Raw genomic sequence first — 57,671 nt, 5'->3', positions numbered from 1 at the left:
GATGTTCCCCTCGTCGACGGTGCCGGTCGCGCCGTTGCCTAACGTCGTATACGTGTAGAGAACTTCCTTGTGCGATCGCGCAACCCGCGCGGCCTCCTCTGCCTTGAGCCGCGTGTACTCGAGGTTCGAGCCTGGCGGTGTCTCAAGCGCAATCGTCATCTCGGCGCGGTCATCCTCGGGGAAGAATCCAACGCCAACGGTCCGAACCGGATTGGCAACGCTCACGAGCACGACACCGGCGAAGACTCCGCCGAGCGCCATCAGGGTGCGTCCCCACCACTCCAGGCCTTCTTTGCTGAAGGCATACGCGACGATCGCGACGCCGGCGATGGCCCCCGCGAGTCCCGTGAGACCCTTGGACGGCAGTACGAAGGCCGAGAAGAACGCGCCGCTGGCGATCGTGATCATCGCCGCACGATGATCCAGCGCCCATGCAATGATCGTCCTGTAGTTCTGCGCCTGCCGATTGAACCAGTGATTGAAGCGATCGAGCTGCTTCGTGATCCACCACTTCTCGTGCTCCGGTCGATGCGGATCCGCCCAGTATGCCGAGAGCATCGGATCGAGTGAGAACGACACGAACAGCGACACGAGCACCGAGCACGCGATCGTCAATGCAAATGGCTTGAACCACTGTCCGCCGATACCGGGCATGAAGCCGATGGGCACGAATACAGCGAGAATCGAGAAGGTCGTCGCCGCCACGGCGAGACCGATCTCGTCGGTGCCCTCGCGAGACGCCGTGTAGTGATCCTTCCCCATCTCCACGTGCCTAACGATGTTCTCGCGGACGACGATGGCGTCGTCGATCAGAATACCGATCGCGAGCGAGAGTCCGAGGAGCGACATCGTCTCGAGCTTGAACCCGAGCACCCAGACGGCGATGAAGGAGGCAAGAACGGACACCGGCAACGCGAGCCCAGTGATCACCGTCGAGCGCCACGAGTTCAGGAACAGGAATACGACGAGCACCGTGAGGATGGCGCCCTCGATCAGCGCTTCCTGAACGTTGTGAACGGCGTGGTCGACGCGAACGCCGGAGTTCTTGACGACCTCGATCGTCGTGCCCGGCGGCAGTCGCTTCTTGATCTCGTCCACGCGCGTGATCAATCGACTGGCAACATCGGTCGTGCTGTAGCCCTTCGACTTCTTGACGTCGATGCCGACCGCTTCACGGCTCTCATAGAGCCCGAGCGTGCGCGGCTCGATCGTGCCGTCTTTGATCTCCGCGACCTGGCCAAGACGAATGAGCTGGCCGTTTCGTTCGGCGACCACGAGATGCGTGAACTCCTCGGGATTCTCGAGCCGTCCCTTGAGTCGGATCGAGCGCTCGTCGAGCGAGCCCGTGACGTGGCCGACCGGTGACGCCAGGTTCTGCAGCTCCAACGCCTGCACAACTTGCCCGACGCTCACACCGACGGCTTGTAAGGCTTGCGGCTTGAGCTCGACCGTGAGCTCGCGCTCCTGCTTTCCGAATACCAGCACGTCGGCGACGCCCGGCAGCGAGCGCAGCTCGCGCGTAATGCCGGGATCGACCAGCCTCGTCATCTCCGCCGGCGACAATGTCGTCGACGAGAGGGCGAGCGAGACGATGGGCCGGTCCGTATCATTTTCCTTCTTGATGATCGGTTCCTTCATTTCAATGGGAAGATCGGATCGAATGGTCGAGATCCCGTCTCTGATATCCTGCGTTGCCTCGTTAAGATCTTTTTCAAACAGGAACTCGACGAGGATCAGCGCATAACCGTCGTACGCCTTGCCCATCACCTGCTTCACGCCGGAGATGGCCTGGATCTGTTCCTCGACGGGATCGAGGACTTGCTTCTCGACGATGTCCGGCGAGGCGCCGGGATACACGATCCCCACTGACACGAACGGCGGCGCGACGTCCGGAAACTCGTCGGTCTTCAGCTTGAGCAGCGCGAAGATGCCGAAGACCACCAGCGCGAGCATCGACACCACGGTGATCAGTGGGCGCTTGATGGCGAAATCTGAGATGAACATGGCCTTAGCGTTTGGTCTATTGTCCGTGACTGGTGGCTGGTAGTCGATTGCCGCCAACAGCCATCATCATTTCTTCACGTCATTCGGCGTCGAGACACGAACCGGCGTTCCCACGCTGATGCCGCGCGCGGCGCCTAACAACACCGTGTCACCCGCCGAGAGGCCCTGCGTGATCTCAACCGTCTCCGTCGCGGCGTCGCGAAGGCCCAGGGAGACTTCCGTCTTTTCCGTCCGGCCGCTCTTCAGCCTAACGACACTCGGCCGCAGTCCGCGTTCGTCCACCGCGCTCTGCGGCACGACCGCCGCGCGATGAGACTCGCTCGACACGCGCCCCTCGGCAAAGAGGCCACCGACGAGCGTCCCACCGGTGTTCGGCAGCGAAGCGATGATGCGCACCTGTCGCGTCGCCGGATCTGCGATTGGGTTGATCCGCGTCACGCGACCGGTGAAATGACGGTTGGGGTAGCCCGTCACTGAAAAATCAACTGGCGCGCCGAGGCGAATCGCGCCTAACGCCTCGGCAGGGACCGACGCTTCGAGTCGCATCGTCGATGGATCGACCACCGTCACGAGAGCCGTCCCCGATGACACGACGTCACCCGCGTTCACCGACCTCGCGCTCACGATGCCCGTAAAGGGTGCGGTGATGCGCGTGTTCGATAACATCTTTTCCGCCGACGCCTGCTGCGCCTGCGCCGTCGCCAATTGCGCCTGCGCGGCAGTCACCTGCGCCCGCGACTGCTCTACCGCGCGCTCGGCGATCGCGCCTGCCTTCAAGAGCGCTTCGTTGCGACTCTGCTCGTGCTGGGCAACGGTCAGATTCGCCTGCGCCGTTGTCACCGCCGACCGCGCCGATGTCGCTTGATCGCGAATCGCAGTGTCGTCCAGACGCATGAGGAGCTGTCCCGCGTTGACGTGCTGACCCTGATCGATCATCGTCTCGACGACCGGCGCCGACAGCTCCGATCGCACGGTCGCTTCGCGCTCGGGAGCGAGCGAACCGGACAACGCCGGCCCCGTTCGAATATCCTGCTCCGAGACAATCACGATGTTCTCGGGGCCAATGACCACGGACTCGGTCGTTGCCGGCTCCGCGTTCGCATCGCCGCGGCGACATGCGGCCGCGCCGATGGTCGTTGCCGCCAGCAGCGTCAAACCAATGATTCCGCGTGCCCCCCGTCTCGCCTGCCGTATCGTACTCATGGCGTGATACCTCCCCCGGAAACTCCGCTCGCGCTCGCGGCGGCTTGTGTCTGCGTTCGTGTGGGCGTTTGCTGTGTTGCGCCACCGCTCTGCGCTCCTGGCGCCGAACCGTTCACCGCACTGCCCGATTGCGTTTGTGACTGCGACTGCGCCTGCGCGCCTGCTCCTGCTGCCTGGAGCGGGAGGTCCCTCAAGAGCGCGATCTTCACTCGCGCCACCGCCAGGTCACGAGCGGCTTGCGCTCGATTCGCCTGCGCCTGTTCGAGCAGAATTCGCGACTGCGAAAGATCCGTCTGCGTCGAGATCCCCTCGCGATATCGGATCTGATCGATGTTGTACGCGCGTTCGGCCTGCTGGGCCGTTCCCGCACTCGCTTGCCACGTTGCTTCGGCCTGCTGCAGTGCGCTGAGTGCGACACGTCCATCGAGCGCCGCGACCTCGCGCGTCTGCTGCAGTTGCGCGCGCGCCTGGTCAAGGTTCGCCTGAGCAATCAGCTCATCGCCCTTGATCTTGCCTCCGTCAAAGATCGGCAACGATGCCGTGATGCCGACCGTCCAGTTGATGCGCGCATTGTTGAGTTGCAGGACCAGATTCGTCGGGAAGTACAGTCGCTGGTATCCGGACGTGATCTGCACGAAGGGCAAACGCTCGCCATGCGCTGCTTTGAGCAGTCCCTCCTGCGCACGAACGTTCTCCTCCAGCTCCCGGACGGGCGCGCGACTGCTGACGTTCGTATCGACGACCATCGACGCGACGGTCGCCGCCGCGGGTGAGATCGCGCGCGAGCTGCCAGCGTTCACGGCCGCGAGCACGGTGCTCGACGTCGCCGTCGAGTCGTCGAGCTGAGTCGTGAGTGCCAAGGCACCGTCCATCGGTAAGTTGAGCAACTGCTTAAGCCGGTAATACGCGACCTCGCGCGTGTTCCGCGCCTGGAGCACGACGGGAACCTGGTTGTCCCGCGTGACTTGGGCGCGCAGCAGGTCGAACTCGGCTTGATTGCCGACTTGCTTCGCGACGCGCGTCTGCCGGAGGATCTCCTCCGTTTGGGAGAGCGCAGACTCCTGAATGGACACGAGCCGATCGGCGAGCGCGGCGTCGTAGTACGCCTGCGTCACATCGAGCGCGAGCTGCGCTCGCTGCGCCGCAACCTCGATGGCGGCCGAGTTGCGTCCGGACTTCGCCGCCTGGTACTGACCGGACACGCGTCCGCCGGTGTAGACGTTCTGTGAGAAGTTCAGACCAGCCGTGTACTGGTTCGGCGCGCCGAAGCCCACGCTCTGAAAGTTGAAGCCACCCGACGCCGCCTGACACGTACTCGCCTGCGCCAGCGCGGCCTGGATATCCGCCGGCTTCGCGTTGGCGGCAATCGACGGCGCGCAGAGCGCCTGCGGTCGTGGCGTGGTCGACGTATCGGCCGGCGCGCCGAAGCTGACGCCCTGGAACTGCGAGTTGAGCGTTCGCTGATAGATCGCGACCGCGCTGACCTGCGGCATGTACTGACTCCGCGCCTGGTAGCGCTGGCCCTCCGCCCTCGTTAGGCCGGCGCGTGCGATCTGGACCGCCTCGCTCTGCGCTTCGGCCGCCTTGAGTGCATCCTGGAGCGAGAGGCGGCGCCCCGCGACCGCTGGTGCTTGACGAACGGTGTCCTGCTGTGCTCCAAGGGGTCGCGGGGCCTGAACCGTGAGCGCAACGAGCGTGCTGACGGCGGCGATGGTGACACCTCGGCTGTGGGTCCGAGACATGATCCCTACGGTGATGATGGTGATTGTTTGGCGGCTTACTGCGATGCCGCCCGACGGCCGCTCGCGTCGTACGCGGTCCTGAGCGGGACGGCATCGCCCGCGCCTAACGCACCGACGGCGCGCAGGAACACGCTGACGTACTTCGCCGGCGCCTCTTCCTCCGGCTGCGGGAACGCCTGCGGCGGCAAGACGTCACGGCCGATCGCATCCCCGAACATCGACGACATGAACATGGAAACGGCGGTTGCTACGTCCGCGGTGTCATCCGCGAATCCTGCTGCCTGCAGGCGCTCCACGTAGGTGGTGAGCGCGACGGCGGCACAGTTGGGGCCTTCGCACATCACGATTGCGGCCTCGGGTCGCTCCTCGAGCTCGCCGAAGGACTTCCGGATGATCGAGCGCCACTGCCGCATGTGTGCGAGAACCGCGGCACACCACGGCGTGATCTCGGTCTGTGGGTCCCCGGGATTCTCAGGGAGCGTCGGGGCGGGCAACGAAGACGCATGCGACTGCATCATCGCCTCGAACAGCGACGCCTTGGATCCGAAGGTACGGAACAAGCTGACTTCATTGACGCCGGCTTCTATGGCAATCAGGCGGGTGGTCGCGCCGCGAAATCCGTGCTGCGCGTAGACACGCGCTGCCGCTTGGAGGATTCGTTCACGAGTATCCATGGCGGCGGATTCTAGATGGGGATTCAGGTGAATGCAAGTAGTTACTTGCTTTCAATTCGCCGACGTTTGTGATATGCCGCAGATATATCTGTCGACAGTACGATATATCTGCGGATATATCGGCCCAATCATTGTCCAGGTTTCAGCGTATGCGTAGAGGGTAGAGGGTAGAGGGGTAGAGGGTAGAGGGCGGAGAGTAGAGGGTAGAGGGCAGCGGGTGGAGGGTCGCTGAGGAGAGCGTGGAGGGGTCAAAACGGGAGCCCTCACCACCCAGAACTTCACGGAATACGCTCTATCCTCCACCCTCCGCCCTCTACCCAATACCCTCTACCCTCCGCCCGCGACCCTCCGCCCTCTACCCTGTACGTTCCACGCCCAACGCCCTACGCCGTGCTCGCGCTCCTCACTCTCGTTTTCGTCATTTCTGGCGCCGCGGGACTCATCTACGAGTCGATCTGGAGCCGCTACCTCAGCCTCCTTGTCGGCCACAGCGCGTATGCGCAGATCATCGTCCTCGTGATCTTCCTCGGAGGGATGTCGCTAGGATCCCTCCTCGTTGGGCAGCGCTCGGAGCGCCTTCGCCATCCCTTGCTCTGGTACGCGGGCATCGAGGCGGGCATTGGCTTGATTGGCCTCGCCTTCAACTACGTCTACGTCGACATCTCCAACGTTGCGTACGACTCGATCTTCCCCGCGCTGGCCGGCGGCTGGTCGCTGGTGGCGGTCAAATGGCTCCTCGCCGGGCTCATGATCCTGCCGCAGTCCATCCTGCTCGGGACCACGTTCCCGCTCATGAGCGCGGGCGCGATTCGCCTGCTTCGCGAACGCGCCGGTCGCGTCCTCGGCCTGCTGTATTTCGCCAACAGTTTCGGCGCGGCTGGAGGCGTCCTGCTCGCGGGCTTTGTCCTGCTCGATCGCGTTGGGCTGCCCGGAACGCTCATCACCGCGGCGATTCTCAACTTCATCGCTGCCGGCGTCGTCGCGCTCGGCGCACGGCTCATGGCGTCGGCTCCCGCGGAGGAAGCCGCGGCCGTCACTCCCGTTCTGCCTAACGGGCACGCGATCCCAGCGAGCCCCACGCCGGTCGCGCTGCTGCTCGCCGTCTCGTTCGGAACCGCCGTCGCGTCGTTTATCTACGAGATCGCCTGGATCCGCATGCTCTCGCTCGTCCTCGGCAGCGCGACCCATTCGTTCGAGCTGATGCTGTCGGCGTTCATCCTCGGTCTCGCATTGGGCGCCTTCTGGATTCGCGGTCGCGCCGATCGAGCAGCCAGTCCGCTGTCACTGCTCGGAGTGGTGCAGTGCATCATGGGTATGCTGGCCATCGCGACGCTGCCGCTCTATGTCGCGTCGTTCAGCTGGGTGGCTACCCTGCTCGACACATTCAAGCAGAGTAACGCCGGATACCGTGGCTTTCTCGTCGCTCGTTATGCGATCTGTCTCCTCGTGATGCTCCCGGCAACGTTCTGCGCTGGCATCACGCTCCCGCTCATTACCAAGATGCTGATGGACGACGGTGGGCGTGTCCGCGGGGAGCGGGCGATCGGCGCCGTCTACGGCGTCAACACGCTTGGCTCCATCGCGGGCGTATTGATTGCCGGACTCATTCTCATGCCGGTGCTCGGCCTCAAGCTGCTGCTCATCACCGGCGCCCTGGTCGACATCGCGCTGGGACTCGCCCTGCTGCTCGTCGTGGCGCGCGCTGGGGAAGGCGACATGACGCGCCCCTCGACACGCCTCCGGCCGCCGTCGACCTCGCGGCTGATGGGCGTCACCGTCCTGCTCGCCGGCTTCGTCGCACTCAATATCATCGTCGTCGACTTCGACCCAATGCGCCTGACGAGTGGCGTCTATCGCTATGCGGTCTTGCCGAAGAAGGGCGAATACACGGTCCCCTTTTACCGTGACGGCCGCACCGCAACGGTAAGCATCCGCCGGATGCAGAGCGGTTTCATCACGCTTTCGACGAATGGCAAGCCCGACGCATCGATGGACGAGTTCTGGAAGAATCCGTCGCGCTCCGGACCGCCACGGCCGCTCGCGGACGACATCGCAACGCAGGTTCTCCTCCCGATCGTCACCCTCGCGCACCATCCCAACGCCCGGGAGGTCGCCGTCATCGGCCAGGGCTCGGGCATGACGTCGCACTTGTTGCTCGGCAGTCCAAACGTTAGGCACCTTGCGACGATCGAGATCGAGCCGGAAATGATCAAGGCGTCGCGCTTCTTTTTTCCCGCCAACAGACGCGTGTTCGAAGATCCGCGCGCCCATTTCGTGCTCGACGATGCGAAGTCGTATTTCGCCGCCAGCGGCCGCCGCTTCGATCTCATTCTCAGCGAGCCCTCGAACCCGTGGGTGAGCGGCGTGTCCGGTCTGTTCACAACCGAGTTCTATCGACGCGTCCGCACGCACCTCGCCGATGGCGGCGTGTTCGGGCAGTGGCTGCACCTCTACGAGTTGGATGATAGGCTCGCGACGCAGGTGCTCGCCGCCCTCGATCAGAATTTTGCGTCGTATGAGATTTTCTTCACCTCGAATGCGGACATTCTCATCGTCGCGAGCAACGACCATGTGCTTCCCGCACCCGATTGGCGCGTCGTCGACTTCCCTGGGCTCTCCGACGATCTACGCCGCGCGATCCCGCTTACCCCAGAGGCGCTCGAGGCAACACGCCTCGCCGGCCGCCAGCTCCTTCATCCGTATCTCTCCACGCAGGTGACGCCGAACTCCGACTACTTTCCTGCCCTCGATCTGGGCGCGGAGCGCACGCGATATCTGAAGGACAACGCGGATGGCGTGAGTGGCCTTGGCGAGAGTCGCTTCGACATCGCCGCGGCACTCTCGGGACGCAAGCGCGCATTCGGGACCACGACGCTGTCCGTCTTGCCGGAGATTACGCACGTCGACGAGCTCGCTCATGGCGCGCGTCTCCGTCTGCTGCTGGCCGCCGGGCGACTGGCGAACACCAACGTTAGGCGTGACGACGACGATGCGAAAGCGCGCGTCCGGCTCGACCAGCTCACCCGCCAAATCGTGGGTTCGGCACCCCCGGCCGATTGGCGTGTGTGGGCAGAAGACATGCGCGAGTCCGAACGACTCGTGCACGGGGGCACCGCCGGCGCCGTCGACGAGAGTTTCTACTCGGCGTTGCGCGCGTACGCGACTCGCGCGAACGCGCCCGCTCCCGCGCGCGCGGCGATCGACTTCTTGCACGGCCTCGCTTCGTGGAATTTCGAGGAAGCGTCGCGAGCTGGTCAAACGCTGATCGACGCTCGTCTCCGCGACTCGGTGGATTGGCTGCCGATCTCGCTCGTGCGTAACGGCGTCGTCGTTGCTCGCATCCAGCTCGGCGATTTCGAGGGCGCGCGTGCAGCGTTCAAAGCCTACTCACGCAACGTCGACGAAGATCCCTTTACGGCGCGTGTCCTCGCTGCGTATCTGCTCGATCAGGAGCGAAGGCGCGGAGAGTGAAGGTGCAGAGCGCAGAGCGTGGAGTGTCGTCATCGCCACGCTCTGCGCGCCACCTCTGCGCTCAGCGCTCTTGGGGCTTTCCCGCCTGCGTGACCTTTGAAAAATCTCCTGCCATAACGACGGTCATCTTCGCCGGATCGAACAGCCGCCGCAGCGCCGCGTTCACCTCATTCGCGGTCAGCGCTTTAATTTTCTGCTCGATCGTACCATCGAACGTCATCGTGCGACCGAGGTAGAGGCCGTTTGCCAGTTGTCCAGCGAGCGCCAGATCGTTCACACGCGCCATCGAGCGCCGCTGGAGATAGGTCACCTTCCCCTTCTCCACTTCGTCCGCCGAGAAACCTTCCTTCACGAGCTTGCTCATCTCGTCGAAGAACGCGGTGCTTACTTTGTCCGCGTTCGACGGGTTGGAAATCGCGAGCGCGACCCATTGGCCCGCGCGGTCCAGGGCGCTGACATTCAGCGCCGACTGCACCGCGTAGCTCAGTCCCTCCTTCACGCGGATGCGTGCCGGGAGTCGGCTGTCGAGCGGATTCTCGCCAAGCATGTAGTTGATGAGGAGCAGCGCCGCGTAATCCGGATCGGTGTCCTTCATCTGGAATGTCTCGCCAGCGACGAACAATGCGTTCGCCTTGTCCGGTGTCTCCACCGTGCGCTTGCCCGTGCTCGTCGCCACGAGCGTAACCGGGATTGACTTGAACGCGGTCGCGCTTTTCCAGCCCCCAAAGGCATCGGCGGCCACGCGCGCGATTTCCGCGTCATCGAAGTCACCGACGACCACAAGTTCACCTGTCGACGCACCATAGAGCTCAGTATAGAACTTGCGAACATCGGCGATCGTCGCCGCCTTGTACGCTTCGATCTGCTCTTCCGGCATTGGCACGTAGCGCGGGTGACCCTTCTGGTAGCGGCCGATCTCGCGCGCAAACGTGATCTGGCCCAGCATCACGGGCTCACCGCGTTGGGCCTCGACGCCCGCAACGGCCTCACGCTGCACCTGCTCGAACTCCGTCGCGTCGAACGCCGGCTGACGCAGCATGTCCGCCACCAGCTTCAGCGTTGCCGCGAAGTTCGGCCGCGTCGTCTCGATGGTAGCCCGCACGTTCCCCACCGTCCCCATCGAGACGGCGACCTTCGCCGTCAGTTTGTTGAGCGAATCAGTAAGTTGCTGGCGGTTGAGCGACTTCGTCCCCCGCATGAGCATTTGCGCGGTGAGATTCGGCAACATGCCGCGATTCGTGAGCGCCTTCTCGTTGCCGATTCGCAAACTCACCAGCGCGGAAACGGCTTCGCCCCGATTCTTCTTAGGCAGGAGCGCGAGTCGGAGCCCTGATTTCAATGCGCTGCGATGCAGGCGCGATTCGATGTTCGTCGGCGACGGATCGAAAGACTCTCCCGTCGCTACGATCACGCTGCTCCTGTACCCCTTGAGCAGTGAATCAGCGCTCGGCGCCGCGGCAATCTCGGTGCGATCGGGCTTCTCCGTGGGAATGAAGAGACCAACCGTCCGGTTCGACTCCTTCAGATATGTGCTCGCGACGCGCTGGACGTCCTGTACGGTCACCCTCTTCACCTGATCGCGGTGATAGAAGAAGAGTCGCCAGTCTCCCATCGCCATCCACTCGCTCAGCTCCAACCCGAAGCGGCCAGTATTCGTCGGCGCGAGCTCGAAGCCTTTGAGCACTTGGGTCTTCGCGCGCTCGACCTCTTCACTGGTCGGCGGCTTCGTCGTGGCAATCTCGGTCGCCACGCTGAAGATCGCCGCTTCGGCGCTATCGATCGATTGTGTCTTCTGAAGCAACGCAGCGAGGAAAAGTCCGCCCGGGTCGTGCTGCTGGAGATTGTCCGCCTGTATGGTGGAGGCCTTCTTCGTTTCCACGAGCGCTTTCTGTAGACGGCCGGACGCCGGATCGCCGAGCACGCGCGTGAGCACGTCGATCGCCGGAAAATCGGGATGCGTTCCGGCGGGAACGTGATAGAACGACATCACGAGCTGCGCGCTGCCAGTGCGGCGAATCGCAGCCATTCGCTCGCCGTCCTGCGTTGGTTCCACCGTGTACGTCTGGTCCAGCACGCGCGTGGGACGCGGGATCGGGCTGAACTTCTCTTGAACGAGAGCCAGCGCGCGCTGATCGTCGAAGTTACCGGCGATCATCAGGATAGCGTTGTCAGGCTGATAGTGCTCGTGATAGAACGCCTGCAACTTCTCGATCGGGACGTTCTCGATGTCGCTCTGTGCACCGATGGGCAGGTGACTGTAAGCGTGAAAGAGATAGGCGGAGCCTAACACACGCTTGAGTGTGACGATGAACGGACTGTCCTCACCCTTCTCGAACTCGTTACGCACGACGGGCATCTCCTTGTCGAGATCCTCGCGCGCAACGAAGCTGTTCGTCATGCGGTCCGCTTCGAGATCGAGCGCCCAGGCGAGATTTGAATCGGCGGCCGTGAACGTCTCGAAATAATTCGTGCGATCGAACGACGTGGTCGCGTCGAACGTCGCGCCATGTTGCGTAATCTCATCCGATGGATGGCGGTGTCTCGGCGTCCCCTTGAACTGCATGTGCTCTAACAAGTGCGCCATGCCTGTCTCGCCGTAGCCCTCGTGCCGCGAGCCGACGAGATAGGTGATGTTCACCGTCGTTTGCGGCTTGGACTTATCCGGGAAAAGCAGAACGCGGAGGCCGTTGGTAAGTCGGTACTCGGTGATGCCCTCGACGCTCGGCCCCTTCACGAGGGACGAGCCGGCAGCCGGAGCCTGAGCGAATGCGGACGATGAGGTGAGCACGACGACACCAGCAGCGGCGGCGAGCGTGCGCAGGACATGCGTGGAGGGCATACGACCTCTGGAAGGGGTACACTGCGCCGGTTGTTAGGACGCTCGGCGCAGTGCAAAGGTTACCGTGGTAGCTCGTTGTTGGTTGTTGGAACGCGGTAAAGAAAAGCCGGCGAGGGGGGCTCGCCGGCAAACCGATTCACCGGTGACGAACAATCAGCGACCAAGAACCTATTTTCTTCCGCTTCGCTTTCGGCCGGGCTCGCGTTTCCCAGCTCTTCGCTCGAGTACCACTTCTCTGCCGACGATCATAAATCGGATCAAGCGGTCCGTCGCGTCCGGAAAATCACGGAGTCGGTCACGGAACCGATCGTTCGAAACGATCCGCGCGTCGAGCTCACGCGCGAAGGTGAGAATGAAATAGTCGGCATCGGTGCCGGCTGGCGCCTGCTTCACGACGCCCTGCTCCACGAGCTGCTCGTACCCGGCCCGATCGTCGATTTGATGGCGAAGTGCCGCATCGACGACCACGACCGGTTCCAACCCCTCTTCAGCAAGCTTCTCGCGCACGGCGAGAATGTTCACAAGCTGCGCCTTCTCGCCCTCCGTCGAATGCGCGACGTTCGACCCGTCGACGAGGACGATACTCGTAGTCACGGCGATTTGCGCGCCTTCGAGAGAATGCTCTCCGTTTTCGCGGCACCGAGTTTCGTCGTATCGACCTGCACGCCAACCTTCGACGAATCGAGCGCCGCCTTCGTGCTGTCGAGATGAGGCGTCATCGAGTCAACCGACGCTTGAAAGCTTGCCTTGTCCTTGGGTTTGCCGCTGCACGCCGCCAGCGCCACCGCGATTCCCACCAATGATGCGACGCGCAATGCTGACCCTTTCATAGCTCCTCCCCATCAGAAGTGCCTGCATCGCTCATCATTACAAGGATTGCGCCTGCACTGCGGTCAATCCCCGATCAGCCGAGACCGGCACTGAGAGGCAGAGAGTTTGGGATCACTTGCGGTGTTCGGGAGTGGAAGTATCGCCAAGCGCATCCGCCTCCCAACACAAACACGAGCCCGCCACGTGACGATCGGGGCTGGGCACCCCGGCTGCCCAGTCGAATTGCCGGAACCTTCCGCCTAACTATGGGTAGCGCCAAGGACGCTCATTGGTTCGGGCGTCGCTGACGAGCGCATCTGGAGGAGCCGTTGTTCAAGCCCCGTGACTTGCTGACGCTTCTGCTTGCCGGCGCTGTTGTTTTCGGTGTCGGGGGTCGCGAAGGTTCGGCGCTCGACGATTTGTCGAATCCGCTTGCCTTTGCGTCGACCGAGCTCGCGTCCGCCACGGAAAATATTTCGTCGGCGACGGGGCGACATCTCGGGTTCGACACGAGCAAGTATCCTGGCGACGACGCCATGCAGGCATGGCGTGACGACGGATCGTACGAGTGGGTCGGCTACTATCTGCCATCTGCGCCCTGTCATCGTGACGCGAGTTGGTCTGGCAAGCGCGATGAACTCTCGCGCATGGGATGGGGACTTGCCGTGGTCTACGTCGGCCAGCAGACCTGGGGCAAGACTCCTGGAAAGGCAGAAGTCGTCACGAAGTACGTGAAGCACCGCGTTAGGCAGGTGAAGAAACGCCACGGGCGCACCGTCATCAGCTACGTCACCAAGCGAGTGGCCATGAAGGTCGTGGTCCAGCCGCGCGCCGAGCCGGGATCGACGTGTTCCGCGCATTTCGTAGGCGCCGCGCGCGGAGCCAGCGAAGCCGAGGATGCCATTTCGCGAACGCAGGCCCAAGGCTTCCCGGCCGGCACGGTCATCTTTCTCGACATCGAGCACATGAACGTCGTGCCGCGGGCAATGCGCGACTACTACAAAGAGTGGACGGCGCACGTGTTGGCGGACGGTCGGTACCGTCCCGGCTTCTACGCTCATACCGCGAATGCCGCGCTGATCTACGACGACGTGAAGAGCGTTTATGATTCACTCAACGTCAACGGTGAGCCGCCGTTCTGGGTAGCCGGCAACACCGCCGAATTCGCGGCCGGCAAGGCACCGACGGACGTTGGCCATGCCTTCGCCGCCGTCTGGCAGGGCGTCATCGACCACGTCGAGGAGCGTAATGGCCATCGGTTGCCGATTGACGTCAGCGTCGCGGCCACACCTTCTCCCTCGGCCGCGCTCACAGACTGATCGGCGGCTGGTATCTGATTGTTAGGTGCGGCTCAGCTGTCGGCGTCGATCGCGCGATGCGAGCTTTGTTCGTGAATCGCCTCGCGCAGCCCCAGCGAGCACGCCGGCTTGGCCACCCGAAGCCCAGCAGCGAGCTCTCGCTCGAATTGTGCGCTCACGATCGGCGGCAACGCGGACCCACGAACGGCGACCCGCAGCGCGTCGCTGAGGAAGGTCAGCTCGAAAAGGAGCAACTCCCACGTGCCCCCTTGGTGGCCGCGGTAGCGCCCATGGTCGATCGCCGCGGCTATGACGCCGTTTCTCGCGCCGGACTCCTGGGGATCTCGTGAGTGGCCCCCGGTAACGATCGCCGCCGAGACCAACGCCGTCGCAAGACGTCGAAGGTCACCATACCGATCGTCGAGCGGCATTCCTGCCCAGGGGAGCGCGTGCGCGGCGGAGTCCCACCATTCGACCATGACTCGATCGACCAAAGCTTGCTCATCCAAGTCTTGCACCGGTCTACTCCTCGAGCCGCGATGTCAGTAGTGCGAACGCCAGCTGAGGCCGGCATCGGCCGAAAAATCGAGCGGGGAGGAGCGATAAGCCCCTCCCCAACTCGGTATGCCCCACACTCCCTCGCCGCGCCCCCACCTACTGCGCTACGTTGCATCGCGCGGCAAGCCATTGCAGTGCATTCACCGTGCCTGTGGGGCAACAATCTCGATATTCAAAGCCGCGTGGTCGAATGCGCGGCTGAAAGTCAGCAATCCACAACGACCGCACACTCTGTGTGCATATCTCAGTTCACGCTGTGAGTCAGGTCACTACACTGGCACGATTGTGTATCGCGAGCGTGACTGTCGCGCTCGTGCTCGCCTGCGAGACGCTCGTAAATGAGATTCGCGTCGAGCCCGGCAGCACGCCCCTCAAGCCGGTGTTCGTACTCTCTGACACCACGGGACACGGCCCCGCCGGGACCATCTACGGAATATCCGTCGTTGCCTGCGGCAGCGAGACCGTCTTATGGCAGATCGCGGCGACGGGGTCGAATACACCGCCGCCCAGAATCGAGTATGGTGTGGCGCCGACCGGCTACGCCGTGAACCTCGGCCCTACACCTCTGCACGCCGGCTGCTACGATGTCTTCGTCACCGATGGCCGGCGCGCGCGCTTCCGCGTTGACGCCATGGGTCACGTGACTGTGGACTCACGGCGCGATACATCGCGGCGAGATACGTCGCGGCGGAACACCTCGTCACGCGACACGACTCGCCGTTAGGCTCACTGCACGACGATCGTCCCCGCCATGGCCTGTCCGTGAATGGTGCAGTGGTACTTATACGTGCCAGCCACCGTGAACGTCCGAGCCCACGTTCCCTGCTGCTGCGTTGGAGCAGACGCACCGTCGTCGAAAAGAACGCTGTGGCTCACGCAGGTCTGGCCGCCGTAGCCGTCGCTCGAGCACGTGTTCCACGTCCACGTCACTTTCGTTCCGACGGCAACTGTCGTCGAAATCGGATCGAAATAATCATTCGTGACGCTGATGTCGCTGCTCGTTGACGGCGGATTGTTCTGAGGTGGCGGGTTACCACTGTTGTTGTTGCTGGTGCTGGGTGCAGTGCTTGACCCGCCACATCCTGCCACGGCGAGCAGCAGGAGCAGCGCGAGTTGAGCGGCGTGCCGCATGATACCTCCAAAGGGAAAACGATAGAGTTCGCCATTTCGAATCAGGCGGTGGCTCGGATCGTTCCCAGGGAAGGCTTTCTTAGTGAGCGGCTGAGCTCCGAAGCATGGCGTCGATCTCGCGCGGTGGAACGGGCCGGCAGAACATGAATCCCTGCGCGAAGGCGCAGCCCATTTCCCGCAGAAGTTTCGCCTGATGATCCGTCTCGACGCCTTCGGCTATTGGCTCGAGACCGAGATTTCGAATGAGCGTGATGATTGTCCCAACCAACTGCGCCTGGCGGACATCCGTTCCCATCTGGCTCACAAAGCTGCGGTCAACCTTGATACCATCGAGGGGTAGACGGCCGAGATAGGTGAGAGAGGAGTAGCCCGTTCCAAAGTCGTCCATGAAGACCTGTACACCGAGTCGTCGCAGATCGCCAAGGGTGCGCATGGCCAGCTCGATGTCCTCGAGCATGATGCTTTCCGTAATCTCGAACTTGATCCGGCGCGGCTCGAACGAGAGCGACTCGAACAGCTCCTCGACTTGCTGGGCGAGATCACACTGCGCGAACTGCTTGGGCGAGACGTTGATCCACACGGATTGTGGAGCCCCGTAACCAAATTCGCGCTCCCACCGCTTCAGCTGCTCGCACGCACGCGCGAGCACCCAGTATCCGATCTCCTTGATCATCCCCGTGCGCTCGGCAACGGGTATGAAGTCGAGTGGCGGTATCAATCCGCGCTCGGGGTGCTGCCAGCGAATGAGCGCCTCCACTGCGACGACTCCACCTGTGGTTAGCGAGAAGACCGGCTGGTAGTGCAGTATCAACTGGTCGCGCTCGATCGCGCGGCGGAGGTCCGTCTCGAGTCGCAGGCGGTCCATCGCCGCGGTGTGCATGGCAGGATCGAATACCTCGAATCGGCCACGCCCATGTTCCTTGGCGCGATACATCGCGAGATCTGCGCTTCGGAGCAGATGCTGCGACGCGTCATCCGCGCGACCGGAGAGCGCGATCCCGATGCTGGCCGATGTGAAGACCTCGGAGTCGCGGACCGCGATCGGTGTGCGAAGGGCGACTTGTAATCGCTCAGCGACACGGGCGGCGTCGCTCGGGTCGCGGACCTCCTCGAGGAGGAGCGCGAATTCGTCGCCGCCCAGGCGAGCAAGTGTATCCACGGAGCGCAGGCACGCGGCAAGCCGGCGCGAGACTTCGATGAGCAATTCGTCGCCGACGAGGTGGCCGAAGGAGTCGTTGATGATCTTGAAATGATCGAGATCGACGAATAGCACGGCGAAGGAATCGTCGGCGTTGCGTCGCGCACGCTCGCCCGCATGCCGCAACCGCTCGACGAAGCATGCCCTGTTGGGCAGGCCAGTGAGACCGTCGTGCAAGGCGTCGTGACGCAGCTGTCGCTCGATTCGCTCTGCCTCGACCGTGCGACGTTGCAGCTCGATCTCAGTGATGGCAGAAGCGGCCATCTCCGTGAAGTGCTCGATCTCGTCATCGCTCCACTGCCTCGTCGATTCGTCGATGGCAACGACGAGAGCCAATGGCTCGCCGGAGGTGCCCGCGACAGCGATGCCGAGAAAGGCGCCGATGCCTAACGATTTGGCCGAGTCGGAATCGGCGTTGAGTATGGCGCTCGCATCCGCGACCGCCACGGCTTGCTGGGACTCGAGTACCCGATTCGCGAGGCCGGAGCGGAACAGCGCACCCGGATCGCGCGCGAGCCATGAGTGCACCTCGCTCCCACCGCCAAAGCAGCGGCGATCCTGACCGAGAAGGACGACAGCTGCTGAGGGCGCGCGAAGACTCGTCGCGATGATACGAGCCACGCGCTCGAGTGCCGCGGCGAGCGCGCCGTCCAATCCGTGCGCGCGTTCCGCGCCGGCCCGGAGCCGTTCTGCACCAGCGGGCCGCGTCCCCGCTGACGTGTCATGTTGGTGGGCAGGCATCTGTGTGAGGACGGACACCCAGCGGATGCGTAACTGGATGTTTGCCTTGTCGTTGCCGGCAGCCAGAATGTCTCCCGGATTGCCGCGAATCGACTTCTCGAACGTGTCGACCATTCTCCGCGCGACGTGCCCTTCGTTGGGCTTCATCCGTCAGGGTACGAACGGAACACCCGAGGGCGGCGCCGATGGCCGTGCCCGGGACCCTCGAACGCCCGATGATTCCCTCTGACGAACACGTCGAATCCGCGGAAGCAGCCGGCCTTCGCTATGTGACGGATGCAGCACCAGGCATCCGTCGCAAGCGGCACGGGCGTGGCTTTGCGTACATCGGTGTCGACGGAGCGGTCATTCGCGACCGGACGGAACTGGAGCGCATCCGCAAGCTCGTCATCCCACCCCGTTGGAACGAGGTGTGGATCTGCCCCAATCCCGCTGGTCACTTGCAGGTGACAGCGCGCGATGCGCGCGGCCGCAAGCAGTATCGCTATCATCCGCGCTATCGCGCCGTCCGTGACGAGACGAAGTTCGGACGGATGGTCGCGTTCAGTGAGATCCTGCCAAGTATTCGCGAACGCGTCGAGCGCGACATCGCGCTTCCCGAGCTCTCGCGCGACAAGGTCTTGGCAACAGTGGTCTGGCTCCTCGAGCGAACGCTCATTCGCGTCGGCAACGACGAGTACGCGCGTGACAATGGCTCGTTCGGCCTAACGACACTCCGGCGGCGTCACGTGACCGTTTCCGGCGCGAAATTGCGCTTCGAGTTTCGCGGCAAGAGTGGCATTGCCCATTCGGTTGCGGTGACGGATCGCCGCATCGCGCGAATCGTTCAGCATTGTCAAGAGCTCCCCGGCCAGGAGCTCTTTCAGTATCTGGACGGCGACGGACGTCGCCAGTCCGTCGACGCCGGCGACATCAACGACTATCTGCGGCGCATCACGGGGCGTCAAGTGACGGCGAAGGATTTTCGAACGTGGGCCGGCACAACGCTCGCCGCGACCGCGCTCCGCGACTTCGGCGCGTTCACCGCCGAGAAGAAGGGAAAGGCCAACGTCGTCGCCGCAATCGATCAGATCTCCAGGCGGTTGGGAAACACGCGCGCGGTGTGTCGCAAGTATTACGTCCATCCGGCGATCATCGAAGCGTACATGCAGGGGATAACAATCCCGCCGACTCCAGATGACGGTGCACGTCAACTCCGGACGACAAACGGCCCCGCCGCACTGCGGCGCGACGAAGTCGCGGTGATCGAGATGCTGCGCGTACGCGGCAAGACCGAGCCGCTCAAGCTCGCGAGCGATCGCCCGAGTAACGACACCGCGCAGACAGGCGGACGGGCTGCGTAACGAAAGCGCGACGCACGTTCCTGGTGCGATTTTTCCCTCAGTCCTGGCCCTAGCTCTAGCCCCCCGGCTATCCCTTTCTTTCGCCATGCCCGACGAGCAAGGCCCGAGGCTGCTGCGCGCACTTCGACACCGGAACTACCGCCTGTTCTTCGGCGGACAGAGCGTGTCGCTCGTGGGCACCTGGATCACGCGCATCGCGACGAGCTGGCTCGTCTATCGCCTCACCGGATCGGCGCTGCTGCTCGGTGTCGTCGGATTCTGCGGTCAGATCCCAACGCTCGTACTCTCACCCTTCGCTGGCGTTCTGGTCGACCGTCACGACCGGCATCGAATCCTCGTCATCACTCAGTTCTTTTCGATGTTGCAGTCGCTGGCGCTCGCTTTGTTGGCGCTGCCCGGCATCATCACCGTTCGCGAAATCCTCGTCCTTCAGGTCGTGCAAGGTGTGATCAATGCCTTCGACACGCCCGCACGGCAGTCCTTCATCGTCGACATGATCGAGGACCGCGCTGACCTGCCGAACGCGATTGCGCTCAATTCGACGATGGTGAACGGCAGCCGGATCATCGGGCCGTCAATTGGCGGCGTCATCATCGCCGCGGTAGGAGAGGGCTGGTGCTTCATGATCGACGCGATCTCCTACGTCGCCGTGATCGCATCCCTGTTAGCGATGCGGGTCGAAAAGCGACCGCGTCGGCAAGCGCAGACTAAGGTCCTCGAAGAGCTCCGCGAGGGTCTCTTATACGTATCGCGCTCTGTACCGATGCGATCTTCTCTGCTCCTCCTCGCGCTCGTTGCGACGATGGGGATGCCCTACACCGTGCTGATGCCGGCGATAGCGACGGACCGGTTGCATGGGGGCGCGCACACGCTCGGCTTCCTCATGACGGCGTCTGGTCTGGGGGCACTTGCAGGAGCGCTCTACCTCGCCTCGCGCAACTCGGTCCTCGGTCTCGGACGGGCAATGGTTCTCGCGACGATGGCCTTCGGTGTTGGACTGGCCGCCTTCTCGCAGTCGCGGCTTCTCTGGCTCTCGCTGCTCCTGTTGCCCGTAGTCGGTGGCGGCATGATGGTCGAGACGGCGTCCACGAACACCATCCTTCAGACCATTGTCGAAGAGCGGATGCGTGGCCGAGTAATGTCCTTCTATACAATGGCTTTCCTCGGCACCGCCCCGCTCGGCAGCCTTCTCGCCGGGATCCTCGCCGATCGCATCGGCGCGCCCATGACCATTCTGCTGGGCGGTGTGGCGTGCGTGATTGCGGGGGTTTGGTTCGGTTCCCGCCTTCCGTCCCTCCGGGCACTCCTTCGACCTATCTACATCCAGAAGGGTATTATCGCCGAGAGTTGAGACGCTCAAACGGTCCGGCCCTGTCGCCCGTACATCCTTTGGAGCGAGCACACCGGCTCCAAATTCGAGGTGAGGGATACGTACACGGCGACTGCGCACGATATTTCGCGCGCCTCGTTGGTGCTACATGCCAACGATGCGGCTCAGGAAGAGCGCGAGCTTCTTACTCGCGTCCGGAACGGGGAGCGTGATGCGTTCGGGCGTGTCGTCGAGCTGTATTTGCCTCGGGCGATGTCGCTCGCGATGCGCGTGTTACGGCATCGCGAGGACGCCGAGGATCTCGTTCAGGATGCCTTTCTAGCGGCGCTTCAGCACATCGATCGCTTCGATCTGTCGCGACCATTCTGGCCGTGGTTGTCGCGGATCATAGTCAATCGAGGGCTGGACGTCGCAGCGTCCCGGTCGGCGCGTGCCGCCGAGGAGTTGCCGGACGATCTGAGCGACATGAGACCGTCGCTCGCGGATGCGGCGGAACGCGCCGAGATCCGGGACGAGTTTCGGCGGACGCTCGCGGACTTGCCTGAGCGACGGCGGTTGGTGGTTCAGCTCTTCGAGGTGGACGGCTTCTCGGTCGCCGAGATCGCGAAGCTTCTGGATTCTTCGCCAGCGACGATTCGCTGGCATCTGCACATGGCGCGTCGACAGCTACGGAATGCGCTGACGCCGCTCCGTCGAGGTTGATTTGAATGAGACCTAACGATTCACGGTCGGATCGCGAGTTGGCGAGAGAGCTGCGCCGTCTCGACCCTCCGGCTCCCACGACGACTCAGATGGCGGCGTTGGCGCAGCGCATCGTGCGGCGCGCGGCGCCGCTGCTCGACGCGCGGCGTCGGGGTGCGTCGCCGTGGTGGGAGTACGCAGCTGCATGGGCCGGAACGCTCTTGCCACTCGGCGTCGCTGCGGCGTTCGTCGCGACCGTCTGCCTGGCGTGGAGCTCTGCGGTTCGGACACCATCACGTGCGCACGCGAGCGAGCGAACGGCGTTGCTGCGCGCCGTCACCAACAAAGCTCCGTCGCGCGAGCTGATTGACTTCGTGCTCGACGCGCCCGCAGCCGAAAGCGCCGGCGCCGGACACGTGGAGACGCAGCGATGATGCGGAGGTTCTATAACGCGTACCTGCCGGCGCGGGCGATGGCCATCATCGTCATCGGGGCAATCATCGTCGCGAGCGTCGTCGCCGGCATTGCGGTCGATCGCGTGTTATTGCGACCTCTCGTGGCGCCGGCGATGTTCCCGGATACCGGATTTCATCCCCTTTCCTCCGCCTTGCGATCGCCGACGCCAGAAGAGCGGCGTCGGATTCGAGGTGAATTGGCGCGGGAGCTCAGCCTCACGCCGGCACAGGATAGCGCCATCGATGCGATCATGATGCATCGCGCCGGCGAGTTCGGCGCACTTCGCGAGGAGATCCGACCGCGCGTCGAGCGGCTCGTCTCCGACGTTCGCAGCGATATGGAGCAGGTGCTAACGCCCGACCAACGCGAGCGCTTTCGCCGTCTGCAGCTGCGCGGCGACGATGCGCGCCGGATGAGCAGCACTCCCTAACGATTTTCTTTCTTTCATGACCGTTTTTCTTCGCGCGCGGATGTCAACGCGTCCCGTGCTTTCGATCGTCTGCCTTGCGGTCAGCGCCGCCTGCCATCGCGCGCCCGACCGGCCGGTGCCGCTGCCAAGCGCGGTCGCCGCGCGTCGCGACATCGTCGTTCGCGTTCAGGCCACTGGCACACTGGAGCCAATCGATCTTGTTGCCATTCGCTCGAAGGCCTCCGGGCTCGTGCAAAAGATGCCCGTGGACATCGGCAGCGACGTCAAAGCGGGCGACCTCATCGTGCAAATCGACCCGCGGGACGTGAAGAACGAATTCGACGAAGCGGTGGCGGACGACGTCGCATCCGTTGCGGCGATGCATAACGCAGGGCTGCAGAAGAACCGCGCTGAAGAGATGCTGGCCCAGCACGTCATCACGCCAGCGGAGCACGATAGCGTCGCCGCGAGCTATGTGCACGCGGTTTCGCTCGTCGCCGAGGACCGTGCGGATCTGGATCTCGCACGCCAGAAGCTCGAAGACGCGACGGTTCGCGCGCCCGTTGACGGAACGATTCTCTCGAAGAGCGTCTCGCTCGGCCAACTCGTGGCCTCGGCGACCGGGTCCTTCGGCCGGGATACGTCGATCGTCACGATGGCCAACCTGCTCCGCGTCCGCATGCGGGTGAACGTGGACGAGGCCGATTTGGCGAACGTGAAGCCGGGCGAGCCGGCGACAATCCGCGTCGACGCCGTTCCTTCCCGAACGTTCGATGGAGTCGTCGAGAAGGTCGAGCCATCGGCCGTCGTCAATCAGGGTGTGACGTTCTTCCCCGTTCTCGTAACGATCGATAATCATGAGCGTTTGCTCATGCCGGGCATGAACGGTGAAGTCACGATCGTCGCCGCGCGAGAGTCGGGCGTGCTCGCGATTCCCGTCGATGCCGTTCGCGCGAGCAACGAGCTCGTCGCGATCGCGCGTGTCTTCCAGCAGTCAGCCGACTCGCTGCGGGAAGCGATCAGCCCTGCCCTTCTTCCGACAGCAACATCCACGACCGGGACCGGGTCGCGATTCGCCGTCGTCGCACTCGCCGGCGGCTGCTACGAGCTGCGGGCGATACAGCCGGGCGCTACTGACCTCGAATGGGTCGAGGTGCGTGGCGGTGTTCGTGAGGGCGAGAAGGTGGTATTGCTCGGCGATGCCGCGCGGACACGTTCGACGACGCCGCCGTCGCTGCGTCTTGCACAAGGCGTCGCGCGCTCGTCGACGCGCGCGTCAACGCAGTCGAGGACGGTGCAGTGAGGCGCCTGGGGATTGGCGCCGCGCTCCTCGTCACGGCCGCCTGCACGCCACACCGGCCGCCGTCGATCGACGGCGTTCCCGGCGCGCCAACGCAGCCTAACGAGTACTGGAACCCGTCGCCCGATGTCAAGGCGCGGGTTCAGCGCCCGAATCCGACGACCGCTCCTGTCGCGATACCGGCGGCGACTGGCCATCTCAGCATGGGCGATGTCGTCGACCTCGCGCTCCGCAATAACCCGACGACGCGTCTGTCGTGGGCACAGGCGCGCGCGGCCGCCGACGCGTTCGGCGCGAGCCGAGGCCAGTTCTTCCCGAGCCTCTCGATCGACGTCGGCGGATCACAGGCGCAGCCGCTCGCTCCGAGCGGAGTGCTGTCGCAACGCGTTCAGTACGGACCGACGCTGAGCCTCAACTACCTGGTGCTCGACTTCGGTGGGCGCGCCGGCAACGTCGACGTCGCTCGGCAGACGGCAGTAGCCGCCGACCTCGCGCACAACGTCGCGGTGCAGAACACCATCCTCACCGCCGAGCAGGCGCTCTTCGATTATCAAGCCGCGCGCGCACAGCGGGACGCGGAACGCACGGCAGTCGAAGAGGCAACGGCAAATCTCAACGCGGCCGAGGAGCGGCATCGCGTTGGCTTGGCGACCATCGCCGACGTGCTGCAGGCGCGCACCTTCCGCTCGCAGGCGCAGCTCACCCTCGAATCGCTCGAGGGCGCAGTGCATGTCGCGCAAGGCACGCTGGCGGTGGCGATGGGGATTCCCGCGAACGCCGCCTTCGAGCCGCCGGTTCTAACGGATTCTCTGTGCCCCGACTCGCTGCAATTCATCACACAGTCCATCGACACGATGATCGTAGTGGCGACCCGCCAGCGGCCGGATCTCGAAGCGGCGCGCGCGGAGGCGGCGGCCGCCGTCGCGCAGGTCCACGTCGCCAGATCCGGGCTCTACCCCACCGTGTCCCTCAACGCAAACAGCGGCTACACATCGTCGAGTCTTCCGGGCTTTCGTGGTCGGACATACAGCATTGGCTTGACCTTCGATCTTCCGGCATTCACCGGTCTGGCGAGACAGTATTCGCTGCGTTCGGCGGCCGATCAGCTCGACGCGGCCAATGCGCGGACGGAACAAACGCGTCAGCAGATCGCGCTGCAGGTGTTCACGGCCTATTACAATTTGCAAACGGCCACGGAGCGCGTACGTACGGCAGCGGATCTGCTCGCAAGCGCGACGGAATCGGAGAGTGTCGCACGCGGACGCTACCGTGAGGGTGTTGGCAGCATTGTCGATTTGCTCATCGCGCAGTCGGCGCTTGCGGATGCGCGCGCGCAGGATGCACAGGCGAGGTGGCAGTGGCGCGGTTCGGTGGCGCAGCTCGCTCACGACGTGGGCATTCTTGGACTTCACGGAGAGACTCTGGCGCCGTTAGGCGCCGACGCATCACGAACGCATCGGTGAGACTGAACTATATGGTTGTTGGACATTCACGGCTGGTCGCCGGCGCCGCAGTTGCGGCGGTCGTGGCGTGTGGCGGCAAGGCGCCCGAGCGCTCGCCGACCATTCCCGTTTCCGTGGCGCCGGCGGTACGCATCGACGCGCCGGCGCTCGTGGCGGCGAATGGCGTCGTCGAGCCCGTACAGACCGTGGCGGTCGAGGCCCAAGTGGGAGGCACGCTGACGGAAGTAAGCTTCCAGGAAGGGGAGGAAGTCACGGAAGGCCAAGTTCTGTTCCGCATCGATCCACGGCCATTCGCAGCCGCGCTGCGTCAGGCAGAGGGCATGCTGGCTCGCGACAAGGCGCAGGCCTCGAGCGCTCAGAGCGACGCGGTGCGATACAAGGCACTCGTCGCGAAGGATTACGTCACGCAATCGCAGGCAGAGCAAGCGCAGGCTCAAGCAACGTCCACGCTGGCAACGGTGCAGTCGGATAGCGCGGCGGTCGAGAATGCGCGGCTGAATCTGGACTACACGACAATCCGCGCACCCATCGGCGGGCGCACGGGAAGCTTGTTGGTCAAGCGCGGCAATCTCGTGAAGCCGAGTGGCGGCCCACTGGTCGTGATCAACCAGCTGCAGCCAATCTTCGTTCGATTTCCGGTGACGGCGCGTGATTTTCTTGCGCTCAGGCGGCGCGCGGCGACCGGTGCGGTGCCAGTGCGCGTTACCGCGTCTGATAGTACCGTGTTACCGGAGCTGGGCTCGCTCTCGTTCCTCGACAATGCTGTCGACAGCCTGACAGGCACTGTGACGGCGAAGGCTCGGTTTTTGAATTCGTCGCGCGCGTTGTGGCCGGGAGAGTATGTGCGTGTGTCGGTGCAGCTCGATGTTCGCAGTGGAGCGATCGCCGTTCCGACGACCGCTGTATTGACTGGACAAGAGGGCACATACGTCTACGTCGTCGACAGCGAGAAGAACGCTCACGTGCGCACAGTCTCGTTGGGACAGGCGGTCGGTGATTTTACGGTCATCGAGCACGGCGTCGAGCCGGGAGAGCACGTCGTCGTCGACGGGCAGTCGCGTCTCGTGCCTGGCGCAAAGGTCGACGCGAAGGAGCAAGCGACGCCGGTCGCGGCGCGTCCGGTGGGATCGGGAATCGACGAATGAATCTCTCTGCGCTGTTCATCCGGCGGCCGGTCACGACCGTGTTGTTCATGGTCGGACTCATCGTTTTCGGCATCACGGCGTACCGCCGGCTGCCGGTGAGCGACTTGCCGACCGTCGATTTTCCAACGATTCAGGTCTCGGCGTCGCTGCCGGGCGCGAGCCCCGAAACGATGGCGGCCGCAGTGGCGACACCACTCGAGAAGCAGTTCTCGACGATCGCGGGCATCGACAACATGACGTCGATTTCGAACCTTGGTTCGACGTCGATCACGATTCAGTTTGCGCTCGATCGCAACATCGACGCCGCCGCGCAGGACGTGCAGGCGATGATTGCGAAGACGTTACGTGATTTGCCGCCGGGCATCATTCCGCCGTCGTATCAAAAGGTCAATCCCGCCGATCAATCGATCCTCCTCTTTGCGCTGACGTCGAAGCTGATGCCGTTGTCGCAGCTCGACGAATACGGCGAGACGGTGCTCGCACAGCGCATGTCGATGGTGCCTGGAGTTGCGCAAGTCGTCGTGTATGGCTCGCAGAAATACGCGGTGCGAGTGCAGCTCGATCCGACGGCCCTCGCCTATCGAAAGATCGGTATCGACGAAGTCGCGAACGCGATCAACAATCAGAACGTGAATTTGCCGACCGGCGTCCTCTGGGGACCGAACAAGGCATTCACGGTTCAGGCGAATGGCCAGCTGCAGAACGCGGCGTCGTTCTCGCGCATGGTGGTGACGTATCGCAACGGTGCGCCCGTTAGGCTCGGCGACATCGGCCACGTACTGGACGACGTACAGAGCAACAAAGTGGCGAGCTGGTACAACGGCGAGCGTTCGATCGTCCTCGCGATTCAGCGGCAGCCGGGTTCGAACACCGTGGCCGTGGCGACCGGAGTGAAGGATCTGGTTGCAAAACTGCGATCGCAGATTCCTGGCAGCGTACATCTGACGACGCTGATCGACCGTACGGTTCCGATCGAGGAGTCGGTGCGCGATGTCAAGATGACGCTGCTCCTGACGCTCTGTCTTGTCGTCGCGGTCATTTTCTTGTTCCTGCGTAACGTTTCCGCGACGATCATTCCGAGTCTGGCGCTGCCGATTTCCGTCATCGGGACATTCGCGGTGATGTATCTGCTGGACTATAGCCTCGACAATTTGTCGCTCATGGCGTTGACGCTCGCGGTCGGATTCGTGGTGGACGACGCGATCGTCATGCTCGAGAATATCGTTAGGCATATGGAGATGGGGAAACCGCCGCTGAAGGCCGCGTTCGATGGGTCGGCGGAGGTCGGTTTTACCATTCTCTCGATGACGATCTCGCTGGTCGCTGTCTTCATCCCGATCCTCTTCCTCGGCGGGATCATCGGCCGGTTGTTCCACGAATTCGCCGTCGTGATCGCAGTGGCGATCCTGATGTCCGGCGTCGTATCGCTGACGTTGACGCCGATGCTGTCGAGCCGCGTACTACGCGCGCACGGCCAGGAGGAGCATGGCCGTCTGTACAATGTCACCGAGCGCGGCTGGGAGTCGCTACTCGGCTGGTACTCCAAGTCGCTGCACTGGGTGATGGAGCATCGCCGCTCGACGTTGGTGTTCTCGGGAGGAATTCTCGTCGGTACGGTCATTCTGTTCGTGCTCGTGCCGAAGGGATTCATCCCGAGCCAGGACAACGGGAGTCTCTCGGTCACGACGGAAGCAGCGATGGGGACATCGTTCCTGGACATGATCGCGCACCAGCGAGAGGTCGCGTCGATCATTCAGCAGGATCCGAACATCGACGGCTTCATGTCGGCGGTGGGCGGCGGCGGCGGCTCCAATCAGTCGCTCAATCAGGGTCGCTTTCTGATTGGTCTCAAACCGCGCGATGAGCGGAAGACTGCCGATGAGATCATCGCCGAGCTGCGGCCGAAGCTCGCGCGCGTACCGGGCATGGTCGTGTTCATGCAGAATCCGCCGGCGATCCAGATCGGCGGCCGTGTCGCGAAGAGTCTCTACCAGTTCACGATGCAGAGCTCGGACATCGCCTCGCTGTATCCGGCGGCACAGAAGCTCGTGGACGAGGCGAAGAAGTCTACGTTCCTGCAGGATGTCACAAGCGACTTGCAGCTCGGGAACCCGCAGGCGAGCATCGAGATCGACCGGGAGCGTGCTGCGTCGTTAGGCGTGAGCGCGTCGCAGATCGAGACGGCGCTGTACGACGCGTACGGATCGCGGCAGGTGTCGACGATCTATACGCCGAACAACGAATACTGGGTCGTGATGGAGCTCCTGCCGGCGTATCAGCAGGATCTCTCGGCGCTGTCGTTGTTGCACATCCAGGCGAACAACGGTACGCTCATTCCGCTCAGTGCCGTCGCGACGGTAACGCAAAGCACCGGGCCGGTCGCGATCAATCACGCTGGCCAGCTGCCGTCGGTGACGCTCTCGTTCAACCTGCGGCCCGGTGTCGCACTCGGCGACGCCGTAACCGAGGTGCAGCATATTGCGCGCAACGTATTGCCGTCGTCGATCGCGACGAACTTCTCGGGCACGGCGCAGGCGTTCCAGGCCGCGCAGGCTGGACTGCTCGCGCTGCTCGTGATTGCCATCTTTGTCATCTACGTCGTGCTCGGCGTGCTGTACGAGAGCTTCATTCATCCGATCACCATTCTGTCGGGTTTACCGTTTGCCGCGTTCGGCGCGCTGTTGACGTTGCTGATCTTCCACGTCGATCTCAGCGTGTATGCGTTCGTTGGTATCGTGTTGCTCGTCGGTCTGGTGAAGAAGAACGCGATCATGATGATCGACTTCGCGCTCGAGGCCGAGCGCAAGGAAGGACGTGAGCCCGCGGACGCCATCGTGCACGCGTCATTGGTGCGCTTCCGGCCGATCATGATGACGACGGTCGCGGCCTTGATGGGCACACTGCCCATTGCACTGTCGATGGGAGCGGGCGCCGAGTCGCGTCGACCGTTAGGCATCGCCGTGGTGGGCGGCTTGGCGTTCTCGCAGTTGATTACGCTGTTCGTGACGCCGGTGGTGTATACGTATCTCGCCGGCGTGAGTGATCGGATCGATCGTTGGCTGGCGCGGACGGCGGAGGACGAGCCGGAAGAGATCGAGAGCGAGAGGCCGCAGCTCGTGGGTGTGGGAGACGATTAGCCGCATCGACAGCGACGCTGTGGCGAAGTCGTTAGTGGCGCATTGGAAGGCGCCCGCAGTACCGAGACATTGCCTGCCGTTTCGATAGTATTCAGTCAATGTCTATCCTCCTTTTCACGCTGCTTGTCGCAGTGGGGTCTTTCTCTGCGGGCCTTCTCGGCGCGTTGACGGGGCTCGGCGGCGGCATCGTCATCGTTCCGATGTTGACGCTTCTCTTCGGCGTCGATCTGCGGTACGCGATCGGTGCATCGCTCGTCTCCGTGATCGCGACGTCGTCAGGTGCCGCCGCCGCGTACGTCAAGGAAGGATTCACCAACGTGCGCGTCGGCATGCTCCTCGAGATCGCAACGACCGTCGGCGCGTTAGGCGGCGCATACCTCGCCGGACGGGTCGGCACGGCGGCGATCATGGTGATCTTCGGCCTCGTGCTACTCTACTCGGCCTATCGCTCGACGAAGCCGCTCGCCGAACATGTCTCGACCGAGAACGCGGATCCGTTGGCGGTAACGCTGCGTCTGAACTCCACATATCCGACGCCTAACGGCTTTCAGCCGTATGCCGTACAGGCCGTGCCGGCGGGGTTCGGGCTGATGTTCCTCGCTGGCATTCTCTCCGGCCTGTTAGGCATCGGCTCTGGCGCGCTCAAGGTGCTCGCGATGGATCAGATGATGCACCTGCCATTCAAGGTCTCGACGACGACGAGCAACTTCATGATCGGCGTGACTGCGGCGGCGAGCGCCGGGATCTACCTCGCTCGTGGTCAAGTCGACCCGCCGCTCGCGCTGCCGGTGATGCTCGGCGTCCTCGCCGGCGCGCTCACGGGCGCACGCGTGCTCGCGGGCGCGAACACAAAAGTCCTCCGCCGGATCTTCGCGGCTGTCGTGGTGGTACTTGCTGTCGAGATGCTCTACAAGGGCATTCGGGGAGGCGTGTGATGACCGCCAACAGCGAGCACCGTGAGCGTTGGACGGACGACGAGGTCGATCAGCTGCTCGGCAACCTGCTGCGGATCGGCGTGATCGTCGCGACGGTCGTCGCCGCGATCGGCGGCGTGCTGTATCTCGCGCAGCACGGCCTCGAGCCGACCGATCATCGCGTGTTTCACGGCGAGCCGGCGGAGCTGAGACACGTTGGGAGCATCGTTCGCGGCGCACTCAGTCTGCACACCGCCGCGATCGTTCAACTTGGTCTCGTGCTCCTGATCGCCACGCCCGTCGCGCGGGTCGCCATGTCACTCGTTGCCTTCATTCTGCAACGCGATCGCGTCTACATCGTCGTGACATCGATCGTCCTCGCGATACTGATCTACAGTTTGACGGGCGGCGTCGCGGGCTGAAGGTCGGAGGACAACGCTCCGCAATCGGGCAATTAGTTCCCCCGGGCGAAAAGTCCGTTTCCAATTACGGCACTGAATCGTATTGATGTTGTCATGACTCGTTTCCGTCTCCAGGCGGCTTTTGTCGCATTCGTTATAGTCGCCGGTCAGCCTGGCCGCGCGGCCGCGCAATCGCTGCGCGGCTCGCTGGAAAGCGTCGAGCGCATGTACGATCACGCCGTCAGCGACGGGTTGCCGTTCTATGAGAACAGCAACGACGTCCGCTGGGCGGCGGCGCGCGGCGAGCTTGTTCAGCTCCGCACCGACCGCGGATACGAGCTGCACCGTGTTGCCTTTCCGTTCGTCCGGCCGGCGACGTCGACCTTCATCGAGCGGCTGGCGGCGGACTACGATCACGCCTGCCGCGAGGAGCTCGTCGTTACGAGTGGGGTGCGCCCCGAAAGCCGGCAGCCGTCGAACAGCTCGCTGCGCTCGGTCCATCCGACCGGCATGGCGGTGGACCTGCGCAAACCGACCGGCCCGTGCCTAACGTGGCTGCGGCGCGAGCTGCTGACGCTCGAAGGGGACGGTGTGGTCGAAGCAACCGAAGAGCATCACCCGGCACACTTCCACGTCGCGGTGTTCGGACCCGAGTATCTGCGCTTCGCTGGCGCAATGCCGGAGGAGCGGCCGACGGCGATGATCGTCGCTGTGGCGCGCACGCGGTCGTCGGTAGCGACACGGTACACCGTGCGCGCTGGGGATTCGCTCTCGAGCATCGCGCAGCAGCATTCGACGAGCGTCCTGGAGCTCATCGCCGCGAATCGACTCGCACACACGAAGATTCGTCCGGGGCAGACGCTAGTAATTCCCGGGCACTAGCGGTCGTTGGTGTTGGGTGATTGGTGATTGGATTCCGTAGCCGGCGAGCTCTGCTCGCCGGCTTTCCTTTGAACCACCGACAACCAATCACCAACAACCGACTACCACCAACAACCGACTACCCACCAACCGCCAGCCACCAATCAGTCCCCTCGAATCGCCAGCGTTGGATCGAGGCGCGTCGCGCGGCGTGCGGGGATGTACGTCGCGAGCAACGCGACGCCCGCCAGCAGCAGCGGCGTGACGATGAAAGTGAGCGGATCGGTCGGTACGGTCTCGAAGAGTAACGAGCGGATGAGTCGTGTCGATGCGAACGCGCCGACGATCCCGAGCGCGGCGCCAAGGGCGGCGAGCCGGACGCCTTCGCCGAGTATGAGGCGAAGGATACGCCGATCGCTCGCGCCTAACGCCATGCGCACGCCCATCTCTCGCGTACGTTGCGCGATGCCATAGGCAATCACGCCGTACATGCCGATCGCCGCGAGAAGCAGCGCCACAACCGCGAACGCGCCGACGAGTGAGGTTGCCAGCCGACGCTGCCCCTCGGAGTCCGCTAGCGTGCTCTCGATTGTCACGAATCCGCCTTGCAGATAGTTGCCGCCGACGGGAATGGTCGGATCCACATTCAGAATCGCGCGTCGCAGCAATGGAATTTCTCGCGCCGGGTTCTGAACATGGGCGACGAGCGTGATCCACGGCCACACCTCGAGCGTCCAAGGAACGAAGACCTCGGGCGACGGTTTGTCGCCGACGGCCTGCTGCCTAACGTCTCGAATCACACCGATGACCACGCCGCTGATAGGCTGGCCGTAGTCCGACCGCAGTTGCGACGAGCGACGCAACGAGATGCCTTTACCGACCGGGTCCGCGCCAGGCCAGATCAACTTGGCGAGCGTCTCGTTGATGACGAATCCTGTCTTGTCACGAATGTCTGCGTCGGTGAACCAGCGTCCGCGAGCGACGTGCATGGCCATGGTGCGCAGATAGCTCTCGGATGCTGTTCGGTAGAGCACGTGCGGTTGTCGGGTTACGTCATCGGTGCGGCCTTCGACTTGGACCGGTGATGTCACCCAGCCGCCACCGATCGGCAGGTGGTTGACGAGCCCGACGTCCATCACGCCTGGCACCGCGGACATGCTCTCGAGGAGCCGGCGATAGAGCACGGATGCCGCGACGGGATCGTCGTATTTCCCCGCGGGCGGAGAGACACCGATGGCGACGCGGTTGTCGGGGTCGAAGCCGAGATCAACGGACTGCAGCTTGACGAAGCTGCGCACGAGAAGACCGGAACCGATGAGCAGCACGAGTGCGAGCGCGAATTGCGAGGCGACGAGCATTCCGCGAAGACGAGCGTCATTGCGGGTGCCGATCGAGCCGTGGACGCCGCTGCGCAGACGGGCCAGTGCCGCCGCACGCGTCGCACGCAAGGCCGGCGCGATACCGGCAAGGAGCGCAGCAAGAACGGTCATGCCCGCGGCAAACAGCAGGGCTCGCGGCTCGACGACAATTTCGTTGGCGCGAGGCAGTCGGTCGGTCGCGGTCAGGCGAACGATTCGAACGATCGCCACTGCCAGAGCAAAGCCGAAAACGCCGCCGATTCCGGCCAGCGTTAGGCTCTCGACGAGAAGCTGACGCACGAGACGTGAGCGGTCGGCGCCAAGAGCCGCGCGAACCCCCAGCTCGCGGTCGCGCGCCGATGCGCGGACCAGCAGCAGGTTGGCGACGTTGGCACAGGCGAGCAGGAGAACGAGCAGGACCGCGCCCGCCAACATCAGCAGCGTCGACTTGACGTTGCCGAGGACTTCGGCGCGAATAGGCTGCATGACGGTCGACGTCCAATGCGCTTGCTCGTCGGGATACGCCTGGGCGAGGCGTTGCTCGACCGTGCGCATGACCGTGGCGACGCGGGCCGAATCGGCTGAGAGCCGCAAGCGAGCGATCGTACGGCTGTCGGTATGCACACCCCGCTTGCTCAGTGACGAATTCGTGTCCTCGATGAGCGCGATGGGCTGCCAGAGTGCGGACGTCAGATTGGATTGAGGCGACCAGATTGGGTAGGCGAAGTCGCGCGGCATGACGCCCACGATCGTCGTCGGCGATCCGCTGTAGCGAATCGACTTGCCAATGATGGCTGGATCGCCTCCGAATCGACGCCGCCACTCGTCGTACGACAGGACCGCGACGCTGTTTGCTCCGCGCTGCTCCTCGTCGGGCAGGAACGTACGGCCGAGCAGCGGAGCAACGCCTAACAAGTGAAAGAACCCTGGGGATACGAAGCTCGACAGGAGGCGCTCGGGACCTTTGTCACCGACATAGATCGCCTCTGCCCCTTTCACGAAGGCCATCTCCTCGAAAGCGTCGCTCCACGAGCGGCTTTGCTGCTGCCAGTCCTTGAACGTGGGATAGGATGGAAGCCGATAGCCACCGTTGTCGCTCGTCTCCCAGACGTCGACGACGCGATCGGCATCGCGATAGGGGAGCCCTCGCACGAGAACTCCGTCGACGATGCTGAAGATCGCCGTCGCCGCGCCGATGCCTAACGCGAGCGTCAGCGTCGCCGCAATCGTGAAGCCTGGAGCGCGGCGAAAGGTGCGCGCGGCGTAGCGGATGTCCTGACCGAAGTCGTCGAGGACGCCGAGGCTCGTCTCGCGGCGCGTGTCCTCGCGATGGTACGTAACGTTGCCGAAATGGCGATGCGCTCTCTCGCGCGCGGCACTGGCCGAAAGGCCATTCGCCTGTTCCTGCTCGGCGTCCATCGCGAGGTGAAAGTGCATCTCGTCGGCGAGCTCGCGAGCGTAGGCGTCGCCCTTGACGAGAATAGTGAGCCGGTGGCGAAGCGCGTCGAAGAAGGACATCGTCGTTAGGCTCCAGCCATCACGCGCTGGATGGCGGTGAGGACGCGGTCGAAGCTCGTCTTCTCATGGCCGAGTTGCTTCCGTCCCGCGGCGGTGATGGTGTAGTAGCGCGCGCGGCGCTTGGTTGGCGTCTCGCCCCACTTCGAGGTCACCCATCCCTTGTGCTGAAGACGCTCGAGCGCCGGATACAGCGAGCCCTGTTCGACTTTGAGCACACTGTCCGAGAGCCGCCGGATGTGCTGCGCGATGGCGTAGCCATGCATCGGCTGCAACGTGAGCGTTTGCAGCACGAGCATGTCGAGGGTGCCGGGGAGGAGCTCGGACGTGGATGGAACGCGTGGCATCGGAGGCATATGTCGATAGACTACCGGTAACGTGTAGCCTATCGACATATGAAGCAATGTCCGCGTAACCAGCCGGGTGTCAGCGAGTTGTCAGAGCCTTTATCTACTCAGCGCGGGCCTGTCTGAGCGTCTGTACCGCGCGGGCGCTTGCCGAGTCCCCGGCAGCCGCCGAGGCAACGGACACCACCAACTTGTCGTCGCGACTATACAGATCGTTGCCGAAGTAGAGTCGATCGTTCTTCACATAGGTCGTGAAGTACACGATGTACACCGGGATTTTCGAAGGCAGGTTCACGGTGCGGTTGTCGGGCCCCTGCTCCATCTGCTGATGTATACGCTCCATCGGCCACCCGAGCACGAAATGGGCAAGCGAGTCGGGATGCTGAAGCCGGATACAGCCGTGACTGAACGCGCGCACGTCCTTGTTGAAGAGCTCGCCCTGCGGCGTGTCGTGTAAGTAAATGTTAAAATCGTTCGGGAACATGAACTTGATCAGCCCGAGCGAATTCTTGTCGCCCGGCTTCTGACGCACACGCTTTCGGCGATCGATGGTGACGATCTCGTAGTTGTTGCGATCGAGATACGTTGGATCGGCGGCGGCCTTCGGGTAGATCTCCTTCGCCGCGATGCTGTCGGGGACGATCCAGTACGGTCGGAATACCACGAACTCCATGGAGTCGCTGAACACCGGCGTCGCTTTGCCCTGATAATCCTGGCCGACGATCACTTTCATTTGCAGCGCCGGCTTGCCCTGATCGAACGCCTGAAGTTCGAAAGCCGGGACGTTCACGAGGATGTATCGATCGCCCAGCGTGCGCGGCAGCCAGCGATAGCGCTCGAGATTCGCGGCGATCTGGCCCAGACGGAAGCTCACCGGCTGGTTGAGCGCATCGATCGTCTCGGGGCCGAGCATGCTGTCGACGCCAATGTCGTGATGCGCCTGGAAGTCGGCGACGGCCCCGGCGAGGCTTCGGTCGTACTTCATTCGTTCCGAACGAGTGGACGTCGAATCCGCTGCCACCGTCGAATCCGCCGGCAGATATCCTTCTGCGCGCAGTCGCTCGGCGAGCGCCGTTAGGCGCGCGCGTGAGTCCGTCTCGCCTGGTTTGAGTTGCGGCCCCTTGGGGATCGTCGGCCAGTCGCCCTTCGCCGCGAGCTCGCGGTAGTGCATGAGCTGAACGCGCAGCGAGTCGTACTCGGGGTTCTGCGGGCGAATGAGCTGAATCGAGCGATCGAGCGGCCCTTCGCGGAGCGTGCGGACGAGCGCGCTGTCGATGTGCTCTTCGCGAGGATTGATGTACCAGCTTTGCGAGACGGTGCGCGGATCGATCTGCCCAGTGAGCAAATCCTCACCGAGCGCGGCAAACGTGCTCGTCATCAGCACATCGGCGTCCGCGAGCTGTTCGGCAGTCGGCGTCTTGTTCGCGCGCATCGTGTCGACAGCGTGCGCAAGGCTCCCGATAGGATAGCTGTCGACGCGAATCGCGTCGCTGTCTGCCGAGGCGAGCGCGTTGGCGAGCTCGCTCACTCGGTCGCTCGAGAGTCCTTCCTTGTCCAGCCAGAGCGGCGCGCCAGCGTACGCCGCGTACAGCGAGCGGACGTGGCGCCACGTGTCGGCGGGTACGCCCTTGGGCGTCGCGCCAGTGAGACGTTCCTGAATCGCGCTCTTTACCGCATCGACAGGGACACCATCGATTTCATCAGGTTTCGGGGGCGTCCATTCGCTCACTTCTCCCCCGGCTTCGGCGCGACGCGAGGCCTTGCACGCGCCGAATGTGGTCAAAGCGAGCGCAAGCATCGCGTAACGTCTATATCGCTGCATACTTTTCATTCGAGTGTGTGATCGTTGCAGTCGTTCCTACTCAGAAAGGCGAAATGCGGGCCAGTAGAGTTCGGCCTGCCGTACTGGCGGCCGCAGCTTTGGCGATCTGCACCTTGGGTATGGTTGCCGTGCGTCCCATGCTCAAGGAAGTACACGTCGCGCTCATTCTCCTCCTCGTCGTGCTCGGAGCGAGCGCGGCGGGCGGTCGAATGCTTGGACTCGCTACGGCCGCAGTGTCGTTCGTCATTTTCGACGTGCTTTTCCTTCCGCCGTACAATACCCTCGTCGTTGCCAATCCACTCGATTGGATTGTGCTCTTCGCATTCCTCGTGACGAGCGTCGTCGCAGCACAACTGTTGTATCGCGCTCAAGAGGAAGCTCGGATGGCGCGCGAGCGAGCCGAAGAGATCGATCGATTGGCGACACTCGGCGCCGAGACGCTGAGCGCTGCGCATGCGACCGACGCACTGCAGGCGATTGCTGGAGTCATCCGGTCGAGCATCGATGTCGACGCGTGTGAGATTCTCATGCGTGCATCGAGCGGCGTCGGCGTTGCCGCGGGATCGCGCCGCGACCCGCGGGCGGTCACGGGGTCAACGGATCGTTTGGCGGAGTGGGTGAACGAGAGCGGGGTCGCCGTCATCGAGCGGCGCGACGGAACGACGCATCTCGCCACGGCTCGACCAGCGACAAGCGAGCTGGCATTGCTCGAAGACGGCACCGCACTGGCGCTGCTCCTTCCGCTGCGAGCTCGCGATCGCACCGTGGGCGTGCTGCGCGTGGCCAAGAGCAGCGGGATCCGCCTCGATCCCGAACGGTGGCGGTTTCTCGACGCCATTTCGTACTATGCGGCGCTAGGCGTCGAGCGGGTTCGTCTCGCGGCCGAAGCAGAGCACGCCGAAGCACTGCGCGAAGCGGATCGACTGAAGGATGCGTTGCTCGCGTCGGTCTCGCACGACCTCCGCACTCCGCTGACGACGATCAAAGCGATGGCGCACGATCTCGGCGCGCTCGGGGACGAGCGGAGCGAGATCATCGAACAGGAGGCGGACCGGTTGAACCGGTTCGTCGCGGACCTGCTCGATCTGTCGCGTCTCAACGCCGGCGCGCTGCCGGTACACCTCGAGCTCAACGCCGTCGACGACCTGCTCGGCGCGCTGGTACAACGCGTGGAAGGCTCGTTAGGTGCGAAGCGGCTGGTGGTGACGCTTCCGCCGGGCGACGCACTGCTCTTTGGCCGCTTCGATTTCGTCCAGGCGTTGCGGGCGCTGGCCAACCTGGTCGAGAACGCGAAGAAGTACGATCGCACGAGCGCCGCGATCGAGGTGACGGCAGAGCGCCTGAATGGCGAGATCGCGATTCACGTGTCGGATCGCGGACCGGGCGTTCCGGCGGAGGGCGTGCCTCGCTTGTTCGAGCCTTTCCAGCGGCCTAACGGGTCGCAGCCGGACGCTGGAGGTGCGGGCCTCGGGTTATCGATCGCGCGTCGCGTGGCGGAGGCGCAAAAGGGCCGCCTCGTTTACGCGCCTCGCGATGGCGGTGGGAGTGTGTTCTCGCTGTTCCTGCCGGCGATTGATGAAGCGGATGGCGGCCTATTCGTTGATCGCGCGTCGCGGACCTGAGTTGCGAAACGGGATCCGCGGCACCGGGGTCGCGTCCTCGAGGTCGTCGTCGTACTCCAGCAGGTCGCGCAAACGGTACGAGTGACCAAGAAGATACGGAACGCTCGTGACGACGACGTTGGCCTTGAAGAGGAATGCCGTACGGATGTAGAGTGCGGTCTTGTTGTGGAGAAAGTGTTCCCACCACCGACGCGGCACGACTTCAGGGACGACGACCGTCACCAGCTCACCCGGCGTCACCATTCGTAGATTCTCAACGTACTCGACGAGCGGTCGAAGCACGGAGCGGTATGGTGACGGGAGCACAACGAGCGGGACGCCGATGTCCCACTCTTCCCAAGCCTTCTCCAGTGCTGCTGTCTCGCGTTTGTCGACTTCGACGTACAGCGCGAGCACCTCGTCGGAGATCGTCGTCGCGTACACGAGCGCACCGGCCACCGCCTTCGTGATGCCATGAACCGGTACGATGACGGTGTGATGGAGCGGCGTGATCGGGCTCAGGCCGTCGAATTTGATTTCGCGCGAGAACTCCTCGTAATGCCGGTGAATCTTCCGCAGGATGACGATGATCACGGGGATGATCAGCGCGACAATCCAACCACCGCTCGTGAACTTGGTCACGATCTGGATGAGGGACACCACCGCTGTTGCCAGCGCGCCGACACCGTTCAGCGACGCGCGCCACCGCCAGCCCGGCTCCTTCGTGCGCACCCAGTGAATCACCATCCCGGCCTGCGACAGGGTGAAGCAGATGAAGACGCCGATCGCATAGAGCGGAACGAGCGCGTTGGTGTCGCCATGGAAAACAGCGACGAGCACCATCGCGATAACCGCCAGTGTGATGATGCCATTCGAGAAGGCGAGCCGGTCGCCGCGGGCAGAGAACTGGCGCGGCATGAAGCGATCGTTCGCGAGGATGCCGGCGAGGCGCGGAAAATCGGCGAACGCGGTGTTGGCCGCGAGCACGAGGACGGCGAACGTCGCGTACTGGAAGAAGTAGTACAACGCGTTCGTGCCGAAAATATGATGGCCGAGCTGCGATAGCACCGTCTGCTCGGTGGTTGGCATCACGCCATAGTGTTGTGCAAGTGCGCTCGTGCCGAGGAAGAACGCCGCGAGGATGGTGACCATCCACACCAGCGTGATCGACGCGTTCTTCGGCGCCGGCTTCTTGAAGGCGGAGATGCCATTGGATATCGCCTCCGTACCCGTCATCGCCGCGCACCCTTCGGCGAAGCCTCGCAACATCAGATAAAAGAATGCGAAACCGGTGGTCGAGTGCAGCAGTGATCTCGCCGACGTCGGATCGACCTTGATCGGCCCGCCGATCGGCGCCAGCTCGTGCCCCGAGTACCCGCGATAGATACCGATGCCGATGAGCGCGAGCATAACCAGAATGAACGCATACGTCGGTAGGCTGAACGCGATACCGGATTCGCGCACGCCCCGAAGGTTGACCATCGTCAAGATCACGATCGACACGACGCACAGGAGCACGGTGTGCTTGAAGAGCACCGGGTACGCGGACGTGATCGCCGCGACGCCTGACGAGATCGAGACCGCGACGGTGAGGATGTAATCCGTCAACAGCGCTGACGCGGCGACGAGCCCCGTTCGAACCCCGAGGTTGTCCTTCGCCACCGTGTACGATCCGCCACCGCCGGGGTACGCGAAGATCGTCTGCCGATACGAGAGGGCAACGAGCACCAGCAGCCCAACGATGACTGCCGAAATGGGAACGACGTAGTTGATCGCGGCAACGCCGACCGCGCCGCCGACGACGAACAAAATCTGATCGGTGGCGTAGGCGACCGACGAGATCGCGTCCGAGGACAGGACGGCGAGCGCGGTCTTCTTACTCAGCCGTTCGTGCTCGAGTCGCTCGCTCGGCAACGGCCTGCCGACGAGCAAATTCTTGACGCGTTTGATTGCGGTGGGCATCCGACGGGTGCGGCGTGAGCGCGGAGGGTACGTATGAACGACGCGCATCCGCCGCACCCCGGACAGTACGGCCGTCAGTTTTTCATGAATTTTTTATGCGGCTACCCATGGATCGATCTGCCGGGTACTCGTCTACGCGTGCGTCCCCTCGGGTACATGCGTGAATTGCGCTCGCAGCGCCGGCCGTTCACGCCACACCCAATAGCCCATTGCCGCGACCGACAACAGGTTGCTGGTGACTACTGCCCACAGGCCAACCGCACCCACCACCCAGAGTGCCAGGCTGCCGACGATGCCGACGAACAGCACGTCGAGCATGATCACCGCCAGTAGCGCGATGAGCCAGAACGCGGGGAATCGTTCGAGTTGGCGCGCGCCCCACTCGATCCCGATACCGACCGCGAAAAACGCGAGGAGGTGTATCAAGGTGTACGCGCCGACGATTCCAACCGTGACGTGCACTTCGTCGGGCGATTGAGCCCCGAGCATGATCGCCGAGCCTAACGCCGCAGGCGTAAAGAGTGGGCGTCCCGACACCGCATCGATGACGAGGAACCAAAGCGCTATGACTGCGGCGCCAATCGTGCCGGTGAGCAGACCCTTTGCGACCATCGGATAATTCTTGAGCATCGCTGGGCCGAAGGGCATCGAATCCTTCGTCGCCCGATGCAGAAACAGCATCATCGCAATCCCACCGACGAGGCTTGCGGCGAGCACCTGCACCGGCGGCAGGAGCGTGAGCACGGGCACACCGAGCAACAGCAACCCACCATAGTGGGTCGCGCTCAAGGCTCCCACTCCAAAGAGTGCGCCGGTGAGAACGCGTGGCGCTTCCCCGGTCACGCGCATGAGCCAAGCAGCCCCAATCCCGAGGACCGCGAACACGCCGAGGTGCAGGAGCGTGTACACCGCGACGACGCGGACCGTTGCGAGCGTCGGCTCGTGGCCGAGCACCGCCGCGGCGAGCACTCGAGGAGTGTGAAATGCCTGACCCGACGCGAGGTCGAGCACGAAAAACCAAGCGGCGACCACTGCGCCCGCGAGTAGGCCGCCTACAGCACCTTCGACAACTGTCGTGGAACGCCGCATTGGCCACGCTCCTATTCCGAGTTGTCGTCAGAACCCCTCATGAGAACTGCGGTCTGCCGGTGCAACTGTCAAGCATGGGTAGAGTGGCGTGGTGCGCGTTAACGTTCTTCCACACCGCCGACCAGCGTACCGTGCCCTCGTCAGAGTCCCCGCCGCTACCTCAATCCGCAACGCCGTTGACGGTGCTGGTCATCGATGACGAGCCACAGATTCGTCGCATCGTGCGCTCGGCGTTGCAGGGGCCGTCGACTCGAGTCATCGAGGCGAAGGAAGGCTCGAGCGGTCTGGACGCCGCGGCGGCGGAACGGCCACAGCTCATCATTCTCGATCTCGGCCTCCCGGACATGTCGGGCGAAGCGGTGTGCCGCGGCCTCCGCGAATGGACACGCGCGCCGATCCTCGTGCTTTCGGCGCGACACTCGGACACGGAAAAGGTCGCGCTCCTCGATGCCGGCGCGGACGATTACGTGACGAAGCCATTCAGCACGACGGAGCTGCAAGCGCGGGTTCGCGCTCTGCTCCGTCGCGCCGCGCGCAGCGAGACGGCAGACGCCGACACGCGCATCGAGTCTGGTGATCTCCTGATCGACCTCGTCGCGCGCTCGGTGACGGTACGAGGCAAGTACGTGCACCTCACGAGAACGGAGTGGGAGGTGCTTCGGGCGCTCGCGACGCAGGCCGGCCGGACGCTGACGCACCAGCAGCTGTTTAACCAGGTGTGGAGCGGGCGGACGTACGGGGACGCGCAACAATATTTGCGCGTCCAGGTCGCGCATCTGCGCCGAAAGATCGAGGAGGATGTCGTTAGGCCGCGGTACATCGTGACGGAACCCGGTGTCGGCTATCGATTCAACATCGTCGAGACGTCACGGACGCCACACTGAAGCAATTCGTTAGGCGTCATGGACGGAAGACGTTGGGACCCACGAGCTGTTCGCGCGCGCCGCGGATGTCGCCAGGCTCGGTAAACACAGTGCGCGTGAAGTCGGTATAGATCAAACGCACTTCCCACCCTGCGTGCCCGACGCCGGTGCGCAGCGCCGTGCCGAAGTCGATGCGCAGCGTCCGTTGCGAACCCTTCGGCGCCGCGGCAAACAGACTCACGCCCGCACTCGGCAAGAGCGGTGTGTTCATGCCGAAAGGTGCGTCGCCCGCCCACAACCGTGACGCGTTGATGAACGCCCCGAATGCCACGTCACCGCGGGGCGTTACGCCGGGAACGATGTGTCGGGCCAACAGCCCAGCAGAAACGCGACGTCCTCCAAATAAGGCAGCGTGATAACCGAGCAATCGTTGACTTTCGGTGTTGAGACCGAGCTGAAATGGCGTTTGCAGGCGCCAGCCCCCAGCGAACTCGGTCCAGGCGCGCACGAGATTCAGCTTCGTCGGCTTCAGATAGACCCCGAGGAGGCCACTCGTGACGACACCATCCCACGCTGACAGACCGATCTGATGTCGTCCCTCGGAGATGAGGTGGAGCTCGGCGTAGGTTTTCTGCGAACCGACGCCGGCGAGAATATCTCCGAGCGTGAAGACGTCGCTCGCGCCACTCAGGCTATGCGTTCCCCGGCCGAGTTGGCCGAAGAGCTGTGCGCCCGTCGGAACGTCCTCGGTGCCCGCGAGTGAATTGAACCCCTCGATGGCGATGAAGTTGAGGTTGCGCCAGGCGAGAATACCGGCATAGCGCGCGCGCGATACCCTTGGATAGCGACTATCGAGCGTGGTGTCCGACTCGAGGCCGTGATCGGTCACGGCGAGACCGCCGACGACCTCGCGCCTAACAAGTGTGACGACGCCGCCGACGAGAATCGGCGTTTTCAGATTGCCGAGCTTGACGATGCCGCCGATATCGGCGCCGACGCTCCGGAATTCCAGCGCGAGATCGTCGAGATCCTCGCCCCGGCTCAATTCGACGAGCTGTGGGTTCGTACGCGCGACGCCGACTTCCCAGGCGAGCCGCTGCAAATTGGTGAGGTATCCGTGGAACGCGTCGATCAGCCACGACGACGCATGTTGTCCCCAATCCGCCTCCACATCGAGCTGATATGGTTTTCGTAGAAACTGGTAATCGCTCATGCGAAATCCGGCGGAGTGTCCCGCGACTTGCTGATTGGCGCCGTGCACCGCGAGGAGCCATGCATCGCCGAACATGTTGTCGTTTCCGATCTCGAGGTACGAAACACGACCGCGTCCAACGGATGCAGACGCGAGCGCAGAGATTTCGTCGGTTGTGTTGACCTCGATGCTGACGCCGCCCGAATCGTCGCGCACCGCTCTGACTCTGACGTCGGTGAGATACGGCTGCGCACGTAGCAGGCGGGCCGATTCGCGCACGCGGAAGTCGGAGCATTCCTGGCCGGTCGCGAGCGCGAGGAAGCGCCGGATGATGACCGTGTCCGTGGTGGCGTGGTGCAAACCGACCTTCCGCGCGACGCGACGCCAGTAGGCGATCTCGCCCTTGAAAGGTGGTCGCTGCGCGTCCACGCGAATTTCATGGACAATCTTGCCGTCGCAGCTCGCCGTGGCCACGCTGTCCTGCGCGTGAGCGACGCTTGCCGTGACGACGAGAAGCAGGCCAGTGCCGGCGAGGCGAAGTGTGGAATCCCACGCGGAGGCCAAAGTCATCGGCCTCCGCCTATGCAAAAATCAACCCGAGCAGGGTGAGGCGTTCTCGGTGTGACTCGGCCGTGGCGGGTGCTATTGTTTCAGAGTGTGCGACAAGCGATAACGAGGCCCGGCAAACGATGAGTGGATGCGGAACGACTACGCATGTCTTGTTCGGCTCTGGCCGGGCTTCCGGGCTCGGGGTGCTCTTCGCGGTCAGCGCGGGACTCGCGAGCTGCAGCTCGTTTTCGCGCGTACCCGAGCAGACCTACCTCGGCGCGTCATACAATTGGGCCTTTCGGAACAATTACCCTCATTCTGACCGGCTCTTCAACGCATTCGATTATGGGCACGCCATCCTCTACGAGCGCCTCCTGAGCGACGAGGGGCGTCCGGAAGTCGCTGCACGCGAGATCGATGGCCGCGAGTTCAGGTTCATCACCACGCAGCTACTCGTGCATCCGCCCGAGCTTCCCCTCGAGGAGCACGCGATTGGCCCGCGCTACACGACGCTCGTTCCCGAGCTCGCGGCGGTGTTCGATTGGGCGCACGTGTTGCACCGGCAGATCTACGATGTGCTGGCCGACGAGAAGCTGGATAGCGCGGCGCGCGACGCGCGAGTTGGTCAGCTCGTGCGGTACTATGAGAGCCGGTCGGACATCGCGTTGAGCATCCGACCAAAGAGCATGATGCTCATGGAAGGCGCGCCGTACTCGCTCGTTTTTCGTCGTCAGGATCCCAAGTTCAACGGCCTGCTCTGGTCGTACCACTGGTATCAGATGGTGTTGTACGACGCATTGCTCGCGACGAACGACGTCGCCGGCCGACACCGCAACGTCGACGCCGCCACCGCGCGTTTCTGGACACTCATCAGCGACGCGCCGTCGCACATGCCGACGACGATGCCGCTCGCCGCGGCCGTCGCGCCTCGATTCGCCGCTCGCTACCCGGACGCCGCGATCATCTTCGACAACCTGCATTCGCTGCACGACGTCGTCGCCGACATTCTCGCGTCGCCGGTCGTCGCCGATCGCGACAAGCGAGCCGCCATTCTTCATGCCTTGGCGGCCTTCCGCGATTCGACGACCGAGGTGGTCTCGCGCGAAGAGTGGCGCTCCATGGCGCTCGATATGGGCGTCGAGAAAATGGGCGGCGCAGCACCTACGCCATCGAGCGGAGTCCGACAGTAACTCGACGACCGACGGCCTGGCAAGAATCCGCCGCTTGTTCAGCAAACTATCAACGCATGCCGAGCGGGATCGATCCGGCGAGCACCATGCCGCGGCCAGCGGGTGCAATCGTCAGGCCGACGAGATGCCGGTCGAGCCAGTTCGATGGATGGCGCTGCTCCCACAACACGACCCCCTTTCCACTCAAGACGCCAATGGCCGCGCCGAGCGGTAGGTCACTCGCCCAGTGCACGTTCGAATAGAGGCGCGATAAGGCAACAAGCGTTGCCGAGGAGTACGCGATCGGACCGACAACGCGTGCCTTCGTCGAGTCCCAACTCGACACCTCGTCGGTCAGAACCGCTGCCGCCGCAAAGCTGGCCGCGGTATGTCCCGAGGGAAAAGACACGAACGGTCCATTGTCATCGTGGAATCCGCGACCAAAAGAGAAGTGTCCTGGCTTCCCCGAAGTGGCATTCGGGAGCTCACGACCGGAGAGGCCTTTGACGAGTCCATTGAGCGCCGCGGCAACGACGACACCTTCCGTCAGATGCACTCCAAGTGCAGCGAGCCTCGGAGAGCTCATACCCAGGCCCACGAAGTACATCGCGCCGCCCGCGATAAAGGGCCCGGGCCCTCCGGAGAATCCGAGCGCGTTCGCGGTTCGACGCAGACCTCGGTCGTCCTGAAGATCCTCGGCTTGCAAGTTCCGCTGAATCGGTCGATCCAGCGGAGCGAGTAGTCCGGTCGCCACGACGGCGACGCCACCGAAGATCATCTCGCGGCGCGAGATGTACTGACGCGAGGACGAGGCGGTTCTGCTCGTGTCGGTCGCGAGCGCCGACGAGCTCGTATCTTGACCGCTCGCATCGGCCGGCAAGAGGAAGGGCGACGCGGCGGCGAGCAGTGCCATCCACGCGAGGGCTGTGCGAAGTCTTCTCGTCTTATCTGACATTCGTCGGCCGGCCGCTGTTCGGGATCAAACTCACCATGACTTGTCGGATACCGCGTGTGTTACAGCGGAGACAGTACCGAGTCCCTCTCGCCGCGACAAAGAAGTCGCTAAGAGTCTTTCTGCCGGTGGCTACGTCGCGAATCGATAACGGCCCGCAACGATGCGCCGCGTCGCTCCACAGACAGCGAGCCACGCGACGCCCGCGACGAATCCTCCGAGTACGTCGCTCGGATAGTGGACGCCCAGATACAGCCTGCTGAATGCCACGGCGACGATGATCGTCATCGCCGACATGAATACGACGATGCGAGCCCTGTGCGTCGCGGTCGCACGCGCGGTGATGAAATAGGCCAGGAGCAGATAGCACACGGTAGCCCCCATCGTGTGCCCGCTCGGAAAACTGTACGAGTGTCCGTTCAGGAAAGCCGCGCCGTACTGGGGCCGCGACCGGTGCACGGTGTACTTGAGCACATACTCAACAACCTTGCCGCCGAGATTGGCGCCGATCCAGCTCCAGAGGAGGACGGAATTCCTCTTGCGCCAGAAATAGATCGCGACGAGAACCGTCACGACGTCGACGACCGTCGATCCGAGTTGCGTCACCGCGTCGAAAATCGCCAGCCCGGTCGCCGTCGCGTGCGCATGGAGCCACGACTCCACACGCATGTCGACGCGCACCAGCAAATCGTTGTCGAGGATCGCGTCGAGCAATCCGCCGAGTGCCCATATGGCAAGCGCCGAGAGGACGAGACTCGCCGTCAGTCCCAGGCCGAGGTGGGATCTCGGATCGAACCGGGCAGCGAGGAATCTCCTCGCGCGTTCCACCGGCGACAGCTCGCCGCTACTTGAATCGTCCGCCACAACGCTCAGTCTCGTTACGGCTTCTTCTTTGCTAACGCCTTGGTCTCTTGCGCCTGCGCGGTCGCGGCCGGGCCGACGGTCAACATTGCCGCGAACAACGTCGCGTACGTGACAAACTTCATGATCCAGCCCGCGCTAGAAGTTCAGTATTCTCTTCCCGCTTCTGAACGTAGGCAGCGTACCTGACGGCACGATGACAGCCCTAGGGCAGCGTTCCCGACCAGGCCAGCGCCCAACCGCCATTTCCGTCGGGCAACGCCGAGACATGCAGCATGACCTTGTCGAGACGCGTTGGGTGCGCGTGAGAGTACTGCACGATTTTCTGACCACTGAAGGTCCCGATCGCGGCGCCCAGCACGACGTCCGAGGCCCAGTGCTTGTTGTGATACATGCGCGAGAGTCCGACCATCGTCGCGCCACCATACATGAGCGGCCCGATCACCCACGTCGACTTCGGCCACCACGTGCCGGTCTCGGCCGTCACGGCTGCCGCCGCAGCAAACGCCGACGTCGCGTGGCCTGACGGGAACGATTGCCGGTTGCCGTCCCGGAACCCTTTAGCAAACTTGAAATCGTTGGGCAGGGTATCGCCCGCGAAGAAGGGGCGTGCTCGGCCAGCGAGGCCCTTGAGCGCATACGTCACGGCGTCGGCGACGAACACCGCTTCGGTCCCGTGCCAGCCGAGGTCTGCGACGCGCTCGAAGTGCCCGATGCGGCCCACGGCGTAGAGTGAACCGCCGATGACGTACGCACCGGGACTCGCGATCCACTCGACCCCCGTCGATGCGTTCTTGAAGAACTTGTTTGCCTGCGCCCCGGGGTTGGTGAGGTGCTTCGCGAGGCGCTGGTCGAACGGAAACATCGCGAACGTCCCGACGACGAAGGCGCCGCCAATCAGGTAGTCCTTGGTGGTGAACAACGCCGCCGGCGTCTTCGCGCTGTCGGCCTTCGCCTTCGGCGGAAGCGCCGGCTGCGAGCGTGCCACGGGAGCAAGCGCCGTCACTCCGGTCGCCGCGTACGTTAGAACACTTATAATCGGGTGCAGGCGAATCGATCGAATCATTGCTCCACGACGAGAAGAGTGAATGAGCCAGGAATCACCGGCGGCCGCCGCCGCGGACTCGCCGCGGTCGACTCCGTCGGTGCCGGCCCGAATTGCGCGCTCACGAGAAACAGACGATGCGATCGTGGATCGAGCGCCATCGTGCGCGCGCCGGGCATCGTCGTCACTGTCTGCACAACGCGAAAACGATCCGGCGAGTCTTCGTGCACGACAGTAAGCGTGCCATCGCCGTTCGAGGCGAATGCATTCTCGGTGCCGAGATCGAAGGCAGTGGCGTCCACTCCCGCGCCGATCGGCAATGTCGTGATCAATTTTCCTTTATCCATGTCCGAGATCGCGAGATGTTTACTGCGGCATCCGCTGAACAGGAGATGATGGGCTCGGTCGATCGCGAGGCCTGTCGGTGACTGACAGGGCGCGAGGGACCAGCGGCGCGCCACCTTCTGGGTCGCCGCGTCGATCTCGACGACTTCGGCCTTGTCCTCGATGTTCGCGTATACTTTCCCGTCACCAGCCGACACGCCGTACTCCGGCTTTCCACCGAGCGTGATTGTGCCGACGCGTTGCCCGCTCGCCGGATCGATGACGCTCGACGAGTTGGCGTCTCCGTTGAAGGTGTAGACGCGTTTGGATATCGGATCGTAGGCGATCGCATCCGCGTCGTCGGCCGCCGTCGTGCGACCCAGCACCTTGAGCGTTTTCAAATCGAACGTCACCACGCTGCTATCGCGAGCGCCACATGGTAGCCCGTGCCTTGAGCCGCGACCGCACTCGCGAACATCGCGCCACCTAACGCTACGATCGCGGCGACGATCGATGTCGTGTTCGTCATCCGATCGCCTCTTGATTGAGTGTATACTCACTGCCGCGAATCGCGACGAGCAGCGTTGGCACCAGATAGAGCGTGATCGGCGTCGACAGCGCCAATCCCCCGATGACGGCGAGCGCAAGCGGCTTCTGAAGCTCGCTCCCCGCGCCGAGTCCCAGGGCCAACGGCAGAAGGCCGAATAGCGTGCACAACGTCGTCATGAGAATCGGGCGCAGACGGATCCGCGCCGCCTCGCGAATCGCCGGCTCCAGTGCGAGTCCATCCGTCTTCATGCGATGCCGCGTGAAGTCGAGCAGGATGATGCCGTTCTTGACGATCAGCCCAACGAGCAGGATCAGTCCCATGAAGCTCGACACGTTGAGCGGCGTGCCCGTGACGAGAAGCAAAACCATCGCGCCGACGAACGATAATGGCGCTGCGAGCAGGACCACGAGCGGCTCGACAAAGGACTGGAACTGAATCACCATCACCGAGATCACGCTCGCGGCGGCCAGCGCGAGCACGAGCAACAGTGCGTGAAACGCTTCCTGCTGGCTGGCGTACTGGCCGCCGATCTCGATGCGGATGCCCGCCGGCGCGGGATTCTTCGTGAGAATCGAACGGACGTCGGCCATCACGGCGCCTAACGATCGATCGCCGAGATCCGAGTGAATCTGGATCATCTGCTGCTGGTTCTGTCGCAAGAGCTCGCCCCGCGTGTCCTGCGCTTGGAAGCCGGCGAGCGACGACAGCGGCACGGCCGCCTTCGTCGTCGACGCGACGATCGGGAGCGCACCGAGCTGCTGCGGACTGAAGCGCACCGAATCCGGAGCGCGCACCCGAACCGCTATCGAACGGTCCTCGAGACGCACTTCGCCCGCCGGCACGCCCATCAACGCGCCGCTCACCGCGTTCTGCACCTGATCCGGCGTGAATCCGACGCGATTCGCCTCCGGCTCGTTGACCGTCATGGCCATTTCGGCGCTCGGTTCCGCGACGCCGTTGTAGAGATCCTCGATGCCATCGACCTTCTCGATCTGCGGTGCGAGTTTCTGCGCGTAGGCTTCGAGCGCGTTGAGATCCGGGCCGAAGAGCCGGATTTCCACAGGCCGTGCTGCCCCCGCGAGATCGTTGATGACATCCGACAAGATCTGCACGAACTCGATGTGAAGACGCGGCACCGCGGCGCTGATCTTGTCGCGAACGTCGTCGATCACCTGGAAGATCGAACGCGTTCGTTGGCTCGGTGGGGCGAGTCGCGCGACCACGTCGCCGGTGTTCTGCTGCGTCGCGAACAATCCGAGCTCCGCGCCCGTTCGGCGCGACGTGCCGGTGATCTCCGGCGTGCGCGCAAGAATGCCTTCCGCGATGTGCAGCTCGCGATCGGTTTCGGCGAGGGCCGTGCCGCCGGGCGTGAAGTAATCCATCACGAATGCGCCTTCGTCCATCTCCGGCAGGAAGCCGGTGCCGACGAAATGATGCGCGACGACTCCGGCGAGGACGAGACCGACCGCGATGAGGACCATCCACCGCGCGTGATTCAGCAGCGTGCTGAGAGATCGTTCATAACGATGCGAAACGGCGTCGACACCCTGGCCGATCCGCCACAGGATACCGCCCTCGCGACGAATCTCCTCTGGCGTGGTCGCATCCTCGGTGTCCCTCGGCGTGAGATACTGCGCGCTCAGTAACGGAATGATCGTGAGGGCGAGGAGCAGCGAGACCAGAACGGCGATCGTGAGCGTGATCGAGAGCGCATGGAAGAACTGACCCTCGACGCCCGTGAGCAGCCCTAACGGCAGAAAGACGACGACGGTCGTGATCGTCGATGTCGTCACCGGCCAGATGAGCTCCTGCACGGCATCGCGGATCGCCGCGTCGTGATCATGGTTGAGGTGCGTGTGCCTGACGATGTTCTCGGTGATGACGACGGCGTCGTCGATCACAAGCCCGATCGCGATCGCCATCGCGCCGAGTGTCATCAGGTTGAACGTCTGACCCAACCGCGCCATCACGAAGACCGTGATCGCCATCGTCAGCGGAATCGAAGACGCGCTGATCGCGGTGATTCGATAGTGGCGGAGGAAGAGTAGCAGGATGATGACCGCGAGCGCCGCGCCGATGAGCATCGCGTCGCGCACCGACTTCACCGCGTCGCGCACCAGAGCAGCCTGGTCATAGACCGCTTTGAGTCGGACGCCGGGCGGCAGTTGGCCTTTGAGAGCCGCGGCAATCGCCGCGACGCTGTCCGCAATGCTGATGGTATTGCCGCCGATCTGTCGCGTGATGTTGAGCAGCGCGGCCGGGCGTCCATCGCCGGAGATGATGCGAACGTGATCCTCGGTGCCGTCCATCACCGTCGCGACATCGCGAACGCGTAGTCCATGGCCGATAACGATGTTTGCGATATCGTCTCTCGAATGCGCTTCCTGAGCGCTGACGATCAGATACTGTTTGTAGTTCGCCGGCATGCGACCAACCGCGGCGACGCTCGTCGACTGCTTGATCGCGTTGGCGAGATCGTCGTAGGTCATACCCTGCCCGGCGAGTCGCGCCGGATCGGCGACGACCTCGATCTCGCGCACGTCGCTTCCCTGAACGTCGACGCGCCCGACGCCCGGCACGCGAGAGATCAGCGGACGGATCTGGTACCGTGCGATGTCGTAGAGCGTCGCGGCGTCGCCACCCTCGAGATTGTATGAGAGGATTGGAAACAGCGACGGCGTGAGACGTTCCACCTCGATGTCGAGCTCGGGGGGAAAGTCGGCGCGTATCTGATTCACGCGCGCCTGCACTTGTTGCAGCGCGTAAATCATGTCGGTTGTCGGCGAGAAGGTCACATTGATCTCGCTCCCGCCTCGGATCGACCGCGATTGTACGCGCGTGACGCCGGGGACGATGCTCACGGCCTCTTCGATCGGACGCGTGACGGTGAACAGCACCTGACGCGCGCCAAGTGACGTGCCTTGCGAGACAACCGTTATGCGCGAGAACACGAGCTCCGGATAGATCGCCGACGGCAATTGCAGCGCGGCCCAGATTCCCCCAACGGTCAACAGCACTACGGCGAGATAGACGAAGCGACGCTGTTCGTTGAGGACGCCAAACAGGCCGCGCCCCTCGCGTCGCGGCTCGGTCACATCGATTGGCTCGGCCAACACACTCACGGCTTCTTCTCCGAATCTGACGCAGCGGGCGTCGCGGCCTGCTTCGCGGGTACGACCTTCGCACTATCCGACACGCCATAGGCGCCATACGTGACGACTCTCTCGTCACCCGTTAGGCCCTGAGTGATCTCGGCGACTTTGTCGGTTCGTCCGCCAATGCTCACTTTGCGCTCGTGCGCCATGCCCGCTGCATCGACAACGAAGACCTTGAAGTCCTCGCCGTCCGGGACGAGCGCCTCGAGGGGTACGACGATCGCGTTCGGGTGGACGGTGACGGCGATCTGGCCAAAGACCGTCTCGCTGATGCGGAGCGGGCGGCGCGTCGTGGGCGCCTGCACGCGCACGTTGACGCTCCGGCTCGATGTGTCCACCGTTCCGCCGATGTCGATGACGCTGCCGACGCCGAGGGCATCTCCGGTGGCGTTCTGCCCGGCGGTGAGCGTCACCTTCGCGCCGCGCCGCAATCGCGCGGCGTCATTCGGTGTCACGTTGAGCAGGATGTCGAGCGCGGCGGGGTCGGCGACCTCGACGAGCGGCTGCGCGACGTCGGCTGTCGAGCCGAGGACCGCTGTCATTCGCGTCACGACACCGCCTAACGGCGCACGAACTACCGAGAGCTGCTCCGCGCGGCGCGCGTTCCCGGCGTCGGCACGCGCCTTCGCTGCCTCCGCGGCCGCCTGATCCGCGTCCTTGCGTGGCACTATGCCTTCAGTCGCGAGGCGTTGCTGGCGCTCGTTCGCCTTCTCGGCGGCGGCGAGCGTCGCCTCGGCAGCTTCCGTAGCAGCGCGAAAGGGAGTTTGATCGAGCTCGACGAGCGGCTCACCCTGCGTGACGTGTTGGCCGGCCGTGACATAGACCTGCGAGATGCGCGCGGCCTGTGGCGCGGCCAGCGCCGCGACGTGGCCAGGCCGCGGCACGACCGTACCGATCGCGCCTAGCGTCTCGGTGAAGGGACCCTTCGTCACTTGAGCGGTCTGTACGCCGACGATCGCGGGCGTACCCTTCTCCGCGTCGCCCGCCGCTTGGCCGTCGTGACAACCCGCGACCGTCACGAAGAGCACGGACCAGAACAGGACGCCGCATCGAATCCATGTCGTCATTACCGTGCGCTCGCCGGAGTGAGAACGTAAACCCGCAGGGACGCCGCGGCGATCAACGCCGCCGCGAGGTCGTCGATGTATTGTCCGAGAATGTCGCGCGCATTGCGCTGCGCCTCGAGCACGTTAGGCAGCGACGACTGACCCTCGCGGTACGACGTCAGCGACATCGAAGCGACGCGATTGGCGCTCGCGAGCAGAATGCGGTCGCGGTTGACTTTCGCGAGCGCGATGTCCCGCTCGCGACGCGCCCGCGCAATCCGCGCCGAGCCTTCCACACGTGCCAGTGCGAGAGCCGCCTGAGCGCGCTGCAGTTCGGCTTGCGCTTGCGTGATTGGCCCGCGTGCTCGGGAAAAGAGCGGCACCGGCAGTGAAACGCCGACGTTCGGCAGTGCGCCCGGATTCGTCGGGTCGCCCCAATCGAATCCCGCAATGACGCTGGCGGACGACCATACGCTGCGATGCTGAAGTCGTGCGTTGAGCTGCGCCGACTTGAGCGTTTGCTCTGCGGCCACGACGGTGAGTGTCGACGCAATCGGCACGTTGGCGTCGCCGTCGCCAACGGCGGGAATGCCTAACGAATCCGTGGGGGTGACCTCAGCGTCCGTTGCAACGAGCCCCATCAGCGTCTGGAGGTCGAGCAGGACCGAGACATACTCCATCGAATCGGCCGCCGCGAGGTTCGCCTGTTGACCGGCATTGACCGTCGCCAGCTCGACGTCGAGCTCACTGGCGTCGCCGGCATCGCGGCGCACCGCCGCCATGCGACGGAGACTATCCGCGTCCTGAGCGTTGTGCCGGGAGAGTCGGGCGTGCTCACGCGCAGCCAGCGCGCGCGTGTACGTCGTGTCCGCGTCGAGGGCCGCCGATGCTCGCGTGAACGTGTACTGATATTGCGCCGCGGCCAGTGCGGCGTTTGCCGAACCGACGCGCGGAGCGCGAAGCCATGGAAAATCGAGAGGAAACTCGAGCGTCGCGTGGCGCGTCGGCAGGTCTTTGGTATAGCTCGCAGCGAGCGTCGGATTGGGAAGCGCACTCGCCGAGATCAGCGCCGCCAGCGCGACAGCCGTATCGGCCTGCGCGAGGGCAAGCCGAGGACCGACGGTGACGGCCGCGTCGATCGCCTGCGCGCGCGATACCGGTCGCTGCGCAACCGCATCCCCGGCGGCCGACACTATGGCGATAACGAAACAAGTACTCGCTGACGCGAATCGAGCGCCCATACCCTTGTTTGTAGTGCTCAGTAAACGCTATCCGTCGAACCTGACAGGACGATGACAGTGTGTGTTCATTGAGTGCGACACGGCGGTCCCGCTAGCATATTGGGGAGAGCAGGAGGCGATGATGACCCACTGGCTCTATCGTCTAACCGTTACGCTCGCGTTCTGCGCTGCTGCCATACCCACGCGCGCGCAGTCAACGACCGAGCCGTCCTTACGCACCGTACGTGCCTCCACCGATCACGAGCGCGCGGTTTGGGCGGCTTCGACTGTGCTCGCCGCGGCGTCGTTCGCCTTCGATGAACGGTTGCGCACGATCGCGCTCGCCAATCATTCGCCGCAGCTCGATCGCGTCGCCGCTGGTGCCGACATCCTCGGAACCGCCGGTCATATCGTACCGGCGCTGGTGATGACCTACGTCGGCTCGCGCCTGTTAGGTCAGCAGTCCTTCGCGGCGGCAACCTTGCGCGTCGGTTTGAGCTACGCGGCGGCGGACGCGATCGAATCGGTGCTCAAACCGATGCTTGGAGAAGCAAGACCCATCGCGGGCCACGATCCACTGACCTTTCGTCCCTTCAGCGCTAGCGGGACGTACCAGTCATTCCCCTCCGCGCACGTCGTCCACATCTCGAGCCTCGCGTCTGCGGTCGCGCTCGAGGCGAACCGGCCGTGGGTCACTGTGCTTGCCGTCGCAGCGATCACGTACGTCGGCGCTCAGCGCGTTTATCGCGATCAGCATTGGTCGAGCGATGTCGTGGTGAGCGGAATGCTCGGCGTGGAGGTTGCGCGGGAAGTGGATTCCTGGCTGCGAACGAGATAGGGCGACGATCAGGCTGCGGCGACCGGCGCAAAGCGAACCGACACCCGAGTTCCCTGCCCGGGTTCCGAGGCAAGAGCGATTTCCGCGTGGTGGACGTCAGCGATCCATTTCGCGATCGATAGGCCTAGGCCGGCCCCGTCCACTGAGCCGTTTCCGCGGCTGCGTGCCGGATCTCCCCGATAAAAGCGCTCGAAGACGTGAGGCAACTGCTCCGCGGCGATTCCGATGCCGGTGTCTTCGACCACGAGCAGCGGGCGCTCGTTCGGCGCTCCGACACGGACACGCACGCTGCCACCGCGCGCGGTGAACTTCACTGCGTTGTCGAGCAGGATCATCACGAGCTGGCGAAGCAAGGTTGGGTCGCCGTCAACGGGCGCTTCGCCGAATTCGTCCAGCTCGAGCGCGACGCCCTTGGCCTGCGCGACCACGCGCGCCGCGCCCGCGGCGTCCAGCGTCAGATCGTCGAGGTAGACGCGCTCGTGTGCGATCGGGCGCTCGCCGGCATCGGCGCGGGCGAGGATGAGCAAATCCTCAACGATGGTGCCGAGTCGCTTCGCCTCGAGCTCGATGCCGCGAAGGGCGTCTTCGTACTCGCCGGCGTGGCGCGGTTGCTGGAGGGCGACTTCGGCACGGCTGCGCAACACGGTGAGTGGCGTTCGCAGCTCGTGCGCGGCGTCGGCCATGAATCGCCGCATGTGGTCGATGGTGAGCTCGACGGGCGCGGTCGATTTGCGCACGAGGAACCAGCCGCCGGCGACGACGAGGAGCAACGCCGCCGCCGCCGCTGCTCCAAAAGTCGCGATGAGCGATGCATAACGGTCTTCGAGCTCCACCTTGTCGGCGACGGCGACGGCGACCATCGGCGTGCCGCCCGCCAGCGTGAACCGTTCCGCTCTCAACCGCAGTGTGTGATCGCGGCGCGGGTCCTGGTCGCGTTTCACGGTCCCGATACGGGCCGCGTCTCGAGCGGCGAGCTGGATCCAGCTGCCGGCAGCCAGGGGGCTCACGGGCTGTCCGCTCACGTCGAGCAAGTACAAGCTTCGCTCGGGGATGTGGAGCTCCTCGACCGCGTCGACGACCTGCCCTCGTGCGGTCTTCGATTCCATCTCACGAATCCGGGCCGCGCGCTCCAGCTCCACCGTCGCGTCGTGCAACGAATCATCGAGCTGCTCAGCAAACTGGCGCCCGATGACGACGAAGATCCCTCCGCCAAGGAAGACGAGAATTGCCCCGAACGTGGCGAGATACCAGGCGGTGAGCCCGAGACGAAGTCGAGCCAGTGGTTGAAGCGAGCGCGCCATGACAGGAGTCTAGTCGGCGAAGCGGTAGCCGGCACCGCGCAGGGTGTGAATGAGCTTTGGCTCGAAATCATCGTCGATCTTCCGGCGCAGTCGCCTAACGAGCACTTCGAGGACGTTCGTGAACGGATCGTGGTTGTCGTCCCAGACGTGGGCCGTGATCGCTGCGCGATCGACGACGTCGCCCCGGTGGAGGACGAAGAATTCGAGGAGCGCGAACTCCTTGGCCGTGAGCTCGATCGCGATTCCGGCGCGGCGCACCTGTCGCGACGCGAGATCGACCTCGAGATCGGCGACGGTGACGACCCGCGGGACGAGTGCCTGCCGCCGGCGCGCGAGCGCGCGTACGCGTGCAACGAGCTCGCGAAACGCGAAGGGCTTCGTCACATAATCGTCGGCACCCACTTCGAGTCCAACGACGCGATCGTCGATCGCATCGCGCGCGGTGAGCATCAGGATCGGCGTCGAGATCCCTCGACCGCGAAGATCGCGACAGAGATCGATTCCCGAGCCGCCCGGCAGCATCACGTCGAGCACGATCACGTCGAAGCGGTTGCGCGTCGCTTCGACGCGTCCCGCGGGCATCGTCGACGCGAGAGAGACCTGAATGCCCTGTTCTCGCAGTCCCGACTCGAGAATCGACGCGAGCTCCGGGTCATCCTCCACCAGCAGAAGGCGCATGCCCGACAATCTATCGGGCGAATTGCTCCGCTCGCTCTGGATCCCTGCCGCGCGCATGCCGCTTGCACCCTGCCAAGGGCATGGGCGCAATCCGATCAACGGCATGGGGCGTCGTCATCATTCTCGCGTTGGTCTTCATCGCGATGGTGGGCTACGGCAGCTGCTACACCCGACCGTGAGCGCTGCTCGTTGGGCCCGGATGGACGATCCCGGTCAGCCTACCGGCACCGGTGCGCGACCGGTGTGTAACGCCGTTAGGCGATCTCTTCTTCCATGAGCATCGGCGTCGCGGCGTTCAGATCCAGCCCGGCGAGGTTTAGCCATTGGCGCATGATGCCCGCGAAATCGAGTCGCTGCTCGATAGAGAGTCGGCGCAACGCCGCGACCAACGACATCTGCACCGTCGGCGGCGCTTTACCCAGGAGCCCGCGTCCAGAGTCGGTGAGCTCGATTCGCACGCGCCGCTTGTCGCGATTCGCCGTGGTGCGCGTGGCAAGACCACGGTCCACCAGTCGCCGCACGACCACCGAGACCGAGCTCTGATGCGTCGCCGTTGCCACGGCGAGCTCATTGAGCGACTCGGCCGGATGTTCGGCCAGAATCTGCAGCACCCATAGCTGGGCGAGGCTGATTCCAAGTTGCTTCTCGATTGCGCGCGTGTTGATGCGCAGTGCGCGCACGACGGCCCGGATGCCGTCCATGACGTCAGCGATGGCCCGCTGATCCGCAGCGGGTGCCGGTGGCAGAGTCAGAACTCTCGTCGTCATTGTGTCGCCGCCCCGTTAGGGGAGAGAAATGGTCGCGAGGCCTCGAGAAGAGACGGCCGCCTGCGGCCGTAATGCCTCACGAACGAAACAACCCCGCGGATTGTAATCCGCGGGGCTGTTCGAAAGCTCTAGGCCCTAAGGCCTAGACCCTTGGTCCTATTACGGGACGTAGCAAGCGGGTTCACCGTCGCCAGCCGTGGTGATGATCGGGCTCGTCGTGTTCACGCCGATACCGCAGGTCGAACCAGAAAGCTGACTGTGCGTAACCGTCGCCGACCAGTAGCCCGGCCCGGGGGTCACGCCTGGGACGCCGACACCAGACGAGTTCTTGAACCCGTTACGCGCAACGAGCGTCGTC

At 63.8% G+C, this 57,671-nt stretch carries 46 protein-coding genes (1 of these 46 running past the window's edge); 19 read left to right on the top strand and 27 right to left on the bottom strand.

The window, feature by feature from the left end:
• The 4 genes from VGH98_07915 to VGH98_07900 form a co-directional block, all read right to left on the bottom strand.
• Positions 1 to 2,004, bottom strand: the 5' portion of a protein-coding gene (locus VGH98_07915) for an efflux RND transporter permease subunit (GenBank protein HEY2375888.1). Its footprint begins 1,284 nt before the window's first position; 2,004 of the gene's 3,288 nt are visible here — the first part of the coding sequence; it begins with the start codon at positions 2,002 to 2,004; its stop codon lies beyond the left edge, outside the window.
• Between the two features lie 66 nt (positions 2,005 to 2,070).
• Positions 2,071 to 3,207, bottom strand: a complete 1,137-nt coding sequence (locus VGH98_07910; protein HEY2375887.1) for an efflux RND transporter periplasmic adaptor subunit — start codon at positions 3,205 to 3,207, stop codon at positions 2,071 to 2,073.
• A complete protein-coding gene (locus tag VGH98_07905) occupies positions 3,204 to 4,949 on the bottom strand; it encodes a TolC family protein (GenBank protein ID HEY2375886.1) in 1,746 nt (581 codons plus the stop codon). Before VGH98_07905 ends, VGH98_07910 begins: the two co-directional genes overlap by 4 nt.
• A 35-nt stretch (positions 4,950 to 4,984) precedes the next feature.
• Positions 4,985 to 5,623, bottom strand: coding sequence for a helix-turn-helix domain-containing protein (locus VGH98_07900; GenBank protein ID HEY2375885.1), 639 nt, complete (start codon positions 5,621 to 5,623; stop codon positions 4,985 to 4,987).
• A 390-nt stretch (positions 5,624 to 6,013) separates the two neighbouring features.
• Between VGH98_07900 and VGH98_07895 the strand changes: the two genes are divergently transcribed.
• Entirely contained in the window at positions 6,014 to 9,094 is a 3,081-nt protein-coding gene (locus VGH98_07895) for a fused MFS/spermidine synthase (protein HEY2375884.1), read from the top strand.
• Positions 9,095 to 9,155: 61 nt separating this feature from the next.
• Here the strand turns inward: VGH98_07895 and VGH98_07890 are convergent, their stop codons facing one another.
• The 3 genes from VGH98_07890 to VGH98_07880 all read right to left on the bottom strand — a co-directional run bounded on the left by VGH98_07890 (position 9,156) and on the right by VGH98_07880 (position 12,763).
• A complete protein-coding gene (locus VGH98_07890) occupies positions 9,156 to 11,933 on the bottom strand; it encodes a pitrilysin family protein (GenBank protein HEY2375883.1) in 2,778 nt (925 codons plus the stop codon).
• Between the two features lie 168 nt (positions 11,934 to 12,101).
• Positions 12,102 to 12,527, bottom strand: coding sequence for a hypothetical protein (locus tag VGH98_07885; GenBank protein ID HEY2375882.1), 426 nt, complete (start codon positions 12,525 to 12,527; stop codon positions 12,102 to 12,104).
• Positions 12,524 to 12,763: a hypothetical protein gene (locus VGH98_07880; protein ID HEY2375881.1), complete on the bottom strand. Its 240-nt coding sequence runs from the start codon at positions 12,761 to 12,763 to the stop codon at positions 12,524 to 12,526. The genes VGH98_07885 and VGH98_07880 overlap by 4 nt, the downstream gene beginning before the upstream one ends.
• Before the next feature lie 309 nt (positions 12,764 to 13,072).
• Here VGH98_07880 and VGH98_07875 point away from each other — a divergent pair, with 309 nt between their 5' ends.
• Positions 13,073 to 14,062 carry a glycoside hydrolase domain-containing protein gene (locus VGH98_07875; protein ID HEY2375880.1) on the top strand — a complete coding sequence of 330 codons (990 nt, stop codon included), beginning with the start codon at positions 13,073 to 13,075 and terminating at the stop codon, positions 14,060 to 14,062.
• Between the two features lie 32 nt (positions 14,063 to 14,094).
• Here VGH98_07875 and VGH98_07870 read toward each other — a convergent pair whose 3' ends face one another.
• Positions 14,095 to 14,559 (bottom strand): hypothetical protein, encoded by a 465-nt coding sequence (locus VGH98_07870; protein HEY2375879.1) that lies wholly within the window; start codon positions 14,557 to 14,559, stop codon positions 14,095 to 14,097.
• 338 nt (positions 14,560 to 14,897) lie between these two features.
• Between VGH98_07870 and VGH98_07865 the strand changes: the two genes are divergently transcribed.
• Positions 14,898 to 15,323, top strand: a complete 426-nt coding sequence (locus VGH98_07865) for a hypothetical protein (protein ID HEY2375878.1) — start codon at positions 14,898 to 14,900, stop codon at positions 15,321 to 15,323.
• Between the two features lie 2 nt (positions 15,324 to 15,325).
• Here VGH98_07865 and VGH98_07860 read toward each other — a convergent pair whose 3' ends face one another.
• The gene (locus VGH98_07860; protein ID HEY2375877.1) at positions 15,326 to 15,730 is read right to left on the bottom strand and encodes a plastocyanin/azurin family copper-binding protein; all 405 of its coding nucleotides are present in this window, start codon (positions 15,728 to 15,730) and stop codon (positions 15,326 to 15,328) included.
• Positions 15,731 to 15,809: 79 nt separating this feature from the next.
• On the bottom strand, positions 15,810 to 17,816 hold the full coding sequence (locus VGH98_07855) for an EAL domain-containing protein (protein HEY2375876.1): 2,007 nt from the start codon (positions 17,814 to 17,816) through the stop codon (positions 15,810 to 15,812).
• A 68-nt stretch (positions 17,817 to 17,884) separates the two neighbouring features.
• Between VGH98_07855 and VGH98_07850 the strand changes: the two genes are divergently transcribed.
• The 12 genes from VGH98_07850 (at position 17,885) to VGH98_07795 (ending at position 31,130) form a co-directional block, all read left to right on the top strand.
• A complete protein-coding gene (locus VGH98_07850) occupies positions 17,885 to 19,012 on the top strand; it encodes a hypothetical protein (GenBank protein ID HEY2375875.1) in 1,128 nt (375 codons plus the stop codon).
• An 85-nt stretch (positions 19,013 to 19,097) separates the two neighbouring features.
• Entirely contained in the window at positions 19,098 to 20,363 is a 1,266-nt protein-coding gene (locus VGH98_07845) for an MFS transporter (protein HEY2375874.1), read from the top strand.
• A 69-nt stretch (positions 20,364 to 20,432) separates the two neighbouring features.
• Positions 20,433 to 21,044, top strand: a complete 612-nt coding sequence (locus tag VGH98_07840) for a sigma-70 family RNA polymerase sigma factor (protein ID HEY2375873.1) — start codon at positions 20,433 to 20,435, stop codon at positions 21,042 to 21,044.
• Between the two features lie 5 nt (positions 21,045 to 21,049).
• Complete coding sequence (locus VGH98_07835; protein HEY2375872.1) at positions 21,050 to 21,457, top strand: hypothetical protein; 408 nt, start codon at positions 21,050 to 21,052, stop codon at positions 21,455 to 21,457.
• Positions 21,454 to 21,909 carry a hypothetical protein gene (locus VGH98_07830; protein HEY2375871.1) on the top strand — a complete coding sequence of 152 codons (456 nt, stop codon included), beginning with the start codon at positions 21,454 to 21,456 and terminating at the stop codon, positions 21,907 to 21,909. The genes VGH98_07835 and VGH98_07830 overlap by 4 nt, the downstream gene beginning before the upstream one ends.
• A 16-nt stretch (positions 21,910 to 21,925) precedes the next feature.
• Positions 21,926 to 23,191 carry an efflux RND transporter periplasmic adaptor subunit gene (locus VGH98_07825; protein ID HEY2375870.1) on the top strand — a complete coding sequence of 422 codons (1,266 nt, stop codon included), beginning with the start codon at positions 21,926 to 21,928 and terminating at the stop codon, positions 23,189 to 23,191.
• Positions 23,188 to 24,651, top strand: a complete 1,464-nt coding sequence (locus tag VGH98_07820; GenBank protein HEY2375869.1) for a TolC family protein — start codon at positions 23,188 to 23,190, stop codon at positions 24,649 to 24,651. The genes VGH98_07825 and VGH98_07820 overlap by 4 nt, the downstream gene beginning before the upstream one ends.
• Positions 24,648 to 25,796, top strand: coding sequence for an efflux RND transporter periplasmic adaptor subunit (locus VGH98_07815; protein HEY2375868.1), 1,149 nt, complete (start codon positions 24,648 to 24,650; stop codon positions 25,794 to 25,796). Before VGH98_07820 ends, VGH98_07815 begins: the two co-directional genes overlap by 4 nt.
• The gene (locus tag VGH98_07810; protein HEY2375867.1) at positions 25,793 to 28,933 is read left to right on the top strand and encodes an efflux RND transporter permease subunit; all 3,141 of its coding nucleotides are present in this window, start codon (positions 25,793 to 25,795) and stop codon (positions 28,931 to 28,933) included. The genes VGH98_07815 and VGH98_07810 overlap by 4 nt, the downstream gene beginning before the upstream one ends.
• Before the next feature lie 98 nt (positions 28,934 to 29,031).
• Complete coding sequence (locus VGH98_07805) at positions 29,032 to 29,868, top strand: sulfite exporter TauE/SafE family protein (GenBank protein HEY2375866.1); 837 nt, start codon at positions 29,032 to 29,034, stop codon at positions 29,866 to 29,868.
• Positions 29,868 to 30,269 (top strand): DUF1634 domain-containing protein, encoded by a 402-nt coding sequence (locus VGH98_07800; GenBank protein ID HEY2375865.1) that lies wholly within the window; start codon positions 29,868 to 29,870, stop codon positions 30,267 to 30,269. The genes VGH98_07805 and VGH98_07800 overlap by 1 nt, the downstream gene beginning before the upstream one ends.
• A 93-nt stretch (positions 30,270 to 30,362) precedes the next feature.
• A complete protein-coding gene (locus VGH98_07795; GenBank protein HEY2375864.1) occupies positions 30,363 to 31,130 on the top strand; it encodes a DUF5715 family protein in 768 nt (255 codons plus the stop codon).
• A 143-nt stretch (positions 31,131 to 31,273) separates the two neighbouring features.
• On the opposite strand, the gene VGH98_07790 is transcribed toward VGH98_07795, so the two are convergent.
• From VGH98_07790 to VGH98_07780, 3 genes are all read right to left on the bottom strand, one after another.
• Complete coding sequence (locus VGH98_07790; protein HEY2375863.1) at positions 31,274 to 33,985, bottom strand: ABC transporter permease; 2,712 nt, start codon at positions 33,983 to 33,985, stop codon at positions 31,274 to 31,276.
• Positions 33,986 to 33,990: 5 nt separating this feature from the next.
• The gene (locus VGH98_07785) at positions 33,991 to 34,329 is read right to left on the bottom strand and encodes a PadR family transcriptional regulator (protein ID HEY2375862.1); all 339 of its coding nucleotides are present in this window, start codon (positions 34,327 to 34,329) and stop codon (positions 33,991 to 33,993) included.
• Between the two features lie 103 nt (positions 34,330 to 34,432).
• Positions 34,433 to 36,151 carry a L,D-transpeptidase family protein gene (locus VGH98_07780; protein ID HEY2375861.1) on the bottom strand — a complete coding sequence of 573 codons (1,719 nt, stop codon included), beginning with the start codon at positions 36,149 to 36,151 and terminating at the stop codon, positions 34,433 to 34,435.
• On the opposite strand from VGH98_07780, the gene VGH98_07775 reads away from it, so the two are divergent.
• Positions 36,103 to 37,773 carry an ATP-binding protein gene (locus VGH98_07775; GenBank protein ID HEY2375860.1) on the top strand — a complete coding sequence of 557 codons (1,671 nt, stop codon included), beginning with the start codon at positions 36,103 to 36,105 and terminating at the stop codon, positions 37,771 to 37,773. The genes VGH98_07780 and VGH98_07775 overlap by 49 nt on opposite strands.
• Here VGH98_07775 and VGH98_07770 read toward each other — a convergent pair.
• Complete coding sequence (locus tag VGH98_07770) at positions 37,744 to 39,714, bottom strand: APC family permease (protein HEY2375859.1); 1,971 nt, start codon at positions 39,712 to 39,714, stop codon at positions 37,744 to 37,746. The two genes, VGH98_07775 and VGH98_07770, sit on opposite strands and share 30 nt — an antisense overlap.
• Before the next feature lie 132 nt (positions 39,715 to 39,846).
• Positions 39,847 to 40,803, bottom strand: coding sequence for a hypothetical protein (locus tag VGH98_07765; protein HEY2375858.1), 957 nt, complete (start codon positions 40,801 to 40,803; stop codon positions 39,847 to 39,849).
• A 182-nt stretch (positions 40,804 to 40,985) separates the two neighbouring features.
• On the opposite strand from VGH98_07765, the gene VGH98_07760 reads away from it, so the two are divergent.
• Positions 40,986 to 41,687 (top strand): response regulator transcription factor, encoded by a 702-nt coding sequence (locus VGH98_07760; GenBank protein HEY2375857.1) that lies wholly within the window; start codon positions 40,986 to 40,988, stop codon positions 41,685 to 41,687.
• A 16-nt stretch (positions 41,688 to 41,703) separates the two neighbouring features.
• Here VGH98_07760 and VGH98_07755 read toward each other — a convergent pair whose 3' ends face one another.
• On the bottom strand, positions 41,704 to 43,428 hold the full coding sequence (locus VGH98_07755) for a hypothetical protein (protein HEY2375856.1): 1,725 nt from the start codon (positions 43,426 to 43,428) through the stop codon (positions 41,704 to 41,706).
• Positions 43,429 to 43,547: 119 nt separating this feature from the next.
• Here VGH98_07755 and VGH98_07750 point away from each other — a divergent pair, with 119 nt between their 5' ends.
• The gene (locus tag VGH98_07750) at positions 43,548 to 44,597 is read left to right on the top strand and encodes a hypothetical protein (protein HEY2375855.1); all 1,050 of its coding nucleotides are present in this window, start codon (positions 43,548 to 43,550) and stop codon (positions 44,595 to 44,597) included.
• Between the two features lie 49 nt (positions 44,598 to 44,646).
• Here VGH98_07750 and VGH98_07745 read toward each other — a convergent pair whose 3' ends face one another.
• The 7 genes from VGH98_07745 to VGH98_07715 all read right to left on the bottom strand — a co-directional run bounded on the left by VGH98_07745 (position 44,647) and on the right by VGH98_07715 (position 53,702).
• On the bottom strand, positions 44,647 to 45,531 hold the full coding sequence (locus VGH98_07745; protein ID HEY2375854.1) for a phosphatase PAP2 family protein: 885 nt from the start codon (positions 45,529 to 45,531) through the stop codon (positions 44,647 to 44,649).
• Positions 45,532 to 45,660: 129 nt separating this feature from the next.
• Entirely contained in the window at positions 45,661 to 46,392 is a 732-nt protein-coding gene (locus tag VGH98_07740) for a phosphatase PAP2 family protein (protein ID HEY2375853.1), read from the bottom strand.
• Positions 46,393 to 46,594: 202 nt separating this feature from the next.
• Positions 46,595 to 47,455 carry a phosphatase PAP2 family protein gene (locus tag VGH98_07735; GenBank protein HEY2375852.1) on the bottom strand — a complete coding sequence of 287 codons (861 nt, stop codon included), beginning with the start codon at positions 47,453 to 47,455 and terminating at the stop codon, positions 46,595 to 46,597.
• The gene (locus VGH98_07730) at positions 47,452 to 48,171 is read right to left on the bottom strand and encodes a hypothetical protein (GenBank protein ID HEY2375851.1); all 720 of its coding nucleotides are present in this window, start codon (positions 48,169 to 48,171) and stop codon (positions 47,452 to 47,454) included. The genes VGH98_07735 and VGH98_07730 overlap by 4 nt, the downstream gene beginning before the upstream one ends.
• A 112-nt stretch (positions 48,172 to 48,283) precedes the next feature.
• Positions 48,284 to 51,430, bottom strand: a complete 3,147-nt coding sequence (locus VGH98_07725; GenBank protein ID HEY2375850.1) for an efflux RND transporter permease subunit — start codon at positions 51,428 to 51,430, stop codon at positions 48,284 to 48,286.
• Positions 51,427 to 52,530, bottom strand: coding sequence for an efflux RND transporter periplasmic adaptor subunit (locus tag VGH98_07720; GenBank protein ID HEY2375849.1), 1,104 nt, complete (start codon positions 52,528 to 52,530; stop codon positions 51,427 to 51,429). Before VGH98_07720 ends, VGH98_07725 begins: the two co-directional genes overlap by 4 nt.
• The gene (locus VGH98_07715; protein ID HEY2375848.1) at positions 52,530 to 53,702 is read right to left on the bottom strand and encodes a TolC family protein; all 1,173 of its coding nucleotides are present in this window, start codon (positions 53,700 to 53,702) and stop codon (positions 52,530 to 52,532) included. The genes VGH98_07720 and VGH98_07715 overlap by 1 nt, the downstream gene beginning before the upstream one ends.
• A gap of 166 nt (positions 53,703 to 53,868) precedes the next feature.
• Here VGH98_07715 and VGH98_07710 point away from each other — a divergent pair, with 166 nt between their 5' ends.
• Positions 53,869 to 54,567: a phosphatase PAP2 family protein gene (locus tag VGH98_07710; GenBank protein ID HEY2375847.1), complete on the top strand. Its 699-nt coding sequence runs from the start codon at positions 53,869 to 53,871 to the stop codon at positions 54,565 to 54,567.
• Between the two features lie 8 nt (positions 54,568 to 54,575).
• On the opposite strand, the gene VGH98_07705 is transcribed toward VGH98_07710, so the two are convergent.
• The 4 genes from VGH98_07705 to VGH98_07690 all read right to left on the bottom strand — a co-directional run.
• Positions 54,576 to 55,868 carry an ATP-binding protein gene (locus VGH98_07705; GenBank protein ID HEY2375846.1) on the bottom strand — a complete coding sequence of 431 codons (1,293 nt, stop codon included), beginning with the start codon at positions 55,866 to 55,868 and terminating at the stop codon, positions 54,576 to 54,578.
• 9 nt (positions 55,869 to 55,877) lie between these two features.
• Positions 55,878 to 56,546 (bottom strand): response regulator transcription factor, encoded by a 669-nt coding sequence (locus VGH98_07700; protein HEY2375845.1) that lies wholly within the window; start codon positions 56,544 to 56,546, stop codon positions 55,878 to 55,880.
• A gap of 254 nt (positions 56,547 to 56,800) precedes the next feature.
• A complete protein-coding gene (locus tag VGH98_07695) occupies positions 56,801 to 57,313 on the bottom strand; it encodes a MarR family transcriptional regulator (GenBank protein HEY2375844.1) in 513 nt (170 codons plus the stop codon).
• 159 nt (positions 57,314 to 57,472) lie between these two features.
• Positions 57,473 to 57,671 (bottom strand): hypothetical protein (locus VGH98_07690; protein ID HEY2375843.1); only part of this gene is annotated, 199 nt, incomplete at its 5' end.

This window comes from Gemmatimonadaceae bacterium (assembly GCA_036496605.1).
Classification (GTDB): domain Bacteria; phylum Gemmatimonadota; class Gemmatimonadetes; order Gemmatimonadales; family Gemmatimonadaceae; genus AG2.
Note: the sequence above shows the minus strand (reverse complement) of the source record. Positions and strands in the feature narration are given on the sequence as shown.

Bases quoted from the DNA above. Each gene is read 5' to 3' on its own strand.
- VGH98_07910 (HEY2375887.1), bottom strand. From the start codon at position 3,207: ATGAGTACGATACGGCAGGCGAGACGGGGGGCACGCGGAATCATTGGT.
- VGH98_07905 (HEY2375886.1), bottom strand. From the start codon at position 4,949: ATGTCTCGGACCCACAGCCGAGGTGTCACCATCGCCGCCGTCAGCACG.
- VGH98_07900 (HEY2375885.1), bottom strand. From the start codon at position 5,623: ATGGATACTCGTGAACGAATCCTCCAAGCGGCAGCGCGTGTCTACGCG.
- VGH98_07890 (HEY2375883.1), bottom strand. From the start codon at position 11,933: ATGCCCTCCACGCATGTCCTGCGCACGCTCGCCGCCGCTGCTGGTGTC.
- VGH98_07880 (HEY2375881.1), bottom strand. From the start codon at position 12,763: ATGAAAGGGTCAGCATTGCGCGTCGCATCATTGGTGGGAATCGCGGTG.
- VGH98_07860 (HEY2375877.1), bottom strand. From the start codon at position 15,730: ATGCGGCACGCCGCTCAACTCGCGCTGCTCCTGCTGCTCGCCGTGGCA.
- VGH98_07855 (HEY2375876.1), bottom strand. From the start codon at position 17,816: ATGAAGCCCAACGAAGGGCACGTCGCGCGGAGAATGGTCGACACGTTC.
- VGH98_07850 (HEY2375875.1), top strand. From the start codon at position 17,885: ATGATTCCCTCTGACGAACACGTCGAATCCGCGGAAGCAGCCGGCCTT.
- VGH98_07845 (HEY2375874.1), top strand. From the start codon at position 19,098: ATGCCCGACGAGCAAGGCCCGAGGCTGCTGCGCGCACTTCGACACCGG.
- VGH98_07835 (HEY2375872.1), top strand. From the start codon at position 21,050: ATGAGACCTAACGATTCACGGTCGGATCGCGAGTTGGCGAGAGAGCTG.
- VGH98_07830 (HEY2375871.1), top strand. From the start codon at position 21,454: ATGATGCGGAGGTTCTATAACGCGTACCTGCCGGCGCGGGCGATGGCC.
- VGH98_07825 (HEY2375870.1), top strand. From the start codon at position 21,926: ATGACCGTTTTTCTTCGCGCGCGGATGTCAACGCGTCCCGTGCTTTCG.
- VGH98_07810 (HEY2375867.1), top strand. From the start codon at position 25,793: ATGAATCTCTCTGCGCTGTTCATCCGGCGGCCGGTCACGACCGTGTTG.
- VGH98_07805 (HEY2375866.1), top strand. From the start codon at position 29,032: ATGTCTATCCTCCTTTTCACGCTGCTTGTCGCAGTGGGGTCTTTCTCT.
- VGH98_07800 (HEY2375865.1), top strand. From the start codon at position 29,868: ATGACCGCCAACAGCGAGCACCGTGAGCGTTGGACGGACGACGAGGTC.
- VGH98_07795 (HEY2375864.1), top strand. From the start codon at position 30,363: ATGACTCGTTTCCGTCTCCAGGCGGCTTTTGTCGCATTCGTTATAGTC.
- VGH98_07790 (HEY2375863.1), bottom strand. From the start codon at position 33,985: ATGTCCTTCTTCGACGCGCTTCGCCACCGGCTCACTATTCTCGTCAAG.
- VGH98_07785 (HEY2375862.1), bottom strand. From the start codon at position 34,329: ATGCCACGCGTTCCATCCACGTCCGAGCTCCTCCCCGGCACCCTCGAC.
- VGH98_07775 (HEY2375860.1), top strand. From the start codon at position 36,103: ATGTGGTCAAAGCGAGCGCAAGCATCGCGTAACGTCTATATCGCTGCA.
- VGH98_07780 (HEY2375861.1), bottom strand. From the start codon at position 36,151: ATGCAGCGATATAGACGTTACGCGATGCTTGCGCTCGCTTTGACCACA.
- VGH98_07770 (HEY2375859.1), bottom strand. From the start codon at position 39,714: ATGCCCACCGCAATCAAACGCGTCAAGAATTTGCTCGTCGGCAGGCCG.
- VGH98_07765 (HEY2375858.1), bottom strand. From the start codon at position 40,803: ATGCGGCGTTCCACGACAGTTGTCGAAGGTGCTGTAGGCGGCCTACTC.
- VGH98_07755 (HEY2375856.1), bottom strand. From the start codon at position 43,428: ATGACTTTGGCCTCCGCGTGGGATTCCACACTTCGCCTCGCCGGCACT.
- VGH98_07750 (HEY2375855.1), top strand. From the start codon at position 43,548: ATGAGTGGATGCGGAACGACTACGCATGTCTTGTTCGGCTCTGGCCGG.
- VGH98_07745 (HEY2375854.1), bottom strand. From the start codon at position 45,531: ATGTCAGATAAGACGAGAAGACTTCGCACAGCCCTCGCGTGGATGGCA.
- VGH98_07735 (HEY2375852.1), bottom strand. From the start codon at position 47,455: ATGATTCGATCGATTCGCCTGCACCCGATTATAAGTGTTCTAACGTAC.
- VGH98_07720 (HEY2375849.1), bottom strand. From the start codon at position 52,530: ATGACGACATGGATTCGATGCGGCGTCCTGTTCTGGTCCGTGCTCTTC.
- VGH98_07710 (HEY2375847.1), top strand. From the start codon at position 53,869: ATGATGACCCACTGGCTCTATCGTCTAACCGTTACGCTCGCGTTCTGC.
- VGH98_07705 (HEY2375846.1), bottom strand. From the start codon at position 55,868: ATGGCGCGCTCGCTTCAACCACTGGCTCGACTTCGTCTCGGGCTCACC.
- VGH98_07700 (HEY2375845.1), bottom strand. From the start codon at position 56,546: ATGCGCCTTCTGCTGGTGGAGGATGACCCGGAGCTCGCGTCGATTCTC.
- VGH98_07695 (HEY2375844.1), bottom strand. From the start codon at position 57,313: ATGACGACGAGAGTTCTGACTCTGCCACCGGCACCCGCTGCGGATCAG.